At 72.5% G+C, this 56086-nt stretch carries 52 protein-coding genes and 3 pseudogenes (2 of these 55 only partly in view); 28 read left to right on the forward strand and 27 right to left on the reverse strand.

Annotated features, from left to right (window positions below):
* Nucleotides 1–58 carry the start of a penicillin acylase family protein gene (locus AB0O07_RS29680; protein WP_365638952.1) on the reverse strand. It extends 2798 nt beyond the left edge of the window, so the window shows 58 of its 2856 coding nt (coding positions 1–58); its start codon is at nt 56–58; its stop codon lies beyond the left edge, outside the window.
* 252 nt (nt 59–310) lie between these two features.
* Here AB0O07_RS29680 and AB0O07_RS29685 point away from each other — a divergent pair, with 252 nt between their 5' ends.
* Nucleotides 311–922 carry a hypothetical protein gene (locus AB0O07_RS29685; protein ID WP_365638955.1) on the forward strand — a complete coding sequence of 204 codons (612 nt, stop codon included), beginning with the start codon at nt 311–313 and terminating at the stop codon, nt 920–922.
* 138 nt (nt 923–1060) lie between these two features.
* Here AB0O07_RS29685 and soxR read toward each other — a convergent pair whose 3' ends face one another.
* Nucleotides 1061–1543, reverse strand: coding sequence for a redox-sensitive transcriptional activator SoxR (gene soxR / locus AB0O07_RS29690; RefSeq protein WP_365638957.1), 483 nt, complete (start codon nt 1541–1543; stop codon nt 1061–1063).
* Nucleotides 1544–1671: 128 nt separating this feature from the next.
* Here soxR and AB0O07_RS29695 point away from each other — a divergent pair, with 128 nt between their 5' ends.
* Entirely contained in the window at nt 1672–2133 is a 462-nt protein-coding gene (locus tag AB0O07_RS29695) for a MaoC family dehydratase (protein ID WP_365638959.1), read from the forward strand.
* A 30-nt stretch (nt 2134–2163) separates the two neighbouring features.
* On the opposite strand, the gene AB0O07_RS29700 is transcribed toward AB0O07_RS29695, so the two are convergent.
* The gene (locus tag AB0O07_RS29700; RefSeq protein ID WP_365638961.1) at nt 2164–2778 is read right to left on the reverse strand and encodes a TetR/AcrR family transcriptional regulator; all 615 of its coding nucleotides are present in this window, start codon (nt 2776–2778) and stop codon (nt 2164–2166) included.
* A gap of 135 nt (nt 2779–2913) precedes the next feature.
* Complete coding sequence (locus AB0O07_RS29705) at nt 2914–3201, reverse strand: YiaA/YiaB family inner membrane protein (protein ID WP_365638964.1); 288 nt, start codon at nt 3199–3201, stop codon at nt 2914–2916.
* 171 nt (nt 3202–3372) lie between these two features.
* Between AB0O07_RS29705 and AB0O07_RS29710 the strand changes: the two genes are divergently transcribed.
* On the forward strand, nt 3373–4338 hold the full coding sequence (locus AB0O07_RS29710; protein ID WP_365638966.1) for a DMT family transporter: 966 nt from the start codon (nt 3373–3375) through the stop codon (nt 4336–4338).
* Nucleotides 4339–4395: 57 nt separating this feature from the next.
* Here the strand turns inward: AB0O07_RS29710 and AB0O07_RS29715 are convergent, their stop codons facing one another.
* The 3 genes from AB0O07_RS29715 to AB0O07_RS29725 form a co-directional block, all read right to left on the reverse strand.
* Nucleotides 4396–5823: an ABC transporter ATP-binding protein gene (locus AB0O07_RS29715; RefSeq protein ID WP_365638969.1), complete on the reverse strand. Its 1428-nt coding sequence runs from the start codon at nt 5821–5823 to the stop codon at nt 4396–4398.
* A gap of 143 nt (nt 5824–5966) precedes the next feature.
* Nucleotides 5967–7169, reverse strand: coding sequence for an MFS transporter (locus AB0O07_RS29720; protein WP_365638971.1), 1203 nt, complete (start codon nt 7167–7169; stop codon nt 5967–5969).
* A 208-nt stretch (nt 7170–7377) separates the two neighbouring features.
* Complete coding sequence (locus AB0O07_RS29725) at nt 7378–8169, reverse strand: TetR/AcrR family transcriptional regulator (RefSeq protein WP_365638973.1); 792 nt, start codon at nt 8167–8169, stop codon at nt 7378–7380.
* 144 nt (nt 8170–8313) lie between these two features.
* Between AB0O07_RS29725 and hmgA the strand changes: the two genes are divergently transcribed.
* The 3 genes from hmgA (at nt 8314) to AB0O07_RS29740 (ending at nt 12092) form a co-directional block, all read left to right on the forward strand.
* On the forward strand, nt 8314–9642 hold the full coding sequence (gene hmgA, locus AB0O07_RS29730) for a homogentisate 1,2-dioxygenase (RefSeq protein WP_365638975.1): 1329 nt from the start codon (nt 8314–8316) through the stop codon (nt 9640–9642).
* A gap of 93 nt (nt 9643–9735) precedes the next feature.
* A complete protein-coding gene (locus AB0O07_RS29735) occupies nt 9736–10548 on the forward strand; it encodes a GntR family transcriptional regulator (protein WP_365638978.1) in 813 nt (270 codons plus the stop codon).
* A 320-nt stretch (nt 10549–10868) separates the two neighbouring features.
* On the forward strand, nt 10869–12092 hold the full coding sequence (locus AB0O07_RS29740; RefSeq protein ID WP_365639203.1) for a type ISP restriction/modification enzyme: 1224 nt from the start codon (nt 10869–10871) through the stop codon (nt 12090–12092).
* A gap of 286 nt (nt 12093–12378) precedes the next feature.
* Here the strand turns inward: AB0O07_RS29740 and AB0O07_RS29745 are convergent, their stop codons facing one another.
* Nucleotides 12379–13125 (reverse strand): TetR/AcrR family transcriptional regulator C-terminal domain-containing protein, encoded by a 747-nt coding sequence (locus AB0O07_RS29745; protein ID WP_365638979.1) that lies wholly within the window; start codon nt 13123–13125, stop codon nt 12379–12381.
* Nucleotides 13126–13189: 64 nt separating this feature from the next.
* On the opposite strand from AB0O07_RS29745, the gene AB0O07_RS29750 reads away from it, so the two are divergent.
* On the forward strand, nt 13190–14275 hold the full coding sequence (locus AB0O07_RS29750) for an ATP-binding cassette domain-containing protein (protein ID WP_365638982.1): 1086 nt from the start codon (nt 13190–13192) through the stop codon (nt 14273–14275).
* Nucleotides 14272–15057: an ABC transporter permease gene (locus tag AB0O07_RS29755; RefSeq protein WP_365638984.1), complete on the forward strand. Its 786-nt coding sequence runs from the start codon at nt 14272–14274 to the stop codon at nt 15055–15057. Before AB0O07_RS29750 ends, AB0O07_RS29755 begins: the two co-directional genes overlap by 4 nt.
* Before the next feature lie 230 nt (nt 15058–15287).
* Here the strand turns inward: AB0O07_RS29755 and AB0O07_RS29760 are convergent, their stop codons facing one another.
* On the reverse strand, nt 15288–15554 hold the full coding sequence (locus AB0O07_RS29760) for a hypothetical protein (protein WP_365638985.1): 267 nt from the start codon (nt 15552–15554) through the stop codon (nt 15288–15290).
* A gap of 248 nt (nt 15555–15802) precedes the next feature.
* Entirely contained in the window at nt 15803–16612 is an 810-nt protein-coding gene (locus AB0O07_RS29765; RefSeq protein WP_365638987.1) for an SGNH/GDSL hydrolase family protein, read from the reverse strand.
* Nucleotides 16613–17197: 585 nt separating this feature from the next.
* Between AB0O07_RS29765 and AB0O07_RS29770 the strand changes: the two genes are divergently transcribed.
* From AB0O07_RS29770 to AB0O07_RS29785, 4 genes are all read left to right on the forward strand, one after another.
* Nucleotides 17198–18055 carry a glycosyltransferase family 2 protein gene (locus AB0O07_RS29770; protein ID WP_365638989.1) on the forward strand — a complete coding sequence of 286 codons (858 nt, stop codon included), beginning with the start codon at nt 17198–17200 and terminating at the stop codon, nt 18053–18055.
* 194 nt (nt 18056–18249) lie between these two features.
* Entirely contained in the window at nt 18250–19269 is a 1020-nt protein-coding gene (locus AB0O07_RS29775; RefSeq protein ID WP_365639205.1) for a glycosyltransferase family 2 protein, read from the forward strand.
* 227 nt (nt 19270–19496) lie between these two features.
* Entirely contained in the window at nt 19497–20288 is a 792-nt protein-coding gene (locus tag AB0O07_RS29780) for a polysaccharide deacetylase family protein (protein ID WP_365639207.1), read from the forward strand.
* Nucleotides 20289–20617: 329 nt separating this feature from the next.
* Nucleotides 20618–21727, forward strand: a complete 1110-nt coding sequence (locus AB0O07_RS29785) for a DUF5925 domain-containing protein (protein ID WP_365639210.1) — start codon at nt 20618–20620, stop codon at nt 21725–21727.
* A gap of 176 nt (nt 21728–21903) precedes the next feature.
* On the opposite strand, the gene AB0O07_RS29790 is transcribed toward AB0O07_RS29785, so the two are convergent.
* A complete protein-coding gene (locus tag AB0O07_RS29790) occupies nt 21904–22278 on the reverse strand; it encodes a GntR family transcriptional regulator (protein ID WP_365638991.1) in 375 nt (124 codons plus the stop codon).
* Between the two features lie 116 nt (nt 22279–22394).
* Between AB0O07_RS29790 and AB0O07_RS29795 the strand changes: the two genes are divergently transcribed.
* A complete protein-coding gene (locus AB0O07_RS29795) occupies nt 22395–23318 on the forward strand; it encodes a GNAT family N-acetyltransferase (protein ID WP_365638994.1) in 924 nt (307 codons plus the stop codon).
* Nucleotides 23319–23405: 87 nt separating this feature from the next.
* Here AB0O07_RS29795 and AB0O07_RS29800 read toward each other — a convergent pair.
* Nucleotides 23406–23684, reverse strand: a pseudogene (locus tag AB0O07_RS29800) (transposase); the annotation flags it as partial.
* 30 nt (nt 23685–23714) lie between these two features.
* Here AB0O07_RS29800 and AB0O07_RS29805 point away from each other — a divergent pair.
* Nucleotides 23715–24479, forward strand: a complete 765-nt coding sequence (locus AB0O07_RS29805) for a hypothetical protein (protein ID WP_365638996.1) — start codon at nt 23715–23717, stop codon at nt 24477–24479.
* A 109-nt stretch (nt 24480–24588) separates the two neighbouring features.
* Here the strand turns inward: AB0O07_RS29805 and AB0O07_RS29810 are convergent, their stop codons facing one another.
* From AB0O07_RS29810 to AB0O07_RS29865, 12 genes and pseudogenes are all read right to left on the reverse strand, one after another.
* Entirely contained in the window at nt 24589–25005 is a 417-nt protein-coding gene (locus AB0O07_RS29810; protein WP_365638999.1) for a hypothetical protein, read from the reverse strand.
* 40 nt (nt 25006–25045) lie between these two features.
* The gene (locus AB0O07_RS29815; RefSeq protein ID WP_365639001.1) at nt 25046–25780 is read right to left on the reverse strand and encodes a DUF6193 family natural product biosynthesis protein; all 735 of its coding nucleotides are present in this window, start codon (nt 25778–25780) and stop codon (nt 25046–25048) included.
* A gap of 157 nt (nt 25781–25937) precedes the next feature.
* Nucleotides 25938–26072: a DUF6192 family protein gene (locus tag AB0O07_RS29820; protein WP_365639004.1), complete on the reverse strand. Its 135-nt coding sequence runs from the start codon at nt 26070–26072 to the stop codon at nt 25938–25940.
* A gap of 510 nt (nt 26073–26582) precedes the next feature.
* Nucleotides 26583–27371: a class I SAM-dependent methyltransferase gene (locus AB0O07_RS29825; RefSeq protein ID WP_365639007.1), complete on the reverse strand. Its 789-nt coding sequence runs from the start codon at nt 27369–27371 to the stop codon at nt 26583–26585.
* Nucleotides 27368–27649: a GNAT family N-acetyltransferase gene (locus tag AB0O07_RS29830; RefSeq protein ID WP_365639010.1), complete on the reverse strand. Its 282-nt coding sequence runs from the start codon at nt 27647–27649 to the stop codon at nt 27368–27370. The genes AB0O07_RS29825 and AB0O07_RS29830 overlap by 4 nt, the downstream gene beginning before the upstream one ends.
* 212 nt (nt 27650–27861) lie before the next feature.
* Nucleotides 27862–27972, reverse strand: a pseudogene (locus AB0O07_RS29835) (short-chain dehydrogenase); the annotation flags it as partial.
* 16 nt (nt 27973–27988) lie between these two features.
* Nucleotides 27989–28558: pseudogene (locus tag AB0O07_RS29840) on the reverse strand (class I SAM-dependent methyltransferase); the annotation flags it as partial.
* Nucleotides 28559–28652: 94 nt separating this feature from the next.
* Nucleotides 28653–31430 carry a Tat pathway signal sequence domain protein gene (locus AB0O07_RS29845; protein ID WP_365639012.1) on the reverse strand — a complete coding sequence of 926 codons (2778 nt, stop codon included), beginning with the start codon at nt 31428–31430 and terminating at the stop codon, nt 28653–28655.
* A 248-nt stretch (nt 31431–31678) separates the two neighbouring features.
* Nucleotides 31679–32377, reverse strand: coding sequence for a hypothetical protein (locus AB0O07_RS29850; RefSeq protein ID WP_365639014.1), 699 nt, complete (start codon nt 32375–32377; stop codon nt 31679–31681).
* 7 nt (nt 32378–32384) lie between these two features.
* Nucleotides 32385–33281: a carbohydrate ABC transporter permease gene (locus AB0O07_RS29855; protein ID WP_365639016.1), complete on the reverse strand. Its 897-nt coding sequence runs from the start codon at nt 33279–33281 to the stop codon at nt 32385–32387.
* A complete protein-coding gene (locus tag AB0O07_RS29860; protein ID WP_365639018.1) occupies nt 33278–34276 on the reverse strand; it encodes a sugar ABC transporter permease in 999 nt (332 codons plus the stop codon). Before AB0O07_RS29860 ends, AB0O07_RS29855 begins: the two co-directional genes overlap by 4 nt.
* Nucleotides 34276–35559, reverse strand: coding sequence for an extracellular solute-binding protein (locus AB0O07_RS29865; protein WP_365639019.1), 1284 nt, complete (start codon nt 35557–35559; stop codon nt 34276–34278). Before AB0O07_RS29865 ends, AB0O07_RS29860 begins: the two co-directional genes overlap by 1 nt.
* A 219-nt stretch (nt 35560–35778) precedes the next feature.
* On the opposite strand from AB0O07_RS29865, the gene AB0O07_RS29870 reads away from it, so the two are divergent.
* From AB0O07_RS29870 to AB0O07_RS29925, 12 genes are all read left to right on the forward strand, one after another.
* Nucleotides 35779–36435 carry a GntR family transcriptional regulator gene (locus AB0O07_RS29870; RefSeq protein WP_365639021.1) on the forward strand — a complete coding sequence of 219 codons (657 nt, stop codon included), beginning with the start codon at nt 35779–35781 and terminating at the stop codon, nt 36433–36435.
* Nucleotides 36422–37333, forward strand: coding sequence for a dihydrodipicolinate synthase family protein (locus AB0O07_RS29875; RefSeq protein ID WP_365639023.1), 912 nt, complete (start codon nt 36422–36424; stop codon nt 37331–37333). The genes AB0O07_RS29870 and AB0O07_RS29875 overlap by 14 nt, the downstream gene beginning before the upstream one ends.
* Nucleotides 37330–39126 carry an L-arabinonate dehydratase gene (araD, locus tag AB0O07_RS29880; RefSeq protein ID WP_365639026.1) on the forward strand — a complete coding sequence of 599 codons (1797 nt, stop codon included), beginning with the start codon at nt 37330–37332 and terminating at the stop codon, nt 39124–39126. Before AB0O07_RS29875 ends, araD begins: the two co-directional genes overlap by 4 nt.
* A gap of 75 nt (nt 39127–39201) precedes the next feature.
* On the forward strand, nt 39202–40158 hold the full coding sequence (locus AB0O07_RS29885; protein ID WP_365639029.1) for a sugar ABC transporter permease: 957 nt from the start codon (nt 39202–39204) through the stop codon (nt 40156–40158).
* Nucleotides 40159–40190: 32 nt separating this feature from the next.
* A complete protein-coding gene (locus AB0O07_RS29890) occupies nt 40191–41072 on the forward strand; it encodes a carbohydrate ABC transporter permease (RefSeq protein ID WP_365639212.1) in 882 nt (293 codons plus the stop codon).
* On the forward strand, nt 41069–42322 hold the full coding sequence (locus AB0O07_RS29895; RefSeq protein WP_365639032.1) for a Gfo/Idh/MocA family oxidoreductase: 1254 nt from the start codon (nt 41069–41071) through the stop codon (nt 42320–42322). Before AB0O07_RS29890 ends, AB0O07_RS29895 begins: the two co-directional genes overlap by 4 nt.
* Nucleotides 42319–43188 carry a PmoA family protein gene (locus AB0O07_RS29900; RefSeq protein WP_365639035.1) on the forward strand — a complete coding sequence of 290 codons (870 nt, stop codon included), beginning with the start codon at nt 42319–42321 and terminating at the stop codon, nt 43186–43188. The genes AB0O07_RS29895 and AB0O07_RS29900 overlap by 4 nt, the downstream gene beginning before the upstream one ends.
* Nucleotides 43185–44882: a family 43 glycosylhydrolase gene (locus AB0O07_RS29905; RefSeq protein ID WP_365639038.1), complete on the forward strand. Its 1698-nt coding sequence runs from the start codon at nt 43185–43187 to the stop codon at nt 44880–44882. Before AB0O07_RS29900 ends, AB0O07_RS29905 begins: the two co-directional genes overlap by 4 nt.
* Nucleotides 44883–44937: 55 nt before the next feature.
* The gene (locus AB0O07_RS29910) at nt 44938–46566 is read left to right on the forward strand and encodes a pectinesterase family protein (protein WP_365639041.1); all 1629 of its coding nucleotides are present in this window, start codon (nt 44938–44940) and stop codon (nt 46564–46566) included.
* Between the two features lie 19 nt (nt 46567–46585).
* The gene (locus AB0O07_RS29915) at nt 46586–47929 is read left to right on the forward strand and encodes a sugar ABC transporter substrate-binding protein (RefSeq protein WP_365639044.1); all 1344 of its coding nucleotides are present in this window, start codon (nt 46586–46588) and stop codon (nt 47927–47929) included.
* Nucleotides 47930–48102: 173 nt separating this feature from the next.
* A complete protein-coding gene (locus AB0O07_RS29920; protein WP_365639047.1) occupies nt 48103–48960 on the forward strand; it encodes a rhamnogalacturonan acetylesterase in 858 nt (285 codons plus the stop codon).
* Between the two features lie 147 nt (nt 48961–49107).
* Nucleotides 49108–50445, forward strand: coding sequence for a pectate lyase (locus AB0O07_RS29925; protein WP_365639049.1), 1338 nt, complete (start codon nt 49108–49110; stop codon nt 50443–50445).
* 7 nt (nt 50446–50452) lie between these two features.
* On the opposite strand, the gene AB0O07_RS29930 is transcribed toward AB0O07_RS29925, so the two are convergent.
* Nucleotides 50453–51250 (reverse strand): putative protein N(5)-glutamine methyltransferase, encoded by a 798-nt coding sequence (locus AB0O07_RS29930; RefSeq protein WP_365639051.1) that lies wholly within the window; start codon nt 51248–51250, stop codon nt 50453–50455.
* Nucleotides 51251–51627: 377 nt separating this feature from the next.
* On the opposite strand from AB0O07_RS29930, the gene AB0O07_RS29935 reads away from it, so the two are divergent.
* Nucleotides 51628–52737 carry a lytic polysaccharide monooxygenase gene (locus tag AB0O07_RS29935; protein WP_365639054.1) on the forward strand — a complete coding sequence of 370 codons (1110 nt, stop codon included), beginning with the start codon at nt 51628–51630 and terminating at the stop codon, nt 52735–52737.
* Nucleotides 52738–52823: 86 nt separating this feature from the next.
* On the opposite strand, the gene AB0O07_RS29940 is transcribed toward AB0O07_RS29935, so the two are convergent.
* Complete coding sequence (locus AB0O07_RS29940; RefSeq protein WP_365639056.1) at nt 52824–53744, reverse strand: alpha/beta fold hydrolase; 921 nt, start codon at nt 53742–53744, stop codon at nt 52824–52826.
* A 392-nt stretch (nt 53745–54136) separates the two neighbouring features.
* Here AB0O07_RS29940 and AB0O07_RS29945 point away from each other — a divergent pair, with 392 nt between their 5' ends.
* Complete coding sequence (locus tag AB0O07_RS29945) at nt 54137–55003, forward strand: alpha/beta fold hydrolase (protein ID WP_365639058.1); 867 nt, start codon at nt 54137–54139, stop codon at nt 55001–55003.
* 115 nt (nt 55004–55118) lie between these two features.
* Here the strand turns inward: AB0O07_RS29945 and fxsT are convergent, their stop codons facing one another.
* Nucleotides 55119–56086: the end of an FxSxx-COOH system tetratricopeptide repeat protein gene (gene fxsT, locus AB0O07_RS29950; protein WP_365639061.1), read on the reverse strand. 2986 nt of this gene lie beyond the right edge of the window; 968 of the gene's 3954 nt are visible here — the last part of the coding sequence; the start codon falls outside the window, past its right edge; the stop codon is at nt 55119–55121.

Raw genomic sequence — 56086 nt, forward strand, 5'->3', positions numbered from 1 at the left:
CCGCGGTGGCGGCGGTGGTGAGGGTGGGGCGGTGGGGTCTTCCGGTGCGTCGTCGCATGGGGAGCTCCTCGGGGAGGCCGGTGCGCCGGAGGTTACCGGCGGTATGACCCGCCGGTAAGGTGAACATCAGTCAGCTTTGCCGGGCCTCGGACCCCGTCGCGCGGCGCCGTTCCTGTGAATCGGCTTCGAATTCTGCTCGATATGCCACTAAATGACCGATTCCATGGGCCCCATCTGTTTTTTGATGGAGCCGATTGGGGCAGGCGTACGTCCATTCCTCAACGCCGAACAGCGACGGAGGTGGCATGCGATGGCCGGATTCCGGAGTCTCGCGAGACAGGTGCGCGACCCGCGGTGCGACCTGGCCTTGCGGCGGTATTCCCTGCGCAAGTGCCTGGAGCGGTTCGCTCCGTACGGTCACCGGGCGACCTGGGACCATCTGTGCGCGAGGCACCGCATCGAGCCGGAGGACAGGGCGCCCGACCCGGCGCGGCTGACGGCCGCCCTGGAGGAGTTGGAGGAGGCGCGGGCCGTCTGGCTCGCGTACGAGACGGAGTTCGCCGAGCGGCGCAGGCGCGAGAAGCACGACGGGCTGCGGCGGCCCGGGAGCTGCGACGACTGGCACCGGCGGATCTGGGGCGGAAACGGTGTGGCACGGTGCGACGACCCGGCGGTCCACCCGACGGAGTCGCTCGCCGTGGTCCTGCGCCGGCTGATCTCGGGCCTGGAGAGCGCCCCCGGCACCGCCTGCCCCGTCTGCGCGGAGCGCGGGTTCGTGTGGCGGCGCGACCTGTCGTACGAGCCCTGGTCGGGGCCGGTCTGCACGGGGTGCGGGATCGTGGTCCCGCTGCCCCTCCTCACCTCCGAGGCGCTGGCCCGGGCGAAGCGGGTACGGCCGAAGGATCTGGCGTCGGTGGCCTAGCGCCCCTCCCGGCAGGCTTTGCCGGTCGCGGCACCAGGTGCTGTCCGGCCGGCCGGGCCCGCGCGTCCGCCGGCCGGAAGGGCGGGGCGGTCGGGCGGTACGGCCCCGCCCCATGGAGCCGGCGCGGACGGGAGCCGGTCATTCCGTACGGGAGGCCTTCGCCGCGCGACGGTCGGCCAGCAGCCGGGAGCCGGTCAGGCGCTCGCCGAAGATGTCGTCCGGGTTGGAGAGCACACAGGTCTCCAGGGAGAGACAGCCGCACCCGATGCAGTCGGTGAGATGGTCCCTGAGCCGGCCGAGCTGCTGGATCCGGGCGTCCAGCTCCGCGCGCCAGGCGGCGGAGAGCCTGGCCCAGTCGTCGCGGGTGGGCGTGCGCCCCTCGGGAAGCTCCGCGAGGGCGTCCCCGATCGTCGCGAGCGGGATACCGACCCGCTGGGCGGCCCGGATGAAGGCCACCCTGCGCAGCGTGTCGCGGGTGTAGCGGCGCTGGTTGCCGCTGGTCCTGCGGCTGCTGATCAGCCCCTTGGCCTCGTAGAAGTGCAGGGCCGAGACCGCGGCGCCGCTGCGCGCCGCCACCTGTCCGACGGTGAGTTCGCTGATCGTCTCCGGAATCTGGGGCACCTCTCGAAGCCTACTGCCCTCGTTGACATCGGGCCGCCCGCACCACATGCTCACCTGAGCAAGCGCTTGGACAGCGCGCCACCATCAACAGGACATCAGCGCACCGAGTCGAGAGGCGGCACCAGGGCATGGCCGAGCCGAGGATCTTCACCTCCGTCGAGGAGCTGCGCGCCGGGATCGGCGAGCAGTTGGGGTACAGCGACTGGCTGGAGGTGGACCAGAAGCGGATCGACCTCTTCGCCGAGGCGACCGGGGACCACCAGTGGATCCATGTGGACCCGGCGCGGGCGGCGGAGGGACCGTTCGGGACGACGATCGCGCACGGCTATCTGACGCTCTCGCTGCTGCCCCTGTTCATGCCGCAGCTCGTCGGTGTCGACAAGGTGACGATGGGCGTCAACTACGGCACGAACAAGGTCCGTTTCCCCGCCCCCGTCCCGGTCGGCTCGCGACTGCGCGCGACCGGTGTGCTGACGGATGTGACGGAGACGGGCGGGGGCGTGCAGATCACCCTGCGGGTCACGGTCGAGCGCGAGGGCGGCGAGAAGCCGGTGTGCGTGGCGGAGTCCGTGTCGCGGTACTACTTCTGAGCCGCCCGTACGGGAAATCCCCGGCCCGGCTCAGTCGCCCGGGCGGGCGGCGACCATCCGCAGGACGAGGTCGGCGTAGAGGGTGCCGACCTCGTCGGGTGTGCGGGCCCCCGCCGCGTTGAACCAGCGGGCCACGTCGATGCAGAGCGAGAGCACGGCGAGCGTCGTCCCCGGCACGTCGGGGACGGCGAACTCGCCGTCCCGTACGCCGTCCACCAGGATCCGCCGGACCGCCGCGTTGCTGCTCCGCCGCAGCTCCACGATCTCCGCGCGGTGCTCGGGGGAGAGCGAGTCCAGTTCGTACTGGACCACCCGGGCCGTGGTGTGCCGCTCCGCGTGCCAGCGGACGAAGGAGCGGACCGCGTCGGCGAGCCGCTCGGCCGCCGTGCCCTCGCCGTCCGCCGCCGCGGTGAGCAGGGCGAGGGCGCTGTCGTGGCCGATCCGGCTGATGCGGTGGAGCAGCTCTTCCTTGGTCTTGTAGTGGATGTAGAGCGCCGCCGGGCTCATCCCCGCGCGGCCCGCGATGTCGCGGGTGGTGGTGGCGTGGTAGCCCCGCTCGGCGAACGCCTCGACGGCGGCGATCAGCAGCTTCCTGGCCGCCTCCGGGGTGACCTCACCCCACGGCGTCTGCTCCGCCGTACGCATCGCAGGCCCCTTTCGTTCGGCCGTCCATTCGACAGGACGCACACCATACCCCGGCGGTGAGCAAGCGCTTAGGGCGCCGGGGACGGTCAGCGCGGTCGGAGCGGTCGAACGGGGCGGTCGGGCGGTCGGGGCGGGTCAGAGCTTCTGGAACGGGTCGTGCTCGGCGAGGATCTTCTCCATCCGGGCCTGGTCGACCCGGCTGACGAGCTGCCCCGCCTCCTGGCGGTCCCTGATGACCTTGGCGAGGGTGAAGGCCGAGGTGGTGAGGTAGAGGACGGTGACGCCGAGGAAACCCCGTACCCAGGCGCTGGCGTCGAGCTGGACGATGCCGACGGCCATGGCGACCAGGGCGAGGGCGAAGGAGGCGACGGCCTGGGCGTAGTAGGCCGCGGTGTTCTGCTGCTTGACGGGTGAGTCGGTCATGGGGAAAGCCTCGGCCACAGGGACGGCCGGCACATCCGTACAGATACTCAGAACCCGGATACGCACCATCGCGGGTGGGCGGAGGCGCGGGTGGGCGGAGGCGCGAAACCGCCCTGTCCATCTGGCGAAATACAGATGAGCCGGACGGTCCGATCGACGTACGTTCCGCACATGACCTCCGCGACGCCCCCTCCCCCCGCCGAGCCCGCCACTCCCACGGCCCCCACCGGACCCGCCGCTCCCACCGGACCCGCCGCCCGGCTCCCCTGGCTGCCGGTCGCGGCGGCCGGGGTGACCGTCGTGCTCTGGGCCTCGGCCTTTGTCTCGATCCGGAGCGCGGGCGCCGCGTACGCGCCGGGTGCGCTCGCCCTCGGCCGGCTGCTGACCGGGGCGCTGGTGCTCGGTCTGCTCTGCCTGGTACGGCGCGAGGGGGTGCCGCCCCGGGCCGCCTGGCCCGGGATCGCCGTCTCGGGGCTGCTCTGGTTCGGCGTCTACATGGTGGTCCTCAACTGGGGCGAGCAGGAGGTCGACGCGGGCACGGCGGCGATGGTGGTGAACATCGGCCCGATCCTCATCGCGCTGCTCGGCGCCCGGCTGCTGGGCGAGACCGTGCCGCCCCGGTTGCTGGCGGGCATGGCGGTGTCGTTCGCCGGCGCGGTGACCGTGGGGCTCTCCATGTCCGGCGAGGGCCACGCCTCGGTGCTCGGGGTGCTCCTCTGTCTGCTGGCGGCGGTGGCGTACGCGGGCGGGGTGGTGGCGCAGAAGCCCGCGCTGGCGCACGCGAGCGCGCTCCAGGTGACCACATACGGCTGTCTGACGGGGGCGGTCGCCTGTCTGCCCTTCGCGGGGCAGCTCGTCCACGGCGTGGCCGGAGCGCCGCTCTCCGCCACCCTCAACATGGTCTTCCTCGGTGTCTTCCCGACCGCGCTGGCCTTCACCACCTGGGCGTACGCCCTGGCCCGTACGACGGCCGGACGGATGGGCGCCACCACATACGCCGTCCCCGCGCTGGTGGTGCTGATGGCGTGGCTGGCGCTGGACGAGATCCCGGCGCCGCTGACGCTCGGGGGCGGCGCGCTCTGCCTCGCGGGCGTCGCGGTGGCCCGCTCCCGGCCGCGTCGGCCCCGTACGGCCTAGGCGGGCCGGCCCCGTACGGCATCGGCGGAACAAGCGGTACGGGTACGGGCGTACGGCTCAGGTGACCAGGCCCGGCTGGTCCCGGGGGGCCGGGCAGATGCGGCGGCCGAAGTCGTCGAAGACGTACAGGTGGGCCAGGTCGACCAGGAGCGGCACCTGGGCGCCGGTGCGCAGCCGCATGTCGGGGCCGGTTCTGACGACGAGGTCGCTCGCGGCGATGGCGGCCCGTTCGGGGCTGTGCGCGGGCGCCTGGAACGGCGGCGGCTGCTCGTCCAGGGCGGAGCCCGCGGAACCGGCGGTCCGCGCGGAACCGGCCGCTCCGCCCGCCCCGGCGCGGTAGCCCTCCGTACGGGAGGAGGTGTCCGTACGGGAGGAGCCGTTGCCGCCCGTGGCGCGGGAGCGGAGCCGGTCGAGGAGGCCAGGACCGCTTCTGCGGCGGTTCACCGCGGACTTGGGGCGGGGCGATTCGAGGTCGGAGACGACGGCGGGCCGGGAGCCGATGTTGAGATGGACCAGCGCCTCGTGCCCCTGGTACTCCATGTGCTCGACGATCCCGCTGAGCGCCACCTCGCCGGGGCGGGCCTGGCTGGGCGGGGCGATCCTGGCGGCCTCCGAGCGGAGCCCGACGATGATCTGCCGGCCCTGCTGGATCCGGAGCAGTTGGTGGTCGGAGCTGAGCGGTTCGGGCAGCGGCAGCCGCTGCCGGCCGAGGTCGATCGCCATCCGGCTGCCGAGGGGCGCGTGGACGACGGCCTGGAGCAGATTGATCCGGGGGGTGCCGATGAAGGCGGCGACGAAGACGTTCTCCGGCAGCGCGTAGACCTCGCGGGGCGGGCTGACCTGCTGGAGCACCCCGCCGCGCATCACGGCGACCCGGTCGCCGAGCGACATCGCCTCGGCCTGGTCGTGGGTCACATAGACGGTGGTGACGCCGAGTTCGGCGGTGAGCTGCGCGATCTCGGCACGGAGATGGCTGCGGAGTTTGGCGTCGAGATTGGAGAGCGGCTCGTCCATGAGGAAGGCGGTGGGGCGCCGGGATATGGCGCGGCCCATCGCGACGCGCTGGCGTTCGCCGCCGGAGAGCTGACTCGGATAGCGGTCCAGAACGCTCTCGATGCCGAGCATCCTGGCGGTCGCCTCGACGCGCTCGGTGCGGTCCTCGCGGGGGTTCTCCAGTTTCAGCGGAAACCCGATGTTGTCGCGGTTGGTCATGGAGGGATAGAGCGCGAAGTTCTGGAAGACCATGGCCATCTGGCGCTCGCGCGGGGGCATCTCGTTGGCATATTCGCCGTCGAGGAAGAGGTCCCCTTCGGTGATCTCCTCCAGCCCGGCGATCATCCGGAGCACGGTCGATTTACCGCATCCCGAGGGCCCGAGGAGCACCAGGAATTCACCGGGCGCGATATCGATCGAGAATCGGTCGACGGCTCGGGCCGTCCGTCCGTATGCCTTGCTGACGCTGTGCAGGGAAATGGCGCGAGTCATGAATGTTTCCGCCCGGAAGAAGAAGGTGGAGCGGCTGCGAACGCCTGAAGTTAGCCGACTGCGCGCGGTCAGGGAATGGTCTTGAGGGAAGGATTCGCCGCTGCCGTCCCCTTATCGGACCGTCGGCCCCGCTTCCCGGCCCTTCAGCCGGTTCTACGGGGTCCCAGGGCGGCGGCGCCGACCAGCAGCGCGCCGAGCATCAGGAAGGGCGCGCCGGTGCCGGCGACACCCGCGATCACTCCGGCGCCGGCCGGGGCGGCGACCTGGCCGAGGCGGTTGCCGGTGAGCCGGAGCGCGAGCGCGGTGGAGCGCGCGGCCTCCGGGGCGGCCCGCACGACGGTGGTCATGGAGAGCGGCTGGCCCACGCCGAGGCAGAAGCCGAGGGCGGCGAGGAGCGGCGCGAGCCCCCACACCGGTACGGGCAGCGCGATGGCGGCGCAGAGCACCCCGCCGAGCAGACAGGTCCCGGTGAGCAGGACCGTGCGGCCGACCCGGCGGAGCATCGGGGTGATCACCAGGCGGCAGGCGATGGTGGCGGCGGCGCGCAGGCTGAGCAGGGCGCCGATGACGGCGGGCGGGATGCCCCTGGCCTCGCCGAGCACCGGGAGGTACGCGGTGAGGATGTCGGTGGCGGAGAGCACGGCGAGGCTGATGAACATCCCGCCGGGGACGCCCCGGGCGCGCAGGATGCGGTGGACGGGGACCCGGGCGGCGGTACGGTCCCGGGCGGTGGCCCGGGCCGGGGGCTCGACGCGCCAGAGGGCAGTGAACGCGACGGCCGCCGCTGCGGCGGCCAGGAGCAGGGCGAGTCCGCTCGTACGGGCGAGGGTGTCGCCCTGTCCCGAGACGGTCAGCCCGGCCGCCGCGGGGCCCGCGAGCTGGCCGAGGGAGGCACCGACGGTGAAGTGGCCGAAGTTGCGGTCCTGTTCGGCGGGGGCGCTGCGGCGGGCCACGATCGACTGGGCGCCGATGACGAAGCAGAGGTGGCCCAGGCCCATCAGTCCGCTCCAGGCAGCGAGCGCGGCGAGGGAGCCCGCCAGACCGCTGAGGGCGCACCCGGCGGAGATCAGGACGACCCCGGCGACGAGGAGCGGCCCGCACCGGCCGTGGTCGGTACGGCGGCCGAGGGGGACGGCGGCGAAGAGCGGCAGCAGCGCGAAGAAGGCGGTGATGACGCCGATGGCGCGTTCGTCGGCGCCGACGGCGAGCGCGCGGTAGGAGACGGCGGGCCGCGCCATCGAGACGGCGCCCTGGGTGAAGCCGAAGGCGATGACCAGGCGGAGCAGCCAGCCGCGTCCGCCGGTCTTGGCCGGGGGCGGGCCGTCGGGTGCGGGGGCCTTCGGCATCGGGCGGCGGGCCCCTCACCTTCGGGTCGGTCGGGTCGGTGCCCGGGCCCAGGCGCGGCTGCTGTCGCGCCGGTGCCGCGGGGTGTCGCGGGGTGCGGCGGTTGACATCTAAGCCGCCCGCCGCAGCCTCCACAAGGTGGTGCCTCGTGAACATTACGAGCAGAAGCCCAGGTCACGGCGGGGGCCAGCGACGCCGTCGGCGACACCGTCAGTCGAAGGTCTTGGCGAGGTAGCCGCGCAGCAGGGTCCGGGTCTCGGCGACGATCCCCGGCTCGCCCGCCGGGTCGGTGCGGAAGGCAAGCTGGAGGAGGGCGTCCGTGGCCTCGACGGCGACCAGGACCGTACGGTGCAGCGCCGCGTCCGGCGTACGGCCCAGGTGCCCGGCGAGCAGGCCGGTGAGGCGGCGGGCGACCCGGTGGTTGGGGTCGGCGTCGGGCGCTTCGGCACGCTCCACCGACGCCGAAGCCGACACCGATGCCGACGCCGGGGCCGACGCCGGTTCGGGTACGGGTACGGGGGCGGAGTGGCGGGCGCCGAGCGGGAGTTGGGCGCCGAAGTCGACGAGGGAGAAGCCGGGCACGGTGCGTTTCATCGCCAGATACTCGTCGAGGAGCGCGTCGACCGCGCCGCGCCAGTCCCCGGGGCCGAGCCGGCCGAGCCGGGCGGTGACCTGGCCGGCGTACCGGTCCAGGTTGCGCCGGGCGAGCGCGTCGGCCATGGCCCGCTTGTTGCCGAAGAAGCGGTAGACGGAGCCGATGGGGACCCCGGCGCGGGCGGCGACGGCGCGGGTGGAGAGCCGTTCGTACCCCGTCTCGTCCAGCAGGACGGCGCAGGCGTCGAGGATCCGGGCGAGCCGTTCCGCGCTGCGGCGCTGGACGGGGACCCGGCGTAAACCGGGGTCCGCGCCGTCGTCGCCGGAGGCGGGTGCGGAGGCGGGACCGGAGGCGGGTGCGGGTGCGGAGGCAGGGGCGGGCTGGTGGTTCGTACGGTCGCGTGACACGGCTCCATGATGCCGCGCGGCCCCGTTGACGTGCCCGAGCGCCCAATCCTACGGTGGTCCATAGGATTGGCAGTACGGGCAGGACGGACCCGGCGGCGACACCGCCCCGGGCCGGACGGGAACCCTCGACCAGGGAGCCGGACCATGAACTCCATCGAGCAGGCCAGAAAGGCGGCCACGGACTTCGGCCACCGTTCGGGCTTCGGCAACGAGCACAGCTCGGAGGCGGTGCCGGGGGCGCTGCCGCACGGCCGCAACTCGCCGCAGCGGGCGCCGCTCGGGCTCTACGCGGAGCAGCTCAGCGGGAGCGCGTTCACCGAGCCCCGGGCGCAGAACCGGCGCTCGTGGCTCTACCGCATCCGCCCCTCGGCGGCGCATCCGCCGTTCGCCCGGATCGACAACGGCGCGGTGCGCGGCGCCCCGTTCACCGATGCGGTGCCCGACCCCAACCGGCTGCGCTGGGACCCGCTCCCCGAGCCGCCGCCCGGCACCGACTTCCTGGCCGGGCTCTGGACGCTGGGCGGCAACGGGGACGCGACGCGGCGCGAGGGGATGGCGGTCCATCTGTACCACGCCAACTCCCCCATGACGGACCGGGTGTTCGGGGACGCGGACGGTGAGCTGCTGATCGTCCCCGAGCGGGGCGGGCTGCTGTTCCGTACCGAACTGGGCCTGCTCGCCGCCCGCCCCGGGGAGGTGGCGCTGATCCCGCGCGGGGTGCGCTTCCGGGTCGAGCCGCTGGACGAGGCGGTACGGGGGTATGTGTGCGAGAACTACGGGCGCCCGTTCGTCCTCCCCGACCTGGGCCCGATCGGCGCCAACGGGCTGGCGAACGCGCGGGACTTCAGGGCGCCGGTCGCCGCGTACGAGGACATCGAGCGGCCCACCGAGGTGGTCACCAAGTTCTGCGGGAACCTGTGGGCCGCCACATACGACCACTCGCCGCTGGATGTCGTCGCCTGGCACGGCACCCATGTGCCGTACGTCTACGACCTGCGCCGCTTCAATGTGCTCGGGTCGATCAGCTACGACCACCCCGACCCGTCCATCTTCACCGTGCTGACCTCCCCGTCCGACACCCCCGGGCTCGCGGGCGTCGACTTCGTGGTCTTCGCGCCGCGCTGGCTGGTCGGTGAGAACACCTTCCGGCCGCCGTACTTCCACCGCAATGTGATGAGCGAGTACATGGGGCTGATCGAGGGCGCGTACGACGCGAAGAGCGCGGGCGAGGGCGGGTTCGTGCCCGGCGGCGGCTCGCTCCACAACATGATGTCGGCGCACGGCCCGGACCGGGTGACCTTCGACCGGGCCTCCACCGCCGAGCTGCGCCCGCAGAAGATCGACGACGGGCTGGCGTTCATGTTCGAGACGCGCTGGCCGGTGACGCTCGCCGGGCAGGCGGCCGGGGCGGCCCATCTGCAACGGGGGTACGACGAGGTGTGGCAGGGTCTTGAGCGCCACTTCAGGTCCTGACGTGAGCGCCGCTTCGGGTCCTGGCGTGAGCGCCGCTTCGGGTCCTGGCGTGAACGCCTCTTCGGGTCCTGACCGGCCGGGGGAAACGCGCCCATGACCGCCTTCGCGCCCGACTCGCTGGTGCTCAACCGGAAGCTGCCGCTCTGGTACCAGGTGTCGCAGTCGCTGCGCGCCTCGATACTGGGCCGCTGTCCGCAGGACCCGCTGCGGCTGCCCACGGAGGAGCAGCTCGCCGGGCACTACGGCGTGAGCGTGCTGACGATGCGGCAGGCGCTCAAGGAGCTGGAGGAGGAGGGGCTGATCAGCCGCCACCGGCGGCGCGGCACCTTCATCGAACCGGGCGCGCGGCGCGGCTCCCCGCGCCGGGTCCTCGGCTCGGTGGACGCGATCGTGGCCCAGCAGTCGGGCGAGCTGACCACGGTCCTGGGCCATGGCCGCGCCCCCGTCCCCGGGGAACTGGCCGCGTACTTCCCCGGGGTGGACGAGGTGGTCACGTACCGGAGGCTGCGCCGGGACGGCGAGAGCGGCGAGCCGGTCAACTGGGCGGAGAACGCGGTACGTCCGGAGGTCGCGGCCGGTCTGGACGTGGCGGACCTGGAGCGCTGGCCGATGACCAAGGTGCTCCGGGACATCCGGAACATCCGGATCAGCAGGATCACCGACACGGTCGAGGCCCGGCTGGCGGACCCGGTGACGGCGGAGCTCCTGGGGGTCCCGCTGCTGAGCCCGATCCTGCACTACACGGGGGTGACGTACGACGAGAGCGGCCGGGTGGTGGACGTGGCCCGGATCCGGTACCGGGGCGACCGGTTCTCCTTCTCGGTGACGGTGGAGACGGACGGCGGGGCGAGAGAGGCGGGAGAGGCGGGCGTGACGGGGGTGACGGGGGACGGCCCGGCCGGCTGACGGGGGGCCGTCCACCGTCGGCCGGCTGACGGGGCCGTGCCCCGTCAGCCGGCCGGGCCGGAGGCGTGCGCGCCCCGGGGGCGTGTTGTCCGTTTCCTCCGGGCCGTTAGGATGCCGCCGACGGCGCAGGGGGACAGGAAGGGTCCGGGATGACGGGGACGCGGTCCGACGCCGACGGCGCGGAGGGCGTGCTCTTCGGGGGCGCCGGGCGCCGGATCCCCCGGCCGGGGGCGCGCACGGCGCGTTCCGGGGCGCGGAGCGGGGCGGCGGACGGCGCGGACGGCGCGGACCCCGGGGACGTACCGCTGCTGGCCGAGGTGATGCCCTGGTCGGTGCCGGCGCTGCGGCTGGGCCGGGGGTGGGTGATGGCGCCCGACCCCGGTTCGCTGACCGCGCGCTGGGAGCGGCTGGTACGGGCCGAGGGCGCGGAGCGCGCGGAGCTCTTCGGGGTGAGCCGGGCGCGTACGCCGCAGAGCGCCGTGCCCGCGCTGCCCGGACAGGCCACCGGCACCGGGCGGTTCGCCCGGGAGCGGGAGGACGGGCGGTGCCCGGAGCCGGTGCGGATCGCGCACGGCCCCTTCGACCAGCAGTGGCTGATCCCGGATCACCGGCTGATCGACGCCGCGCGCCCCGAGCTCTGGCGGGTGGCCGACGCGGCGCAGCTCTTCGCGGTGGAGCAGGGGTACGGGGTGCGGCCGGGGCCCGAGCCCGCGGTGCTGGTCAGCGCCCTTCTCCCGGACGGCCGCTCCCCCGCGGGGCCGCCCGCCCGGATCCGGCCGCTCTACCGGCGTCCCGGCGGCCGGGAGCCCAACCTCGCCCCCGGGCTTACCGCGCTGCTGGCCGGCCGGCTCGGCCGTCCGGTGACCGCCGAGGAGGTGGTGGCGTGGGCCGTGGCGGTCGCGGCGCCCTCCCCGGCGGGCGCGGTGGTGCCGTTCACGGCGGACCCCGGGGTGTGGGCGCGCGGGGTGGCGCTGGGACGGCGGCTGACCTCGGTCCAGCTTCGGGGCGCGCACGGCGGTGACCGCCCCCGGCTGCCCGGCGGGCGCCGCCCGTACGTCCGGGCCGCCGTGCCGGAGCGGCCGGAGGCGCTGACGTACGACGCGGCGGAGGAGGTGCTCCGGATCGGCACCGGCCGGATCTCCCCCGTGCCCGCCGGGGCCTGGGAGTTCACGGCCGGCGGGGCGCGGACGCTGGAGACCTGGTTCGAGGGCCGGACCCGCCTCGTGGAACCGCCCGCGCCCGGCACCCTGGAGGCGATCCGCCCGTCCCGCTGGCCCCAGGAGTGGACCTCGGAGCTGCTGGAGCTGATCACGGTCCTGGCCCTGCTCGCGGAAGCCCGCCCGGAACAGGCCCGGCTGCGCGCGGAGATCCGGACCGCGGCCGGGGCCTCCGCCGGGGCCGGCGCCCGCACCGGGTCCGGCGCCGTCGGGCGGGCCGAGCTGCGCGCGGCCGGCGTCCTCCCGGTCCCGTCGGCGGCCCGCCGCCCGGCCTCGGTCCTCGACCACCACGAGGAGGGCCCGGAGGGCCAGTTCGCCCTGGTCTAGGGCGGGTTACCGGGCGGCCCCGGGGCGCGTAACGGCCCCGTCGGGCGCGTACCACGCCTCCCGGGACACGTACGGCGCCTCCCGCAGGCGGCACCCGCACGCCCGGACGCGTACGGCACCTCCCGGGCACGCGTCGCGACCCCCCGTGGCGCGCCGGGCCCCCGGGGCGTACGGCGCCTGCCGGAGGAGGGCCTGCGGCACCCCCGGCACGAACCCCCACGGCGCCTCCCCGCACCCGGACCTCCCCCGGACCTCACCCGCCCCTCACCTGCTCCTCCCCCGCCCCTCACCTGTCCCCGCGCCCGGCGCCGCCCCCGGCCGCCTTCGGGTCGAACGCGTCGAGGACGCGGTCCACCGCCCGGGCGAAGACCGCGTCCAGGTCGATCGGCCCGGCGTCCTCGGCGAGGGCCGCCGCCAGTCGCGGGTAGCGGCCGGTGGACAACTCGCCCACCATGTACGCGATCCGAACCTCGTGCTCGCGCTCCGCCGACCAGGGCAGGGAGCGCACCCGCTCCGCCGTGTGCAGCTCGTTGGACATGTACGTCGTCACCACACCGTTGACCATGGCGATCAGCTCCATCTTCTCCCCGTAGGAGAGTTCGAGCCCGTCCAGGCAACTCAGGCTGTACTCCAGGAAGCTGATCACATTCGGGCTGAATCCGTACGCGCTCGACATCAGCCCCGCCATCCACGGATGGTCCCGCATCATGCCGCGCGCCCGGTACGCGATCCGGGTCAGGTCGGCGCGCCAGTCGCCGGTCGGGCCCTCGGGCAGCGGATACGCGCCCGCGACCGCGTCGACCATCAGCTCGTACAGATCCCCCTTGCGCGGGATGTAGTTGTAGAGCGACATCGTGCCGCACCCCAGCTCGCCCGCCAGTTGCCGCATGGTCACCGCCCCGATGCCGCCCGCGTCGGCGATCCGGACCGCGGCGGCCGCGATGTCGGCGCGGCTGTACGCCGCCTTCGGCCCGCGCCCGGCCCGCTCGGGGCGCGTCCAGATCACTTCGGGTTCAGCAGGTCGCCCCGCCATCGATCATCACCTCGCCCACCATCCTAGTTACGTACAACGTACGTAGTGCGGTACGGTGGGCCGCATGACAACTACGTACGCTGTACTTAGTGAAGGTCTGGAGAAGCGCTTCGGCCGCTCCGGCGACGCGCGCGGCAAGGGCTCCGGCGGGGTGACCGCCCTCGACGGGCTCGACCTGGCGGTGGCGGAGGGCACCGTCTGCGGGGTGCTCGGGCCGAACGGCGCGGGCAAGACGACCGCCGTACGGGTGCTGACCACCCTCAGCGCCCCCGACGCGGGCACCGCACGGGTGGCGGGGCACGACATCGTCCGCGAGCCGGGCGCGGTGCGCCGCGCGATCGGGGTCGCCGGCCAGTACGCCAGTGTCGACGGCGAACTGACCGGCCGGGAGAATCTGCGGCTCTTCGCCCGGCTGCGCGGCGTCCGGGGCGCGGCGGGCAAGGCGCGCGCCGAGGAGCTGCTGGCGCGGCTGGAGCTGACGGAGGCCGCGGACCGGGTCGCCCGTACCTACTCGGGCGGGCTCCGGCGCCGCCTCGACCTGGCGGTGAGCCTGCTGGTGCGGCCCCGGGTGCTCTTCCTGGACGAGCCGACGACCGGCCTCGACCCGCACAGCAGAGGCCAGATCTGGGACACGGTGCGGGCGCTCGCCGACGAGGGCACCACGGTCGTCCTGACCACGCAGTACCTGGAGGAGGCCGACCGGCTCGCCGACGACATCGTGCTGATCGACCGGGGCCGGGCCGCCCACCGGGGCACCCCGGCGGAGCTGAAGGCCAGGATCGGCTCGTACGCGGAGGTCGTCCTCGCCGAGGAGGAGCACCCGGACCCGTCCTGGGGCGCGCTGCGCAGGGCCGCGGGCGTGCTCGACCACCTGACCGGCGCGGAGCCCGTGCTCGACCGGGAGCGCCGTACGGTCGGCGCGGTGGCCGCGGACCCGGCGCTGACGCTGCCCCGGATCGTCCGCGAACTGGACGCGGCGGGCGTGCCCGTGGTCGACGTGAGCCTGCGTCCGCCGACGCTGGACGAGGTCTTCCTCCGGCTCACCGGCCGCACGGACCCCCTCGGCACCACCTCGCCCGCCCCGTCCGCCCCGTCCACCACCACCGCCGCCGCCCCGGCGGCCCCCGCGACGAAGGAGCACCCCGCATGAGCACGGCACTGGCCTATGAGAGCGGCGCGGTCCTCGCCCGCCACCTCCAGCGGATCCGGCACGCGCCGGGCGTGGTGATCCTGACCCAGAGCATGCCGATCAACATGCTGCTCTTCTTCGGCTATGTCTTCGGCAGCGCGCTGGCGATGCCGGGCGGCGAGTACCGCGCCTACCTGGTACCCGGGCTGCTCGCGGCGACGGCCGCCGGCGGGCTGATGACCGGGATGTTCCAGGCGTCGCAGGACGCGCAGCGCGGGGTCATGGACCGGTTCCTGACGCTGCCGATGCACCGGCTCGCCGTGCCGCTGGGCCAGACCCTGGCGGATCTGCTGACCACCGTCGTGGGGCTGGTGCCGCTGCTGCTGGTGGGGCTCGCGGTGGGGTGGCGGATCGAGGACGGCGGCGCGGGCGCGCTCGGCGCGGTGGGGCTGCTGCTGGCCTTCCGGTTCGCCACCACATGGGTGGGCACGTATGTGGGGCTGCTGGTACGGAACGAGGAGATCGCGGGCCAGCTCGGGGCGGCGACGTTCGTACTGCCGCTGCTGTCGAGCGCGTACATCCCGACGGAGGGACTCTCCGGGTGGCTCCGTACGGTCGCCGAGTGGAACCCGATCACCGCGCTGGCCGGGGCGGTCCGCGAACTCTGCGGCAACGCGGCCCCGGCGGCGGACGCGGCGTGGCCCGCCGCGCATCCGGTGGCCGGATCCTTGCTGTGGTCGGCGGTGCTGCTCGCCGTTTTCGTCCCGCTGGCGGTGCGGCGGTACGCGCGGGGAGACGCGTGAGCCGGTCATGAGCCGGTGCGGGGACGGGGGTTATGGGCCGCAGGCGGCCTGGGCCGGTGCCGGGGAGCGGACTCACCGGCCGGGACGCCGCGGCGGGGACATGGGTTGCGAGGGGGAGGGAGGAGGAGGAGGTCGCGGCGGACGCTCGGCAGGACCACCGGAAGGTGCCGATGGTCCGGACACGGCGGCGCCGCGAGGCCGACAGGACCGGGAGGCCCGGGCCGCTCGGGTCAGCGGCGGCTGCCGAAGAGCGTCCGCCGCAGGCGCCTGAGCGGCGCGAAGAGCGAGACCCGCGCGCTCCGGCGGCTCCGGTGCCGCTCCGAGCTGTCCCGTGCGGTCAACTCGCGCATCAGCAGCGTCGCTTCGACGGTCTCCCGCTGCGGCACGGCGGGACCGCCGAGCACCGAGAGATGTCGGTCGAGACGCGAACTGGTCGCGCTGCTCCCGCAGGTGATCGCAGGGATACGCGCCCTGCTGTGCACCGTTATCTGTTCCATTCCACTCCCCACCCGTACGAGGGCACCCGGTTCGGGCAGGTTAACCCTATCGCCCCTTCAGGACACCCGTGTATCCCGCCTTCGGGCGGAACCACACCCGTACGAGGAGGAGGCGAGGTGACCCGATCTATCTGAATTCAGGGCGAGTTGGACAGTTCGCCCGATGAGGGACGCGGCGGGCCGGGCCGGGTTCCCGGCCGAGCAGGACGGGGGTCCGCTCGACCGGGAACCCGGCGCCCGGGCATCCGTCAGGCGGCGGAGGAGAAGACCGGCAGATACCCCATGGACTGGCCGGCGGCCGTGGGGTGGTAGGACTCGCCGATGTCCAGCACGTTCAGGCTGTGCAGCCAGGAGCCGCTGGAGCAGATCTCGTGCCCGGTGAAGGCCCCGGCGACCCCCGCGAAGGTGAAGCCGTGGTCGGCGGCGCGCTTGGCGGTCGCGTCGTTGAGGTAGTCGGAGGCGTTGTTGATCGCGGCGCGCTTCGTCTCGCTCAGCCCGGCCACACAGGTGCCCTGGAGCTGGTAGAAGCGCGGGTAACCGAGGACGACGACGCGGGCGTTGGGCGCCTTGCCTCTGATGGCGTTGTAGACGGTGTCGAGGTTGCCGGGGAGCGTCGAGTCGACGTACGCGCGGGCCTGCGCGATCCGGTTGAGGCAGCTCGCCTCGGACTGGAGCACACAGACCGTCATCACATCGGAGAACCCGGCGTCGTTGCCGCCGATGGAGACGGAGACCAGCGTGGTGGTGGCGGTGAGCGGCCCGAGCTGGCTCGCGGTGACATCACCCGTACGAGCGCCGGAGCACGCGGTGAACGCGAACGACGCGGGGGCGTTCGCGGCGGCCCAGAGCGCCGGATAGGCCCGGGGGGTGCGTTTGCAGGCGCCGCTCGCACTGTCGTACGCGCCGGAGCCGACCCCCGAGGAGTAGGAGTCGCCGAGGGCGACGTAGTTGACGGCGGCGGCCGACTCGGCGGCCTGAACCGGTGCCGCACCGGTCAGGGCGAGCACCGCGCCGAGGAGCAGCGAGGACGAGAATGCCGTGATTCGGGCCAGTTTCATAGGACCTCTCCTTAGCAGGATTTCTGCCACAACCGTCGTACCAGCAGGGCGAGTTCGCTGGAAGTGTCCATGCCAAGAACGTTCGGTGAGAGTTTCCCACGCACCGTTATGAGTACACGGATCTGGCGGAATTGAGCGGAACTGATCAGGGAGGTTCCGGATGTGACCGTCGAAGTACGGCCAAAGAAGCAAAAAACCCCGCCGAGGTTCCAGCTCTTGCCATACAGTCCCAATCATCAATACCGTCGTACATCCACCTGCATCGGACCATCACGTCAACGGCTCCTGGGGAGGGCTTCCACCGTCGCGATGGCTCCCGGGCGGGGCGCGGTAGGGGGGTACCACGCTCGGTGGACGCGCGCTGCGCCACCGGGTCGCGGGCCGCGCTGTACGTACCACAAACTCACCCGTTTCGGCACGGCACGCACGGAGCGTACGGAGCACCTGAAGCGTACGAAGCGTCATGTGCCATGCCGTCAGCACGGCGTGCCGTCATGACGGGGTGAGAACCCCCCTTTCGAACCGGAAACAGCAGCCGGACCGCCCGGGGGTGGGCGGTCCACCGGACGAGAGGGAAAGAGACTCGTGAGCGCTTTTCTGCGCCCGGCGATACCGGGCGAGGATCCGTTGGACGTTCCCGCCGGGACCACGCGGGACGCCGTTCCGCACCCGTACCGGCAGATCTCCTCGCACCTGGCGATCACACCGCCGGTGAGCGTGGTGATCCCGGCGATGAACGAGGCCGAGAACCTGCCGTACGTCTTCAGGACCCTGCCCGAGTGGATCCATGAAGTCGTCCTGGTGGACGGGGACTCCACCGACGGGACGGTCGAGGTGGCGCGGGCGTTACGGCCGGACGTCAAGGTCGTCGCCCAGCGCGGCAAGGGCAAGGGGGACGCCCTGATCAGCGGCTTCGCCGCCTGCACCGGGGACATCATCGTGATGGTCGACGCGGACGGCTCGGCGGACGGGCAGGAGATCGTCTCGTACGTCTCGGCCCTGGTCTCCGGCGCCGACTTCGCCAAGGGCTCGCGCTTCGCCAACGGCGGCGGCACGGACGACATGACAGCCATCCGGAAGCTCGGCAACCGGGTGCTCTGCGCGGCCGTCAACGCGAAGTTCGGCGCCCGCTACACCGATCTCTGCTACGGCTACAACGCCTTCTGGCGCCACTGCCTGGACGAGATCACGCTGGACTGCACCGGCTTCGAGGTCGAGACCCTGATGAACATCCGGGTCGTCAAGGCGGGCCTGAAGGTGCAGGAGATACCGAGTCACGAGTACGACCGGATCCACGGGGCCAGCAATCTGAGAGCCGTCCGGGACGGGCTCCGCGTGCTCCGCGTCATCCTGCGCGAGCGCCGCGTCCCCCGCTCCCGCCGGCGCCGCCCGCCGGCCCTGCGCATCAACGTCCCGGCGGGGCCGCGGGGGGAGACGTCATGACGCGGCACGGTACGACGGGGACCCACGCCCCGGGGGGTGGCACCGGGGACCGGCCGGTCACCCCGGGGGGTGACACCAGGGAGCAGCCGGCCGCCCCGAGGGGTGGCACCGGGGAGCAGCCGGCCGCCCCGGGGGGTGACACCAGGGAGCAGCCGGCCGCCCCGCGCCACCGCTCCCTCACCCGCCCGTTCACCGTGGTCATCTGCGTCTACACCGAGGAGCGCTGGGCGGAGATCCGCGCGGCGGTCGACTCGGTGGCCCGGCAGTCGCTGCCCGCGCTGGAGACCCTGCTGGTGGTCGACCACAACCCGGCCCTGCTGGCCCGGCTCACCGAGGAGTACGCGGCGCACCGGGCGCGCGGGGAGGTCCGGGTGCTCGCCAACGCGGGCCCGCGCGGACTCTCCGCCGGGCGCAACACCGGGATCGCCGTGGCGCGCGGGGAGTTCGTGGCGTTCCTGGACGACGACGCCGTGGCCGAGCCGGAGTGGCTGCGCCGCTTCGACGAGGCGTACGGGGACGACCCGAGGATCCTCGCGGTCGGCGGCCGGACGGTCCCGGCCTGGGCCTCGGGGGGCAGGCCCGGGTGGTTCCCCGAGGAGTTCGACTGGGTCGTCGGCTGTACGTACCGGGGGGTGCCCGAGGGCCTGGTGCGGGTCCGCAATGTGCTGGGCGGCAACGCGTCGTTCCGGCGTACGGCGTTCGACACGGCGGGCGGCTTCGCCACCGGCATCGGCCGCGACGGCGACAGGCGCCCGCTGGGGTGCGAGGAGACGGAGCTGTGCATCCGGCTCACCGAGGCGGTGCCGGACGCGGTGCTGCTGGTCGACGACCGCGCCGTCATCCACCACCGGGTGCCGGCGGCCCGCGAACGGTTCGCGTACTTCCGTACCCGGACCTACGCCGAGGGCCTCTCCAAGGCGCTGGTCTCCCGGAGCGTGGGCGCGGACAAGGGGCTGGCCTCCGAACGCCGCTACACCACCCGGGTCCTCCCGGCCGGCATCGCCCGCGCCCTCCGCGACACGGCGCGGGGCCGCCCGGCCGGCCTGCTCAGGGCGGGGGCGATCGCGGCCGGCGCGGTGACGACGGCCACCGGCTACCTGGTGGGCCGCTACCGCACCCGGGGCGGGGCGGTCTCCTTCACCTCGGGCCCGATCGAACGCACCGGCCCCGGGGCACGGCCGGAACTGCGCGGCCGGTGGGAGGCGGCGGTATGACGGCGGAGGAAAACGAACCGAAGGACGTCACCGCCACCTCCGCCACCTCAGGCACCTCAGGCTCCTCAGGCACCTCCGCCACCTCAGGCTCCTCCGCTCCCACGGACCCCGGAGGAGCGACGGAGCCCGAGGACGCCGCGCCCCTCGGAAAGGGCGCTGCCCCCGGAAGGGCCGAGGCCCCCGGGGGCACACCCGCCGAGCGGTGCCCCGGGGGCGTACCGATTCTCATGTACCACGCGATCGCGGAGCGGCCCGCGCCCGCGACCCGGGCGCTCTCCGTCACGCCCGGCGCGTTCGCGGAGCAGATGGCGCTGCTCGGGGCGCGCGGCTTCACCCCCGTCACCACGGCGCGCCTCGCGTACGCCTGGCGCACCGGCGCACCGCTGCCGGAGCGCCCGGTGCTGATCACGTTCGACGACGGCTACGAGGGCGTCCACCGGCACGCGCTCCCCGTCCTGGCCGAGCACTCCTTCGCCGCGACGCTCTTCGTCTCGACGGGGTGGCTGCGCGGCCGGTACGAGACGGGGGGTGCCCCGGACACCATGCTCGACTGGGACCAGGTACGGGAAGTGGCCGCCGCCGGCCTGGAGATCGGCGGCCACAGCCACACCCACCCCCAGCTCGACCAGCTCGCCGACGGACCACTGCGCGGCGAGGCCGGGCGGTGCCGGGAGATCCTCGGCCGGGAGCTGGGCGCGGAGCCGGTCTCGTTCGCGTACCCGTACGGCTACTCCACCCGGCGGGTGCGGCGCGCCGTACGGGCGGCCGGGTTCGCGCAGGCACTCGCCGTGGGCAACGCGCTGGCCTGCCGGACCAAGGGCCCGTACGCCCTGGAGCGGATGACCGTACGCCGTACGACCGGGCTCGCGGAGTTCGGCCGGCTGGTGGCGGGCCGGGGCCTGCTCCGCTCCTTCGCCGGGGACCGGGCGCTGACCAAGGGATACGCGGTGATCCGCCGCGCCCGCCGGACGGTGACCGTGGTCCGCACGGCGGGACAGGGCGGCCCCGGCGGATGGTGAGCGGGGACGGTGGGGACGGTCACGGTCCCAGTGGGAAGGGCACCGACCGGCCTGACGGGCCCGACGGGCCCGACGGCAGGGCCGACGGCGGAGGCGGCGGCGCCGAGGGCGTGACCGACGAGGCCGGCACCGTGCCCGAGGGCGTGACCGACGAGGCCGGCACCGTGCCCGAGGGCGTGACCGACGAGGCCGGCACCGTGCCCGGCGGGGTGGGCGAGGAGGGCCCACCCCGCCGGGCGGGCCCGACCCGCCCGGCGGCCGGGGCGTGCTCCGGCGCCACAGGGCAAAACACCGTGCATCGGCCGTCCCCGTGCCGGATCATGGGCGCCATGTCCGCCAAGCCTCAGGAAGCCCTGCCGATCAGACTCACCGTCGACGACAGCGACTCGCCCTCGGATGTGGTCGACGCGCTGTTCCTCGGCCGCTTCGCCACGGGTGAGCAGCCGTACTCCCACAGTTCCACCATCGACCGGGTCAAGGCGGGCGCCGGCCTGCTGCCGCCCGGCGCCACCGTGCTCCGCCTCGCCCGTGACGACGACCGGAGCGCGACGCTCGCCGAGGGCGAGGGGTGGACCCTGCTGGTCTCCCGCTGGAACCGGGGCGCCGATGTGACGGTCACCGCCGTCACCGCCGAGCTGGCCGAGAAGATCCACCGGCAGGCGACGGACGGCGCGCGCGACGACCCGGAGCCGCAGCCGGAGAACGTGACGATGGGGTTCTGGTACGTGTCGCCCCGGCGCGGCCCGCACCGTACGACCCGGCAGATCGCCGCCGGTACCTGGGACGAGGTGCGGGTCAACTACACCGCGCCCGTGGCGGAGGCGATGGACCGGCTGATGAAGGTCACGCCGGACGACATCGCGGGCAGGCTGCTCCTTCTGCACGGGCCGCCGGGCACCGGGAAGACCTCCGCGCTCCGCACGCTGGCCCGTTCGTGGCGCGACTGGTGCCAGGTGGACTGCGTGCTCGACCCGGAGCGGCTCTTCAACGACGTCGGCTATCTGATGGACATCGCCATCGGCGAGGACGACGGCTCGGCCAAGGGCCGCTGGCGGCTGCTGCTCCTGGAGGACTGCGACGAGCTGATCCGGGGTGAGGCCAAGCACACGGCGGGGCAGGCGCTGTCCCGGCTGCTCAATCTGACGGACGGTCTGCTCGGGCAGGGCAGGAACGTCCTGGTCGGGGTGACGACCAACGAGGATCTGGAGCGGCTGCATCCGGCGGTGGTCCGGCCCGGCCGCTGTCTGGCAAGGATCGAGGTCGGCTCGCTGACCCGCGCGGAGGCGCTCTCCTGGCTGGGCCGGCAGGACGGCGAGGAGACCCCAACGGTGGCCCGGGACGGCGCGACCCTCGCGGAACTGTACGCCCTGCGCCGAGGCACGGGCCCGGCCTCGGTCCCGGCCCAGCCCTCGGGCGCGGACGCGGGGCTGTACCTGTAACGGCCTGGAGAGCGGCCGGGGATACGGGGGTGGTCGGGGGTGCCCGTATCGGATACGGGGGGGAGCGCGGGCGTCGCACGGGGCCTGAGGGGGGGCGTCGCACGGGACCCCGGCGGGTCCGGGGCGGGGTGCCCTGCGTAGCGAGGGTCACCCGCGGCGGGGGTGCCCGAGCGGGGTCACTTGGCGTAGACGGCCCGGACCGCTTCCTCCGCGGCGGCGAGCGCGGCGGCCCGGCCGAGTCCGAGGCGCTGGGCGCGCTCCGCGTACGTACGGGCGGCGGAGGCGGCCTCCCGGTCGGCGGCCTCCCCGGCCGCGGCGACGAACGTACCGTTTCTGCCGCGCGTCTCGATGACCCCGTCGGTCTCCAGCGCGCGGTACGCCTTGGCGACGGTGTTGGCCGCGAGACCCAGCTCCTCCGCGAGCCCCCGTACGGTGGGGAGCTTGAACCCGACCGGCAGCGCACCGGAGCGGGCCTTCGCTGAGATCTGGGTGCGCAGTTGCTCGTACGGAGCGGTCGCGGCCGCCGGGTCGATCACGATCTTCAAGGTCACGGGGTGATTCTCCCCCACCGGTGACGGGCGCCGAGCGGCACGCGGCAGAGCTGGCCGGAACGTGACGCGGAAAACCGGAGGCGCGCGGGCGGCCCGCGCACGTAAGGTCGCGCTCCATGACCGTGACTGTCCGTGATTTCCGCACCGAGGACGCGCCTGCCGTCGTCGCGCTGCGCCGTGCCTGTCTGCCGTTCGTCGTCGTCACCGAGAAGGCCCTCCTGTTCGAGGTGGCGAAGGCGAATCCGGCCAAGAAGTACCGCCTCCTGGTCGCCGAGGAGGAGGGTGAGGTCATCGGTACGGCGCATGTGGGCATCGCGTACGACAGCGAGGACCCCGGCCAGTCCTGGGTCACCCCGCATGTGCTCCCCGGCCGGCGCCGCCGTGGCGCGGGTTCGCTGATCCTGAGGACCGCCGAGGAGCACCTCGCGGCACACGGGGCGACCAGCGTCTACGCCTGGGCGCTGGACGACCCCGGCAGCCTCGCCTTCGCCGCCCGCCACGGCTACCGCCCCACGCGCTCCGCCCACTTCCAGCATCTCGACCTGGCAGGGGGCCCGCTGCCGGAGCTGCCCACGCCCCTCCCGGCCGGGGTGGCGCTCCGCACGGGCACGGCCTACGAGGCCGACCCGCGCCCCCTGTTCGAGGCGGACGCGGAGGTGACCTCGGACGAGCCGAGCGATATCGCGACGGCCCTGGACGACTACGAGGACTGGCTCGGCCACACCTGGGACCACCCCTGTCTGGACCGCGAACTGACCACGGTGGTGGAGGTGGACGGCGAGGTCGCCGCCTTCACTTCGGCGTACACCGACGGCGCCACCCGCTACGTGACCGGCATGACCGGCACCCGCCGCGCCTTCCGGGGCCGGGGCCTGGCCAAACTCGCCAAGACGGACTCGCTGCGCCGGGCCGGGGCGGCGGGCTACCGGGACGCGTTCACGTCGAACGACGCGGACAACGGGCCGATGCTGGCGGTCAACCGGTGGTTCGGCTACGAGATCCACACCTCCGAGGTACGACACGTACGCCCCCTGAATTGACGCCTCGCCCCCGGCCCCGGCCCCTCCCCCTCCGTGCCGCTGCCCGCGTTCGCCCAGTGCCTGTGTCACATCCTCTTTCCGCAGGTAGCGGCGGATGCGGGCCGCGTCGCGGACCTGGACGCCGGCCTTCGCCCAGCGGGCGAAGTAGCCGAACACAGTGCGCCACGGAATGCCGAAGTCGGCGGGCAGCGCCCGCCACTTCGTCCCGTTGCCGGTGATGTAGCGGATCGCGTCGACGACGCGCCGACGGGGCCGCTTCTCCGGGGCCCCTCCCGGGGCGGTCCGGCAGGCGGGAACCGGCAACAGCGGTTCCAGGAGCAACCATTCGAGGCTTATCTGGAGGAACGCCGCCCGAGCCTCGACCACACCTCGCTTCAGCACCTGGCGAGCCGGCTGGTGGGCGCCTTCTGGGCCGACATCGAGAAACACCACCCGGGCATCGACACCCTGGACCTGCCCACAGAGGTCGCCGAGACAGGGAAGGAACGGATCAGATTCACCACCCGGGAGGGCAAGGCCCCCATCCCTCGCCAGACCCGGACCGCCGTGCTGACCGGAGTCCGTGCCCTCTACCTGGACATCCAGCAGTGGGCTCTGGAGGACCCGGGCTGGGCAGCCTGGGCCGTCCCCAGTCCCGTCCGCGAGAGCGACACCGGCGGGTTCACCAAGGTCAAGAAGAAGGTCCGGGCCAAAATGCGCCAACGGGTACGCGAACGGCTGCCCCGACTCCCCGAACCGGTGAACACCACCGAAACCCGTCACAGCACGCAGAAGAAACTGCTGGCCGCAGCCCAAGTCACCGCCGTCGGAGAGATCTTCGACCACGAAGGCCGGCGCTATCGCCGCATCAGCCGCCGGGGGGTCCGACCCAAGACGCGCTTCCAGCACCGGCCGGAGATGGTACTGATCGAGGACATGGCCGGCGGACTGCCCGTCCACATCGCCGCTCGCTTGCTCGGCCATACCCGTACGAGCACCACGGAGGCGTATCTGGCCGTCTTCCAGGAGGATCTGATCCGCTCCTACCGGGCCTTCCTCGACCAGCGGCGAGCGACACGACCCGCAGCGGAGTACCGCGAACCCGCGACGGACGAGTGGCGCGGGTTCCGGGAACACTTCCACACCCGCAAGCTGGAGCTCGGCGACTGCGCGCGACCCTAACGAAGCCGCGGCAGCAGCCAGGGTGGTCCTACCGACCTCGGCATGCCCCTCATCACGAGGCCACGGTCGGGGCCTGCCCGAGGAGGGGGGCGAAAATCGCCGTGCGTGCTTAGCCGTCCTCGAAGCCGTAGTACGTGTCCGATTCGTCGGTGGCGTCGGCGAACTCCGAGAAGTCCATGTTGGCGATGGTCAGGTTGTTGGAGACATCGGCGTACCAACGGGGCGGAACCCGGAACGTCCGGCCGGGTTCGTCATACAGGTCGACGGCCAGGAGCAGATGCTCCTCGCCGGTCATGGTGGTCGCGTCAGCGAGGAACACATAAGGCAGCTTGTCGTCGTCATCAGCGGCAGCATCCGCGTCGACCAACGCCTGAACACCGACATCGGTGAAGGAGGAGTCACTGACGAAAGTCGCGTTGCGGTAGTCGCCCGAGCCGTCGACCGCTGCTTGCACCGTCTCCCATGCCGCCTCGCTGCTGAAGTCGGTACGCAGAACCAGCGAGCTCAGATCATCAGGTTGAGGCAAGTCCATGCACGTCATCGTTCCACCCGAGACCAAATGCTTCTCAAGCGGCTCCAGTAGTGACAGGCCCAAGGCCGGAGGGCAGATGGCGCACGGCTGTCGACACGGCGTCCGCCACCGTGATCGTGTCGACAAGAACGTCACCCATGATGCTGGCACTGAGGGTGTAGCGGCTGTCCCGATGCGCGTCCAGGCAAAGCGGAATGACCGTGAGGCGAGGGCGAGTACTGGTGGAGAATCGCAGCGTCCAGTGGCTCGTGAATGGGTAGAGCCCCCGCAGTGCCGGTTGAGCGTATGCCGCCTTCACGAGGGCGCCATACTCGGGCCAGTCCACCTCGTCTGCCTCCGTGAGCAGGTGCTGCCACTCGGACTCGGCCAGTCGCACCGGATCGTGATCGGCCACCTCGAAGCGGCCAGTGAGGTGCACGAACGACGCGGCTCGGGAGATGTCGGCCAGCGCTGCCCCGTCGTGCCAGGCTTGCGCCGCCCTGGCGACCTGGGCCAGATCCTGCGTGGTTCCGTCGATCAGCGCCATGCCTTGGAATGACTCGCAGCCGCGGATTGACCACCGCCGTTCGGCTACCCACGCGGTGATCTCCAAGATCGTCCGTTGTGGAACGGTGCTCGCGACGACGGCGTGACGTAGTAGGTCGGATGCCGAGGCGGTGAACGGGACCGAGAAGCCTTCCTTGATTGCGGCGGCTCGGAGTGCCGCGGCGAGGCTCCCTTCCGAAGCAACGTCGGGATACAGAGCAGCAGGATCAATTGACGTGGCCATGGATCTGATTCTGCCGCAGCGATCATCCGGTCGGTCTCGCGAACCAGGCACCGCCACTCTTGGCCCGGGGAACGGCCCAGTGCGACGGTCATCACAAGTAGCACGTGTGCAGAACGACCTGTCCAGGCCTACCGCTGTTGACCTGGTCTTATTGAGATCAGGCGGCAGTCAGACCGCAGTCCGGACAATCGTCGGCCATGGCCTTCGAAGCGACTGCGGGCCGGCGCAGGAAGTCCGTGGCCACCTTCGCGGCCACCTGGTCGCCGGCGGCCAGGTCGTGGATCGCGTCCACCTTCTCAGCGACCCAGCCCCGCCCGGCTCCACGAGCTCGTCGTAGCGCTGCCGGGTCACACTCCCGACCATCCTGGTCATGCGGACACCACCCCACGAGCCCCCGGGGGACGACACCCGGCCCGCGCCGTCAACTCGCCCTGGAAACCCTCCGCTTCGCACGCTCCGACCGCCTCGCCCCCGGCGGGAAGAGCGTACGGACCCGGCGTCCGAAGCGGCCCCACGGTCCGGCGGCGTGCGGGCTCACCCCTCGACTTCGCCGACGGCATCAACAGATCACCGCACCCCCGGCACAACCTCGGCCCGCCCTCGTCGGCCGCAATGGCGACCAACCGCAGCCGGGGCACCTTGTCACCGCCCATGCTCTTCACCGTACGAAGCGGGGAGGGGCTCCGCGAGCCCCACCCCTGAGTTCCTGCTGCGCCGCGACGTGACCTGCCCGAACAATCTTCAATGATCTGGACCGACGCCTCCCTGGAGACAACCGGTTCACCACGCCGTCACATAGGCCCTAGACCGCCTGCAGGACGAAGAACAGGAAGCACAGGAAGCGCGGCTCGGCCGCGATGACCTCGGGGAACAGCTCGCGGGCGGCGGGATCCGGATCCGGCTCGCTGATGACCGTTATCCGGAAACCGGCCCCGCTGAATGCCTCGATCATCGCGTGCAGCGGCCTGTGCCATCTGCTCACCAGAGCGGTGTGGCCGCCGACGGTCCACTCCACGGTCCACTTGGTGGTGTCGAAGTAGTTGCACTCGCCCTCACGACCGGCCTCGCCATGTATGAGGTTGACGGCAAAGGGATGGTCGACAGACGCGATCAGCCGACCGCCGGGCCTGAGTACGCGTCGCAGCTCGGCCAGCGCCGGCCCCCAGTCCTCCAGGTAGTGCAGCACCAGGGACGCCACCACATCGTCGAACGAGTCATCAGCGTAAGGAAGCCGACTGCCCAGGTCCGCCACCTGCAGATCCGCACCGTCGCCGAGCCGCTGCCGAGCCAGCTCCAGCATCCCGGCACTCGTGTCGAAGCCACTCACAACGGCGCCACGGTCGCGCAGCCCGGCAAACAGGGCCCCCGAGCCGCAGCCCGCGTCGAGGATCCGACGACCGGCCACGTCTCCAGCGAGGGCCAGCATCGCGGGTCGCTCGTAGTAGGCATTGACCAGGTTGGTTTCGTTTGCGGCCGTGTACGCCTCGGCGAACCCGTTGTAGTCGTTGGTTTTCGACGGATCCACACTCGCTGAGGACGGCGAGACCAGCCTCGTGGAAATCGCGTGCTCTTGGCGCTCGCTTGAGATCACGGTGCGGGAGACGTGCGCTGCACCAGTTCGGTTCCGGACCGCTCCCGATCGCCCTCACCTCCTTGCCAGCCCTCTATCCACTCTCGTGCCTCTTCCACGGAGTCAGCCCTGCGCACGTGCCAACGCTGGATCTCTGGGTCCTGGAACGCTTCCGTCACGTCCTCGGCATCGGTGATCCGCCAAGGACGCAGTAACACACCGCTCCCGATCGGCAGCGTCGGCTGATCCGAAGCGGCAAAGGCACCGACAGGTATCGCTGGAGCAACCAAGGAAGGCATGGTCAGCATTGTTCAAGGCCGTTGTCCCTTCCGAGTCAGGACCGCTGCTTCAGATAACACTCTCTCTCCGACTTCCGAACCCAACAACGCCCTGTGAGACGGAAGGAAGGTGTCGTGAGGCGGGACAGGTAGATAAAGAACAAGCTCAGCGGTAGCCGATCGCGTCGGCGGGCTTGCCGACGGTCGGCGGCCAGGGCGGCCGCGGTCCGTTCACGCTCCAGCGCGTCGTGCCATGTCCCCTCCGTCACGCCGAAGTTCTCCGGCGTGATCTCCGAACGCGTCCCTCCCGGTGTCAGGGCCACGGCCGGCCGACGCGCCCCCCGCCACGGCCACATCACCGGCGATGACCGCGTACCGCTCGTCCTCGACAGCGCGCCCCCAGAGGCCCGCGTCCGAGGACAGTGCCTCATGCCGAACGCCCGCCCCGAGTCCCCGCGCCGCCGCGACGACCCGGTCGGCGGGCAGTCCCGTGCCGTTCCACACCCCCTCGACCAGTACCAGCCTCCCGCCGGGCCGCAGCAGCCCCGACCAGCGGCGTACCGTCTCCTCGGGCTCCGGCAGCAGCCACAGCACATGCCGGGCCAGCACCACGTCGAACCGCCGCTCCCCCACCGGCGGTCGTCCGGCGTCCCCGACCACCACCGCGGCCCCGCTCCCGGCCAGCTTGGCCCGTGCGAGCCGCGCCATCCGCGGCGACCGGTCGATCCCCACCACCCGGTGGCCCCGCTCGGCGGCGAGCAGGGCGAGACTTCCCGTACCGCACCCGAGGTCGAGCACCCGCCCCGGCGCGGCGGGCAGCCACGCGCTCATCCTGGCGGCCCAGGCCGCGCGCACGGCAGGGTCGCGGAGCCCGTGATCGGGCTCCTGGTCGAAGGTGTCGGCGGCGGTGTCCCAGTCGGTGGCGGTCATGCTCCGATGGTGTCACCCGCCACTGACAACGCCCTGGTTGTCAGTGGCGGGTGACGGGAGGGGATGGGCCGGTCGGCGCCGGCCCCCTGTGGCCTCATTCCGGGATGGTGTCGCCCACCAGCGCCAGGTTCTGGATCGCCGCCAGTCCGAAGAGGGCCGTCTCGTTGCTGTTGACCCGCAGGTTCTCCCAGCCCGGTTCGAGCACGTCCGGGCCCTCGATGCGGTGTTTCTCCCAGGACATCTCCGAGGTGTACGCGTCGCTGTCGAAGAACTTCTGCCAGGCCCGCGCCGCCAGCGCCGGGTCTCCCGACTGGGCCGCCGCGTAGGCGTCCTGGCGGGAGTGGCCCTGGAAGAGGAGCAGGCTGCCGAAGTCGGTGCCGTACCGTTCGCGCTGTTCGGCCTTGGTGGCGTTGAAGTAGCGGCAGTAGTCGAGCCAGGCCGCCTTGAACTCCGGCAGGTCGATCAGGCCGATCAGTTCCGCGCACATCTCGACCAGGCCGAACATCGCGGAGAGGTGGGAGACGTCCACCTTGGGCTGGGCGGCGACCGCGAACCGGCCCGTGTCGAGGTCGTACAGCCCCGAGCCCTGGACGAAGCCGTTGGGCTGGGCGGCGATCGTCGCCATCGTGGAGCGCAGCCGCGCCTCCGCCTTCGCCGCCTGCGGGCCGCGCCGCTCCCACTCGGTGAGCCACCCGGCGGCGAGCCCGCTCCAGTCGGTGCCGAAGCCGATGGACAGGGCGTTGCGGTCCGGTTCGTACGGCTCGGTGCGGATCTTCCGGATGGGGTCGAGGACGAGGAACGTCTCGTCGGAGTCGACCTGCGCGCGCATCAGGTCGCCGACGCGTTCGTCCGCCGTGAGGTAGTAGTACGGGCGGCGGTAGACGGCGGTGGAGATGCGCTGCTGCTTGGCGCTGTCCGCGTAGTGCTGCACCCCGTGCCGGGTGCCGAGCCCCGCCCACTCGCCGAGGTGGTAGACGTCGACCTCGCCGGTGTGCCGGGTCAGCGCCTCCGCGAAGCGGAAGATGTCGGCGCGGCCGGAGCGGAGATAGGCGAACCAGAGCCAGAGGTCGGGCGAGAGTTCGGAGTTGTCCCAGGCGTAGCCGCCGACGTCGTACCGCCACTGGTGGCGGTCCTCGTCGTAGGTGTGCATGAAGTCGCCGTAGTCCCAGAAGCCGTACCAGCGGCGCTGCTCGACCTGTTCCCGGTAGTACGTGAAGAGGAAGTCGAGCTGGTCCTCTATCTTCGCCTTGGCGGGGACGGAGCGGTCCACCGGGGCGAAGAGTCCGCCGAAGACCCCCGCCCGCGCCAGGTCCTCGGGGCCGGCGGCCAGTTGGGGCGGGGTACGGACGGCCTGGGCCTGGGCGACGAGGCGGTCGGCGGTGGGGGTGGCCGCGTTGGCCCAGAACATCAGCTCGCTGGTGCGGGCGATGCCGTAGGGGGTGCCGAATCCGGGCTCGTAGTCCTCGTAGGTGATGTTGAGGCCCTCCAACTGCTCGGGGAAGGTCTCCTGGCCCATGCCGTCGTGGTAGAAGCGCAGGTCCATGGGGCGGGCCTCGGGCGACCAGAGCCAGAGGGTCACCTCGGCCTTGTCGCCCGCCGCGCCCCGGATGTCGAGCTGCGCGGGGTGTTTCTGCCAGAAGTCCCGCAGCCCGAAGGAGAGTCCGCCGCTCACCCCGCCGACGTAGCCGAAGCCTGAGGCGCGGCGCCCGCCGCCCGCGGTGATCCAGCCGTGGCCCGGGGTGGTGCGCTTGCGGAGGGTGAAGCCGTCGGCGGAGAGCTGGGAGAGGGTGTAGTCGCCCCACTCGGGGATATAGCCGAGCCGGGTGGTGACCCGCTGGTCCCAGGTGGCCGGGTCGGCCAGCTTCTCGCCCCTGACCTGCGCGGACCGTACGGCGGCGCCGGGGTCGCGGCGCAGCCCCGTGATGCCCTGGACGGCCTCGGTCAGGAACCCCTTGCCCTCGCCCGCGATCCGGATGTGGCGGTCGTACGCGGCGTCGCGCATCGGTACGGAGAAGCGCACCCCGAGGCCCCGGATGAAGTCGCCCTGGGTGCTCCCCGGGGTCTGCTCGCCGTCGTAGGTGATGGTGTGGACCATACGGAAGGAGTCGGCACCGGCGTAGAAGTAGAGACGGACGCTGAACGGCAGCCAACTCCGGCTCCCTCTGCGGTGCTTGCCGTCGATCCGGACCACCGCCCTTACCGGTCCCGTCTGTTCGACCTTCGCGCTGCCGATCTCCCCGTCGAAACGCTCCCATTGGGCCCGGCCGGTGTCGGTGGTCTCCGCGTCGCCCAGCTCCCCCTGGCGGAGCAGGACCAGCCGGCCGTCGGTCGCGATCGACCTGCCGTCCCGGGTCAGCGACTCGACAAGTTGGTCGCCGTCCCGGCGGATGACGGCCCGGACGACGCCGGTGTCGACGGTGATGGCGCGGCGGGTCTCGGTGACGGTGACCTTACGGGCGGGGGCGGCGGGCCGCCCCGCGGCGAGGGTGAGGCGGTCGGCGCGGGCGACCGCGCCGGAGCCGTCGGTCCCGACCGCGTGCGCGGTCCACTTGAGGGAGCCGTCGGGCCAGTAGGCGGTGGGCCAGCTCTGTACGGGGACGGCCGCGCCGTCCCCGGTGGTCAGCGCGAACGCCGTACCGGCCCGGTGGGCGCCGCGCGGCCAGGGCACGCCGAAGGTGGAGCCGGGGGCCGCGCCGGGGTTCTCGCCCTCCAGCCAGCGGACGGTGACGGGGGCACCCGGCACGGCGGCGCCTGCGGCGCCTGCCGGGTCGGCGGCCTGGGCCGGGCCCGCGCCGAGGGCCCAGCCGGCCTGGGTGGCGGCGCCCGCGACGGCGGCGGCCTTCAGCACGGACCTGCGGGGAATCGGTGACATCGGCAGTCCTTCCCAGGGGTTCTTCGCATGGACGTAGTTCTTACGTGGTTTCTTACGTGGTTTCTTACGTGGGTTCTTACGTGCGCATGACAGGCGGACAGGGGCACATGGCGGCCAGGCGGACGGACCGGCGGACCGGCGGACCGGCGGACCGGCGGACCGGCATACCGGCGTACGGGCGGCAGGTGCGGCGGGGTTCCGTTCCGGGCCGGCGGTCCCGTACGTACGGGTACGGCGCGGCCCGCGCCTCACTCCGTACGGCGCCGACGCGCCCCGCGCCCCCCGCTCCCCCGGCGCTCCACCGCCAGCGCGGCGGCCATCACCACCCCGAGCGCGGGCGCCGCCAGCGGTACGGCGAGCCACGCCGAGACGGGCACCACGGCGCATCCGCAGACCAGCAGCAGCGAACCGGCCGGGTCCCGGAGGGTGGTCTTCGCCCCGGTACGGAGCAGGGCCCGCCAGGAGGCCCCGGGCACCCAGCGGGCGGCGGCGCGCAGCCCGGCGACGGAGACGGCGAGGAAGGCGAGGACCCCGACGGTGCCCGCGAAGGCGCCCCCGGGGAGTCCGGCCCGTACCACCGTCAGGTCCGCCCAGAGCAGCCAGAGCGCCGCCCATCCGGCCGCCCCGACCAGCCAGCCGCGCCGGGCGGCGGCCCGCAGGTCCGCCGTGAACTCCCGCCAGGTGGCGGCCTCGTGGCCGAGCACCCGGCGCAGATGGCGGGCGCCGGCGGCGAAAGCGGCGGGGTAGGTGAGCAGCGGCAGCGAGGCGAGCGCGATCCAGACACCGGTGAGCAGCGCCTCGGTGAAGAGTGCGAAGACGGCGGAGGCCCGGTGGGGGGCGGAATCCGGCCGGGCGGTACGGCGCCGGGCGGTACCGCGCCGCGCGGCCCGGGCGCGGAGGCGGAACAGGGGCGCCGGGGACGCGGCCGGGGGCGGGGCGGGGGGCATGGCCGGGTCAGCCCTTCAGTCCGGAGGTCGCCATGCCGTCGATCAGATGGCGCTGGAAGGCGAGGAAGAAGAGCAGCACCGGCAGCAGGGCGATCAGCGACATGGCGATCATGCCGCCGTAGTTGGCCACCCCGTCCTGGTCGACGAACATCTTCAGGCCGAGCGAGACGGTGTACTTGTCGGGCTCGTTGAGGTAGATCAGCGGGCCCATGAAGTCGTTCCAGGCGTTGATGAAGGTGAAGATCGCGCTGGTGATCAGCGCGGGCCGGCAGAGCGGCAGCACGATCGACCAGTAGATCCGCCCGTGCCCGCACCCGTCCAGCCGCGCCGCCTCGTCCAGCTCCCTCGGCAGGTTCCGCATGAACTGCATCATCAGGAAGACGAAGAAGGCGTCGGTGGCCAGATACTTGCCGAGCAGCAACGGCGTGTAGGTGTTGATCAGTTCGAGCTTCTGGAAGAGCACGTACTGCGGGATGAGCAGGACGTGGTACGGGAGCAGCAGCGTCCCGATCATCAGGGTGAAGAGCAGATTGCGGCCCGCGAACCGGATCCGGGCGAAGGCGTAGGCGGCGAGCGAGCAGGAGATCAGCACCCCGGCCACCGAACCCAGGCCCAGGAGCGTGGAGTTGACGAAGAAGGTGGAGATCGGGATGTCCGCGATGCCGTTGGCGAGGCGGGTGTAGTTCTCGGTGACCGGGGTCAGCGGGAAGAGGTCGAGGCTGCCCACGATCGCGTTGTTCGGCTTGAACGAGCCGCCGATCACCCAGAACACCGGGTAGAGGACGACCAGGAGCACGGCGAGCGACCCGGCGTGCCAGGCGGCCGAGCCCGCGGTGCGGCGGCGGAGGGCCGCGCGCGCCGCCGTGGCCGGGGCGGGCGCCGGTTCCGTACGTACCGCGCTCATCGGCTCGCCTCCTCGTAGTGCACCCAGCGCCGCTGGGACCAGAACAGCACCGCGGTGACCAGGCCGACCGCGAGCAGCAGCATCCAGGCCATGGCGGAGGCCATCCCCATCCGGCTGTTCTCGAAGCCCTGGATGTAGAGGTAACAGGTGTAGACGAGGGTGCCGTCGGCCGGTCCGCAGGTGCCGCCGGCGCCGCCCAGGATGTAGGCGGAGCCGAAGATCTGGAACGAGTGGATGGTCTCCAGCAGCACATTGAAGAAGAGGACCGGGGAGATCATCGGCAGGGTGATGCTCCAGAACCGGCGCGCCGCCCCGGCCCCGTCGACCTCGGCGGCCTCGTAGAGCGAGACCGGGACCTGCTTCAGCCCGGCGAGGAAGATCACCATGGGCGCGCCGAACTGCCAGACCGTGAGCGCCACCAGGCTGTAGACGATCAGGTCGGGGTTGCCCGCCCAGCCGCCCGCCGAGAAGCCGAGGGCGCGCTGCGCGCGGTCGATCAGGGCGTCGTCCGAGAAGATCGCCTTCCAGACGATGGCGATGGAGACACTGGCGCCGACCAGCGAAGGGGCGTAGAACGCGGCCCGGTAGAAACCCTGTCCCCGGCGGCTCTGGGCGAGCAGCAGCGCCACGCCGAGCGCCGCCGCGAGTTTGAGCGGGGTGCCGATCACGACGTACCAGAGCGTCAGCGAGACCGAGTGGCGCCAGCGGTCGTCGGCGAACATCTCGGTGAAGTTGCCGAGGCCGATCCAGCGGGGGGCGTCGAAGAGGTTGTAGTCGGTGAAGGCGAAGTAGAGCGAGGCGACCATCGGCCCCGCGGTGAGGATCAGGAACCCCGCGATCCAGGGCGACATGAAGAGCAGGCCGGCCAGGTTCTCCCGGCGGCCCCGCCGTCCGGCGGCGGGGGGTCCGGGGCGGTGCCGGCCGGCCCGCGGTGCGGCCGCCGAGGCGCGGGGCCCGGCCGCGGTGGGCGCCCCGCTCGCCACCGTGGTTCCCATCAGGAGCCGAGCGCCGTCTTCGACTCGGTGAAGAACTGCTTCACCGCGCTGTCCACCGGCCGCTTGCCCAGGCCGATCTCCTCGGCGATCCGGAGGAACGCCGCCTCGGCGACGTCCGCGCCGGCCGGGTGCGGGGTGATCGGCTCCAGCACTCCGCTGCTGACCAGTCGCTCCTCGTACGCGGCGATCTGCTGGTTGACCTCGTCGGTGGGTTTGAAGGCCTCGTACTGGGCGGTGGTGGCGGGGACGCCCCGGTCGTACCCCATGATCCGGCCGACCTCGGGGTCGTGCGCCATGAAGCTGATGAACTGCGCGACCTCCTGGGGGTGTTGGGTACGGCGGGAGGCGCTGAGCATCAGCGAGCCGAGGTACTGGCCGGTCTTCTTGCCGTCGGTGGTCGGGATGGGGGCGAGGCCGTACTCGCTCGTCCCCTCCGAGGTGTAGCGGACGGTGAAGTTGTCCCAGGTGAACTCGCCGGCGGCGAGTTCGGCGGCCAGCGCGGACTTGGGCCTGACCTGGGCGACCTTGCTCGCCTCCGCGTAGATACCGGACTTGACCCCGGCCTCCGCCTTCGTCCACCAGTCGGTGAGGTCGGCCTCGGTGAAGCCGAGCCCGTCGGCGGTGAAGAACGCCTTGCCGTGCTGGCGGAGGTAGAGGTCGTAGAGGTACATGACGCCGTACATCCCGCTGTCCCCGGCCACCCCCTGGGTGTCCCGGATCTTCCGCATCGCGGCGTCGAACTCGTCCCAGGTCCAGCCGGGCCGGGGGGTGATGCCGGCCTTCCGGTACACCTTCTCGTCGATGACCAGCGCCATGGAGTTGGAGCCGACCGGGACGCCCAGCAACTTGCCGTCCACCTCGCCGAAGGTGGCGAGTCCGGCCCGGAAGCCGTCCATGTCGAGGTGGCCGGCGCCGACCTGCTGCTTGAGGTCGAGCAGCACGTTGTTCTTGGCGTACTTGCGCAGGAAGGTGATCGAGTTCTGGAAGACATCGGGCGGATTGCCCCCGGACGCCTGGGTGTTGAACTTCTTCCAGAAGTCCTGGTAGGGCTGGAAGTCGGTCTTGATCTTGATCTTCGGGTACTTCGCCTCGAAGAGCTTGATCGTCTTGTTGATCCGCTGCGCGCGGTCGTCCGCGCCCCACCAGGCGTACCGGAGGGTGACCTCGCCGCCGCCCGATCCGCTGCCGGAACCGCAGCCGGCCGCGGTGAGGCCGAGCGCGGCCAGCGAGCCGCCCGCGATCTTGAGCAGGCCGCGTCTGTCGACGCTCCCCGACGGAGACATAGCTCGCCCCTCACATGGAATTGAATCGTTTTAGGTAAGCGCTTGCCGCTAGAAATTAAGGACCTCGGGCTGATTCGTCAATGGTTCCGACGACATCTGTTGAAGCGCTTTCTTTCTTCCGTCAGACCCATTGACGGACCCGGAAACGCCGTCCTAGCTTCATCCGCGTCGTACTCCGTACGTCATATATGAGACGCGAGATGACAGGTGAGCGCGCCCATGGCCTTCGCCCCCGCCCCGATCCCCTCCCGCACCCAGTACGTCCAGGACGCCATCAAGCACGCCATCCTCACCGGTGGTCTCCCTCCTGGCCAGGCCCTGGTGGAGACCGAACTCGCCGCGCGGTTCGGGGTGTCGAAGACCCCGGTGCGCGAGGCGCTCAAGACGCTGGCCGGCACCGGTCTGGTGGTCATGAGCCAGTACAAGGGCGCCACCGTACGGACCGTCGACGCCGCGATGGCCCACGAGGTCTATGACGTACGGCTGTTGCTGGAGCCGGCGGCGCTGCGCCGCTCGCTCGCCCGGGGCGCCTCCCTGGAGCCCGCGCGGGCGGCGCTGCACCGCGCCGACCGGGCCACGGACCGGGGCGAACGCTCCCTGGCCAACCGGGAGTTCCACCGCTCGCTCTATCTGCCGTGCGGCAATCCGCTGCTGGCCAGGATGCTCGACGACGTACGGGACCAGGCGGCCCTGGTGTCGGCGGTGGCCTGGGCGGCCGTCCCGTCCTGGGAGCGGGAGGCGGGCGAGCACCGGGAGATCCTGCGGCTCGCCCTCGCCGGTGACCCCGAGGGCGCGGCCGGCGCGCTCCACGACCACATCGCCTCATTCCTGCACCGGGCCTTCCCCGAAGGAGAGACCGCGCATGACCAGCCCTGATCTCACGGCGGCACGGGACGCGCTCGCCGATGTCGTGGCGATCCCCGTGACCCCGTTCACCGCCGAGGACACCCTCGACACGGCGGCCCACCGCGCGCTGCTGCGCAGGCTGCTCGACGGCGGCGTACGCACCCTCACGCCGAACGGCAACACCGGTGAGTACTACGCGCTCACCGCCGAAGAGCGGCGCGCCGTCACGGAGTTGACCGTCGAGGAGGCCGGGGACGAGGCCACGGTCCTGGTCGGGGTCGGCCTCGACGTGGGGACCGCCGTGGCGGCGGCGGTCCACGCCCGGGCGGCCGGCGCCCAGATGGTGATGGTCCACCAGCCGGTGCACCCCTATGTCTCGCAGGGCGGCTGGCTCGACTACCACCGGGCGATCGCCGAGGCCGTACCGGAGCTGGGCGTCGTACCGTACGTACGGAACCCGGCCCTGAAGGGCGGCACACTGCGGGCGCTCGGCGAGGCGTGCCCGAATGTCATCGGCGCGAAGTACGCCGTGCCGGACGCCGCGCACTTCGCCGCCTTCGCCCGTGACGCGGGTCTGGAGCGCTTCGTGTGGGTGGCGGGGCTCGCCGAGCTCTACGCGCCCTCGTACTTCGCGGGCGGCGCGACCGGCTTCACCTCCGGGCTGGTCAATGTCGCCCCGGCGGTCTCGCTCGCCATGCTGGAGGCGCTGCGCGCCGGGGACCACGCGGCGGCGATGAAGGTCTGGGAGCAGATCAGGCCCTTCGAGGAGCTGCGGGCGGTGCGCCAGTCCGCCGACAACGTGGCGGTGGTGAAGGAGGCGCTGGCCGCGCTGGGGCTCTGCCGCCGCGCCCTCCGCCCACCGAGCCGGGAGCTGCCGGAGGAGCGCCGCGCGGCCGTCGCCGGGCTGGTGGCGGGGTGGGCGGTATGACCGGGGACCAGGGGCATATACGCCCCGAGGAGGCACGCCCGGATGCCGTACGCCCCGGGCCGGCGCCCGCCGGAGCCGTACGCCCCGAGGAGTTGCGCAGTCACCAGTGGTACGGGACCGACGGGCTCCGCTCCTTCAGCCACCGGGCCAGGACCCGCCAGCTCGGCTACCTCCCCGAGGAGCACCTCGGCAAGCCGGTGATCGCGGTCCTCAACACCTGGTCCGACATCAACCCCTGCCATGTCCATCTCCGCGACCGCGCCCAGGCGGTGAAGCGCGGGGTGTGGCAGGCGGGCGGCTTCCCGCTGGAGTTCCCCGTCTCGACGCTCTCCGAGACGTTCCAGAAGCCGACCCCGATGCTCTACCGGAACATGCTGGCGATGGAGGCCGAAGAGCTGCTCCGTTCGTACCCGGTGGACGGCGCGGTGCTCCTCGGCGGCTGCGACAAGACGACGCCCGCGCTGCTGATGGGCGCCGCGAGCGTGGACCTGCCGGCCGTCTTCGTCCCGGCAGGTCCGATGCTGCCGGGGCACTGGCGGAACGAGGTGCTCGGCTCCGGCACCGACATGTGGAAGTACTGGGACGACAAGCGGGCCGGGCTGATCGGCGACGCCGAACTCTCCGAGCTGGAGAACGGGCTGGCCCGCTCCCCCGGCACCTGTATGACCATGGGCACCGCCTCCACGCTCACCGCCGCCGCCGAGGCGCTGGGGGTGACGGTGCCGGGCGCCTCCTCGATCCCGGCGGTGGACGCCGGGCACGACCGGATGGCCGCCGCTTCGGGGCGCCGGATCGTGGAGCTGGTCCGGAGCGGGGCGCGGCTATCGCGGGTGCTGACGCGGGAGGCGTACGAGGACGCCGTCACCACCGTGCTGGCGCTGGGCGGCTCCACCAACGCCGTCATCCATCTGATCGCGATGGCGGGCCGCTCGGGGATCCGGCTCACCCTGGACGACTTCGACCGGATCGCCAGGACCGTGCCGGTCCTCGCCGATGTCCGCCCCGGCGGCCGGTTCCTGATGGAGGACTTCCACTTCGCGGGCGGGCTCCCCGGCTTCCTCTCCCGCCTCACCGACGTCCTCCATCTCGACCGCCCCACCGTCGCCCATGCCACCCTGCGCGAGCAGCTCGCCGGGGCGCTGGTCCACAACCCGGAGGTCATCCGCCCGCGCGAGAACCCGCTCGCCGACGAGGGCGGGGTGGCGGTGCTGCGCGGCAACCTCTGCCCGGACGGCGCGGTCATCAAGCACATCGCCGCCGAGCCGCACCTCCTCCGCCACACCGGCCCGGCCGTCGTCTTCGACGACTACCGGACGATGCAGCGCACCATCAACGACCCGGCGCTCGCCATCACCCCGGACCATGTGCTGGTGCTGCGCAACTCCGGCCCCAAGGGCGGCCCGGGGATGCCGGAGTACGGGATGCTGCCGATCCCCGACTACCTCCTCAAGGAGGGCGTACGGGACATGGTGCGGCTCTCCGACGCCCGGATGAGCGGCACGAGTTACGGCGCCTGTGTGCTGCACATCGCGCCCGAGTCGTATGTGGGCGGTCCGCTCGCCCTGGTCCGCACCGGCGACTCCATCACCCTGGACGTCGCCGCCCGCTCCCTCCATCTCCATGTGAGCGAAGAGGAGTTGGCGCTGCGCAGGGCCGAGTGGACGGAGCCGGAGCCGCGTTACGAGCGCGGGTACGGCGCCCTCTACGACGAGCAGATCACCCAGGCCGACACCGGCTGCGACTTCGCCTTCCTGGCCAGGCCGGGCGAGGTGCCCGACCCGTACGTCGGCTGACGTACGGACGGCCGCCCGGGCCTGCGCCCACCGGCCGGTACGCCGGCTCTCACCCACCGAACGGAGAAGCACGTCATGGCCTCTGCTGTGACGCGGGACCCCGGGGCCCCGCCCCGGCCGGCCCGCGGGACCCGCACGCCGGGGCGCGGTACCGGGACGGCGCCGCGCAGCCTGCCGTATCTGCTGATCGCCCCCGCCGGGCTGCTGATGCTGGGGTTCATCGCCTATCCGATGCTCAGCGTCTTCTACTACAGCCTCCAGAACTACAACCCCACCAAGCCCTGGCGGAACGGCTTCGCGGGCCTCGACAACTTCCGGCGGATCCTCACCGACGACCCGCTGTTCTGGGACAGCCTGCTCTTCAGCGCCAAGTGGGTGGTCACCGAGGTCACCCTCCAGCTCGCCTTCGGTCTGGTGCTGGCGCTCCTCGTCAACCAGACCTTCCTGGGCCGGGCGCTCGCCCGCTCCCTGGTCTTCTCGCCCTGGGCGGTCTCCGGGGTCCTCACCACCACCATCTGGCTGCTCCTCTACAACCCCTCGACGGGCGTGGGGCGTTACCTGGCGGACGCCGGGATCGGGGAGTACGGCTCCTCCGTGCTCTCGGACACCGGCACCGTCTTCTGGGCCGCCGTGCTCGCCGAACTCTGGCGCGGCGTACCGTTCTTCGCCATCCTCATCCTCGCCGACCTCCAGTCCATCCCGGGCGATCTCTACGAGGCGGCCTCGGTCGACGGCGCCCACCGCTTCCAGCAGTTCCTCCACATCACCCTGCCGCATCTGAGGGACGCGATCATCCTCTCCACCCTGCTCAGGGCGGTGTGGGAGTTCAACAACGTCGACCTGCTGCTCACCCTCACCAAGGGCGGCCCCGCCGGTGTCACCACCACCCTGCCGCTCTATGTCGCGGTGACCGGGTTCGAGGCACACGACTTCGGTTACGCCACCGCGCTGACCACCGTCGCCTTCGTGATCCTCCTCTTCTGCTCGATCCTCTATCTGCGCCTGAGCAAGTTCGGAGGCGACCACAAGTGACCACCGCCATCGCCGAGAGCGAGCAGCAGGGGCTGAGCGCCCGGGACCCGGGCGGCGGCGGCCCCGTACCCCCGCCCACCCGGCGGCGACGGCGCGGGCGCCGCTTCGACGAGGTGCCCCGCTGGCAGATCCATCTGCCGCTCGGCCTCTATCTCCTCTTCACGCTCGTGCCGTTCTACTGGATGGTGCTCTTCTCGCTGCGCCCGGCAGGGTCCACCTCGCTGGTGCCGTGGCCGGCCACCGGCGAGCACTTCGCGAAGGTGTGGAACGAGCGGAGCTTCTCCGTCTTCTTCCAGAACAGCGCGCTGATCGGGGTGTTCACCCTGCTCTGTACGACGCTCGTCGCGCTGGCCGGCGGATACGCCCTGGCCCGCTTCGACTTCAGGCTCAAGCAGGGTTTCATGCTGGCGCTGCTCTGCTCGCAGTTCATCCCGGGCGCGCTGATGCTGGTGCCGCTCTTCCAGATCTTCAAGAACCTCCAGCTCATCAACTCCCCGGTGAGCGTGGTCATCGCGGAGACCGTCTTCCAGCTCCCGCTCTCCATCATCCTGCTCAGCGGCTTCGTGAAGAACGTGCCGTACTCGCTGGAGGAGGCGGCGTGGGTCGACGGCTGCTCACGGTTCCAGGCGTTCCGTATCGTCGTGCTGCCGATGCTGCGCCCCGGGCTGATCGCCGTCGGCTCCTTCGCCTTCGTCCACAGCTGGAACCACTTCCTCTTCGCGCTGATGTTCCTGATGGAGCAGGACCGGCAGACGATCCCGGTGGGCCTCTCCACCCTGATCGGCTCGGACAGTGTGGACTTCGGGGCGCTGGCGGCCGGCGGTGTGATCTCCGCGGTGCCGGTGGTCATCGTCTTCGCGTTCATCCAGAAGTGGCTGATCAGCGGCTTCAGCGCCGGGGCGGTGAAGGGATGACGCCGTCCGCCACCGGCACCGCACCGCCCGTCCAGGGCCCGCTGCCCGTCGTGCTCGCCGGGGCGCGCGGTCATGGCCGTACGCACCTGGTCAACATCGGCAGGCTCGAACAGGCCGGGCTGGTACGGCTGGTGGGCGTCTGCGAGCTGTCCCCGCTGACCCCGGAGGAGCTGGCCGGCTTCGGCGCTGTCGAGCAGTCCGCGGACTTCGGCGCGCTCCTGGAGCGTACGGGCGCCCGGATCGCCGTGCTGTGCACCCCGATCCACACCCACACCGAACTCGCCCTGACCGCCGCCGATCACGGGGTGCACACCCTGCTGGAGAAGCCGACCACACCGTCGTACGCGGAGTACGAGCGGCTCCTCGCCGGGCTCGCCGCCCGGGGCACCGTCTGCCAGGTCGGCTTCCAGTCGCTGGGCTCGGCCGCCGTCGACGCCATCGGCGCGCTGGTCGCCGAGGGCGCGATCGGCGCGGTGACCGGGATCGGCGCGGCCGGGGCGTGGGTACGGGACGACGCGTACTACCGCCGGGTGCCCTGGGCCGGGCGCCGCTCGCTGGACGGGCGGGACGTGGTGGACGGGGTGCTCACCAACCCGCTGGCCCACGCGGTGGCGACCGCGCTCCGCCTCGACGGCAGCGAACGGGCCGAGGACATCGCGGAGATCGAACTGGAACAGTTCCGGGCCAACGACATCGAGGCCGACGACACGAGCTGCCTGCGGGTACGGACCGCGCGCGGCACCCGGATCACGGTGGCGGTCACCCTCTGCGCGGAGCGCGCCGGGGAGCCGTATGTGGTGGTCCACGGCGAGCGCGGCAGGATCACCTTCTGGTACAAGCAGGACCGGGTACGGGTGGAACGCACCGGGGGCGACGGGGCGGCCCCCGAGGGCGGCGGAGCCCCGGCCGACTCCGCGCACGGGCGCACCGACCTGCTGGAGAACCTGGTCGGACATCTCCGCGACGGTACGGATCTCCTCGTCCCCGCCGTCCGCACCGGCGCCTTCACCCGGATCGTCGAGGCGATCAGGACCGGCCCGCTCCCCGCCCCGCTCCCCGCCGGAGCCTGGTACTCCGCCCCGGGCGAGCGGGCGCAGCGCCGGGTCGTCCGGGGCATCGACGCGCTGGTCGCGGCGAGCGCGGAGACCCTCGCCACCTTCTCCGAACTGGGCGCGGACTGGGCCGTGCCGCCGACGCAACCGACACAGCCGACGCAGCCGATGCAGCCGACGAAGGAAGACCCCCGATGAGCGAGCCACGGCTCTCCGGAGCCCCCGCGGTCACCACCCTGCGCTGCGACGCCCGCCCGGTCGCCGGCTACCACCATGTGCCCCCGCCGCTGCCCGGGGCCCTCGCGCCCCGCCCGTACCTCCACCCCGTACGGACCTTCGGCGGTGTGACCGTCACCGAGGTGCTTCCACCGGACCACACCCACCACCTCGGGGTGTCGGTCGCCGTGCCCGATGTGTCGGGGGTCAACTTCTGGGGCGGCCGTACGTACGTGCGCGACCAGGGACCCGTGGCGCTCGACAACCACGGCGCGCAGGAACACACCGGCTGGCTGCTGCGCGACCCGGACGGCTGTGTGCAGGAGCTCTCGTGGGTACGGGAGGGCCGCGAACTCCTCAAGGAGCGGCGGACGATCAGTGTGCTGGCCCTCAACTCAAGGGCCTGGGCCCTCGACTTCACCTCGGCACTGACCAATGTGTCGGGCGGGGGACTCTCGTTCGGCAGCCCGGCCACCAACGGGCGCCCCGGGGCGGGGTACGGCGGCTTCTTCTGGCGGGCCCCCAAGGAGGAGGCGGGCCGGTCCGAGGTCTTCACCGAGGAGGCGAGCGGCGAGGACGCGGTGCACGGGACCACGGCGCCCTGGCTGGCGCTGGCCGGCCGGCGGTGGACGCTGGTCTTCGCCGGGGCCAACGAGGAGACCCGGCGCGACCCGTGGTTCGTCCGCACCGGCGGCTACCCGGGGGTGGGCTCGGCGCTGGCCTGGGCGCGGCGGCTGCCGCTGGCCGCCGGGGCGAGCCTGGCGCGGCGGGTGGTCACGGTGGTCGCGGACGGACGTCTCGCGCGGCCGGACGCGGCGGCCCTGGCCCGTCAGGCGGTGGCGGCATGAGCCGGCCGTGGACCGCCGACCTCGGCGACGGCAGGTACCGCAACCCGGTGCTGAACGCCGACTGGTCCGACCCGGACGCGATCCGGGTCGGCGACGACTACTACCTGACCGCCTCCAGCTTCGGCCGGGTGCCCGGGCTGCCGCTGCTGCACTCCAGGGATCTCGTCAACTGGTCCCTGGTGGGGCATGCGTTGGAGCGGCTGGACCCGGCGGAGGAGTTCGCCGTACCGCAGCCGGGGCGCGGGGTGTGGGCGCCCGCGCTGCGCCACCACGACGGCCGGTTCTGGATCTTCTGGGGCGACCCCGACCGCGGTGTCTGTCAGGTCAACTCCCCCTCGATCGAGGGCCCATGGACAACCCCCCATCTCCTCAAGGCGGGCCGGGGGCTGATCGACGCCTGCCCGCTGTGGGACGAGGAGAGCGGCGAGGCGTATCTGGTGCACGCCTGGGCCAAGTCCCGGTCGGGGGTGAAGAACCGGCTGACCGGGCACCGGATGTCCCCGGACGGAAGGGAGTTGCTGGACGCCGGGCGGACCGTGGTGGACGGGGACCTGCTCCCCGGCTGGTTCACCCTGGAGGGCCCCAAGCTCTACCGGCGGGACGGCTGGTACTGGATCCTCGCCCCGGCCGGGAGCGTCGCCACGGGGTGGCAAGGGGCCTTCCGGGCACGGGAGTTCTTCGGCCCTTACGAGGAGAGGGTGGTGCTGGCGCAGGGGCGTACGGAGGTCAACGGGCCGCATCAGGGCGCCTGGGTGACGGGGGCGGCGGGAGACGAGTGGTTCCTGCACTTCCAGGACCGGGGCGCGTACGGCCGGGTCGTCCACCTCCAGCCGCTGCGCCGGGACGAGGCGGGGTGGCCGGTGGTGGGGGCCGGGGGCGAGCCCGTCACCGTACACCCGAAACCGGCCCTGCCCGCGCATGTCGCACCGCCGGAGGTACGGGCGCCCGCCACCGACGACGACTTCCCCGGCGGCGGTTTCGGGCCGCAGTGGCAGTGGGCGGCGAACCCGGTGCCGGGGCAGGCGCTCCCCGGTGACGGCGACGGGCTGCGACTGGCCTGCCGGCGGACCCCGGACGCCCATGACCTGCGGCTGCTGCCGGGCGCGCTGGTGCAGCGGCTGCCCGCCGAGTCTTTCACCGTCACGGTCGAACTCGCCCTGGAGGGGTGTGGGCCGGGCGATGAGACGGGCGTCGGGCCGGGCGAGGGAGCGGGGGGTCACGAGGGCGACGGAACGGGCGCCAAGGCGGGGCTCGCCGTGCTCGGGGACACGTTCACCTGGATCGGCCTGGAGCGCGGTGCGGACGGCACGGTCGCGCTGGTGCACCGCTTCATGGAGGTCGGCGGCAGCCATGAACGGGACGCGGCGCCCCCGCGCCCGGCCCCGGACGGGCGCGCCGCCCTGCGCTTCGAGGTCACCCCGGGCGCCCGGTGCTGGTTCGCCGCCGACACGGGCGACGGCTTCCGCGCCTCGGGGCAGCCCTACGCGGCGGCGCCGTGGGGGTGGTGCGGGGCGCAGGTGGCCCTGTTCGCCACGGCGCCGCCGAGGGGTGGGGCGGGTGCCGGAACCGGGGACGGGACCCCGGAGGGGCCGGCGGGCGCGGCGGGGACGGCGGGGACGGCCGTCTTCACCACGTTCCGCGCCACGGATCTCCCACCCCGGCCCGCCCCTCCGGCCCCCGCCCCACCGGCCTGACCCGCACGACCGGCCCGCACCGTCACCGACGTACGCCGTGAGGAGAGAGCCGCATATGACGGACCGTCAGAAACAACGCCGCACGCACCATCACGCACACCGCCGCACGCGCTTCCGCACCGGGGTCGCCGTCTCCGCGTCCGCCCTGCTCGCCCTGGTCGCGGGCGCCGCCACCGCCCCCGCCGTCGCCGCAGGGGCCCCCGCAGACACCGCCACCAGTGCCATCACGGCCACCACCGCTGTCACGGAGGCCACCGGCGGCCGGGGCGGCCACGTCGTCACCGTCCGTACGGCGGCGGAGCTGGCCCGGTACGCGGGCGCGGCCGAGCCGTACATCATCCGGGTCGCCGGGCCGATCGAGGGGGCGCCGCCCGGCACGGAGACCGTCGTGGCCTCGGACAAGACGGTCATCGGGGTCGGGACGGCCGGCGAGATCGCCCACGGGGCGCTGCGGCTCCGGCCCGGCACCCGGAACGTGGTCCTCCAGAATCTCACCCTCGGCGGGGGGATCCGGCTGGACGCCACCGTCCGGCAGGTCCGGATCGACCACAACCGGCTTCCCCGTACCGACGAACGCCCCCTCCGCACCGCCCCCGCCGACGCCCAACTCACTCTCACCGACAACGACTTCAGCATCGGAGCCACCCCCGGCACGCGAACCGGAACCGGCCCCGGAGCCACCCACGGCACCACACCCCGGCCCGCCGAGAACACCGGCCCGCAAGCCTCCCTCGGCACGAACACCGTGCTCGACGTCCCCCGCGACTACCCCACCGTGCAGTCCGCCGTGGACGCCGTCCCGGCCGGCAACGACGGCCGGATCACCCTCGCCATCGCCCCCGGCACCTACCGGGAGCAGGTCCGGGTGGTCGCGACCAAGCCGCTGCTGGAGTTCCGGGGCACCGGGGGCGACCGTACGCGCACGGTGATCGTCTATGACACCCCCAACGAGTACGGCGGTTCCAACGGCAGCGCCACCGTCCTCATCGCCGCGAACGATGTCACGGCCCGCGATCTGACCTTCGTCAACGACTTCGACGAGGAGGCCCACGCCGATCTGGCCAACAAGCAGGCGCTGGCGATGAAGACGACCGGCGACCGGATCGTCTTCGAGAACACCGGCTTCCTCGGCAACCAGGACACGCTGATGACGGACAGCCCCCAACTGACCCGTATCAGCCGGGTGTTCATCCGCGACAGCTATATCGAGGGCGATGTCGACTTCATCTACGGGCGCGCCACCACCGTCATCGAGCGCTCCCTGATCCGGGCGCTGAGCCGGGGCTCGGACACCAACAACGGCTATGTGACCGCCGCTTCGACCTGGAAGGACAACCCGTACGGCATCCTGATCACCGGCAGCAGGATCGTCAGCGACGCCCCGGCCGGCACCTTCCACCTGGGCCGGCCCTGGCACCCGGGCGGGGAGCCGGACGCGATCGGGCAGGTGCTGATCCGGGAGACCGAGCTGCCCGCCGCGGTCAAGTCGGCGCCGTGGACGGACATGAGCGGCTTCCCGTGGCGGGAGGCGCGCTTCGCGGAGTACCGCACCTACGGTCCCGGCGCTGCCGTCACCCCGGACCGCCCGCAGATGTCCGACGCGGACGCCGCCCGCCACCGGGTCGCCGACTATCTCGCGGGACAGGACGGCTGGGCCCCGCACACCGCACGCCCCACCCACTGACGAGAGAGAAGAGCCTGACATGAGAAGAATCCCCCCGCCCCCGGGCGGCCGAGGACGCGCCTCCGCCGCCGTCGCCCTGACCGCCGTCCTCGCCCTCACGGCGACGGCGTGCGGAGACGACGGCAGCGGCAGCGCGGGCGACGAGGGCTCCGGCAAGGGCGAGATCACCCTCTGGGACAACAACACCGGTGAGCGCAGGGACATCTGGGCTCAGATCATCAAGGACTTCGAGAGCCAGAACCCCGACATCAAGGTCAAGTACGTCGGGATCCCCATCGACCAGGTCCAGGCGAAGTACGACACGGCGATCGACGGCGGCGGGCTGCCGGATGTCGGCGGGGTGGGCACCGCGTACCTCTCCAACCTGGTGGTCCGGGACGTCCTGGACCGGGTCGACCAGCGCATCGACGACGGCCCGCTCAAGGGCAGGCTCGTCCCCGCCATGGTGGACAGCGTGAAGGCGGCCGGCGGCCGGGAGGGCATGTACTCCGTGCCGACCTCCAGCAACAACGGCACCCTCTGGTACCGCACCGATCTCTTCGACGCCGCCGGGCTCCAACCGCCCACCACCTGGAAGGAGTTCTACGCGGCGGCGGAGGAGCTGACCGACGCGGGCAAGAACCGCTTCGGCTATACGATCCGGGGCGGCGCCGGGTCGATCGCCCCGGCGATGGACGCGATGTACGGGCAGTCCGGCATCACATCGTTCTGGAACGGCGACAAGACGACGGTCAACGACCCCAGGAACGTGGCCGCGCTGGAGAAGTACGTCGCCCTGTACAAGAAGGTGACGCCCTCCGCCGACGTCAACAACGACTTCGTCAAGATGGTCGCGCAGTGGGACAACGGCGAGATCGGCATGCTGACCCACAACCTCGCCTCGTACCAGGACCATGTGAAGGCGCTCGGCCAGGAGAAGTTCAAGGGACTCCCCTACCCGACGCAAGAAGACGGCACGCGCGTCCAGGTCTCCAACCCGGTGGACGGGCTCGGACTCTTCAAGAACAGCAGGAACAAGGCAGCCGCGTGGAAGTTCATCGAGTTCGCGGCCTCCCACAAGTCCAACAGCGCGTGGAACGCGTCGGCCGGCTCCATCCCGGCCAACACCGACGCCGCCGCCGACGCCTGGGTCAAGGAGGCCGTGCCGACGGCCGAGGCGATGAAGGCGCTCAGCGACGGCTCGACCACGATCGTCAACCTGCCGTACTACCTGCCCGACTGGAACACCATCAGCAAGGCCGGCAACGAGCCGAACTTCCAGAAGGTGCTGCTGGGCGACATGACCCCGAAGGCGTTCGCGGACAAGGTCGCCCAGGAGCTGAACGACGCCCAGGCGGAGTGGAAGCAGCAGAACAAGAGCTGAGCCGGTCGAACCGGTCGAACGGTACGGCGGCGGGCGCGCCCCGCGCCCGGCGGTTGCCCCCGTCGCCGTACGCCTCCCTCCCCCTCTCCCGCGCAGCACGTCCGCACGGGATCCCCCGCACGGATCTCCCCCACGGCACGTCCGCGACGAACAGGAAGCGAGGCACCACCGTCATGCCGATATCCCGGAGACAGGCGGCAGCCGCCCTCTCCGCCCTCCCGCTCACCGCCGCGCTCGCCCCCTCGGCGGCCGGCGCCACCCCGGCCCCGCACTCCCCTCACGGCAGCACGCGCACGGTGTATGTCGCCGGCGACTCCACGGCCGCCGACAAGTACCGGGGCGCCGCCCCCGAGAGCGGCTGGGGCACCGCCCTCCCCTTCTTCCTCGGACCGCACCTCACCGTCGTCAACCACGCGGTGAACGGCCGGAGTTCGAAGAGCTTCCTGGACGAGGGGCGGCTCACCCCGGTCCTCGCCGCGCTCCGCCCCGGAGATCTCCTTCTCGTCCAGTTCGGGCACAACGACGAGAAGGCCGAGGACCCCACGCGGTACACCGAGCCGTGGAGCACCTACCAGGAGTACCTGAGCAGATACGTGGCGGGCGCGGCGGCGGCCGGGGCGCGCCCCGTGCTGCTCACCTCGGTGGAGCGCCGCCGGTTCGACGCGGCGGGCAACGCCGTCGCCACGCACGGCGATTACCCGGCCGCCGTCCGCGCGCTGGCCGCCCGGGAGCGCGTACCGCTGCTGGACCTCCAGGCTTCGACGCTGGCGCTCTGGCAGCGCCTCGGCGCCGAGGAGACGAAGAGGTACTTCAACTGGCTCGCCCCCGGCGAGTCCCCCGACCACCCCGGTGGTGTGTCGGACAACACCCACTTCCGGCCGCGCGGCGCCATCGCCGTGGCCCGGCTGGTGGCCCGCGCGCTCCGCGCCGAGCGGGTGCTCGCACCGCGCGAGGTGCGGAGGCTCACCACGGAGATCCCCGAGTCCCGGCTCACCTGGCTCGACGAACCCGCCCTCCGCCCGGCCGACTGACAAGAACCCGGCCGACCGACGAGAAACCGACTGACGAGAAGAGGAGAAGCAGTGATGCGCGCCTTCGGACGTCACACAGAACACGTACGACAGGCACAACACGCACAACACGTGGGACAGGCACGACACGTGGGACAGGCACGGCGCGTGGGACAGGCACGGCGCGTACGGCTCGCCGCCACGGCGGTGGCCTGCGGCGCCACCCTCGCCCTCACCACTCTCGCCGCCCCCGCCCAGGCGGGCACCCCCGCCGGCCCGGGCACCGCGCCCCGCGCCGCCGAGCGCGCCGCGCTCCCCGCCGGGGACGGCTGGGGCTCCGCCACCACCGGCACCACCGGCGGCGGGGCCGCCGACGCCGAGCACACCTACACCGTCACCACCTGGGCCGAGTTCCGCGCCGCGCTGGCGAAGGCCGGAACGGCCCCGTCCATCATCCGGGTCAAGGGCACCCTGGACGCCCTCGCCGACGACCAGGGCAACGCCCGTACCTGCGAGGACCACGCCGTGCCCGGCTACTCCTTCGACCAGTACCTCGCCGACTACGACCCGACGGTCTGGGGGTACGACGAGCCGGTCAGCGGCGAGCAGGAGGACCTGCGGGCGGCCTCCGCCAAGGCGCAGGCGGCGCAGATCATGGCGTTCGTCCCGGCGAACACCACCGTGATCGGGGTGGGTCAGGACGCCCGGATCCTCGGCGGCAGCCTCCAGATCAAGAGCGTCGACAATGTCATCGTCCGCAACCTCACCTTCGAGGACGCCTACGACTGCTTCCCCCAATGGGACCCGACCGACGGGGAGTTCGGGGAGTGGAACTCCGAGTACGACAACGTGGTGGTGCACGGCTCCACCCATGTCTGGGTGGACCACAACACGTTCACCGACGGTCGCCACCCGGACAGTGAACAGCCGCGCTACTACGGCCGGTTGTACCAGCAGCACGACGGCCTGCTGGACATCGTGCGGAGCGCGAACCTGGTCACCGTCTCCTGGAACGTCTTCGCCGACCACGACAAGACCATGCTGATCGGCAACAGCGACAGCGCGGTCGCCGACCGGGGCACACTCAAGGTCACCGTCCACCACAACCTGTTCCGGGATGTCTCGGAGCGGGCGCCCCGGGTCCGCTTCGGCCAGGTGGACACGTACAACAACCACTACCTGGCCCGGAAGGCGGAGGTCTACGGCTACTCGCTCGGCATCGGCATCGAGTCCCAACTCGTCGCGGAGAAGAACGCGTTCACGCTCGCGCCCGGGGTGGACCCGGCGCGCGTCCTGAAGAAGTGGAAGGACTCGCCGGTCACCACCGCGGACAACTACGTCAACGGCCGGCCCATGGACCTCCTCGCCGTCCACAACGCGGGCGTCCCCGACGAGATCCTGCGCCCCGACGCGGGGTGGACGCCGACGCTCCGTACCACCGTCGACTCCCCCCGCGCCGTGCCGCGCGTGGTCGGCGAGGGGGCGGGCGCCGGCAAGCTGCGCTGAGCCCGCGTCATCCCCCGGGTCTGGTCCCGATGACGACCGTGGCGTGCCACTCCTCCGAGGTGGCCACGGACGGGACCAGACCGCCCGCCGCGAACGCCTCCACCGCCCCGCCGGCCTGCCGCTCCCCCGTCTCGACCAGCAGTGAGCCGCCCGGCGCCAGCCACCCGGGGGCCTCGCCCGCCACCCGGCGCACCAGGTCGAGCCCGTCCGCGCCACCGTCCAGCGCCACCCGGGCCTCATGGATCCGGGCCTCCGGGGGCAGCAGGCCGACCTCCTCGGAGGGTACGTACGGAACGTTGGCGAGCAGCAGGTCGACGCGGCCCCGTATCCCGGCGGGCAGCGGCGCGAACAGGTCGCCCTGGTAGACCCGGGCCCCGGCGGGGAGATTGCGCCGGGCGCACCGTACGGCGGCCGGGTCGAGATCGGCGGCGTACAGTTCGGCCCCCTCGGCCACCGAGGCCAGCGCCGCGCCGAGCGCCCCCGACCCGCAGCACAGGTCCACCACGACCGGCCGGGGCGGGGCGAGCGCGGCGGCCCGGTCGACCAGGAACTCGGTACGCCGCCGGGGCACGAAGACCCCCGGGTCGACGGCGACCCGCAGCCCGTGGAACGCGGCCCAGCCGAGTACATGCTCCAGCGGCAGCCCGGCGGCGCGCCGCTCGACCATGGCGGCGAGCTCGTCCGGGGTCCGCGCCCCCGCGACGAGCAGCCGGGCCTCGTCCTCGGCGAAGACACATCCGGCGGCCCGGAGCCGCGCGACCACCTCGCCGGGCAGCGGAGCGGAGGAACCAGAAGAAGCGAACACAGAAAGCCTTTCGAGTGCCGAGGGGCACTCCCGGGCGGTCGCCTATGTCCGAGGGACCGCCTGGCCGTGGGAGGGGAGCGCCCGACCTGGTACAGCGGTGATGGGTCTCGCCTCCTTCGCTCGCCGGCTGATGCGCGTACACGCGTCGGTCACCCTACCCGAGCCGCGCCCCACTGGCGCGAGGGGATTCCGGGGCCGCTCTTAGCCGGACCTTGGGCCGACCTTAATGGCGGCATAAGGATCGGCCCAGGACCGTCCCAACCAGCGATTCCGGGGTTCCGAGCGGCTAACTTTCTGAGCGCTGGAGCGGCACGGGGGCGGGGAGGCCGCCTGCCGCTCCGGCTGTCCCCCACCCCTCCGAAGGAGATGCCCACCCCATGACCGCTCGTCGCTCGGCTCGCACCGCTCGTTCGGCTCGCACCGCTCGCACGGCCACCGGGATCGCCGCACTCGGCCTCGTGCCGCTCGCGCTCGCCGTCGGGCCCGCCACCCCCGCGGCCGCCCACGGTTCGATGACGGACCCGGTGAGCCGCGTCGCCGCGTGCTTCGCCGAGGGGCCGGAGAACCCGCGGTCGGCGGCGTGCAAGGCGGCGGTCGCGGCCAGCGGGACCCAGGCGTTCTACGACTGGAACGAGGTCAACATCCCTGACGCGGCCGGGAACCACCGGCAGATCATCCCGGACGGCAAGCTCTGCGGCGCCGGCCGCGACAAGTACAAGGGGCTCGACCTGCCGCGCGCCGACTGGCCGTCGTCCCCGATGAACGCGGGCAACCACACCTTCCGGTACAAGGCCACCGCGCCCCACAAGGGCTCCTTCGAGCTGTACCTGACCAAGGAGGGGTACGACCCGACGCAGCCCCTGAAGTGGTCGGACCTGGAGGACAAGCCCTTCGCGACCGTCACCGACCCGAGGCTGGAGGACGGCGCCTACGTCTTCGACGGCGTGGTGCCGGGCCGCTCGGGCCGCCACCTCGTCTACTCGATCTGGCAGCGCTCGGACAGCCCCGAGGCCTTCTACACCTGCTCCGACGTGGTCTTCGGCGCGGACAACGGCGGCGCGGCCGGCAGCGGCAACGGCGGCCAGGCCGCCCCGCCCGCCGCCTCGGCGCCCTCGGACGAGACCATCGAGGAGGGCGCGGGGAAGTCCACCGTCGACCACAACGGCCACGGCGGCGAGAGCCACACCGCCGCCCCCGAGGAGAAGCCCGCCACGGAGCCGGCGGCCCCCACCGACAAGGCATCGGAGAACGCGGCGGGCTCCGGCGACGACGACGCCGGGGCGCCCGAGGTGAAGGCGGCGGGCGCTCCGGCGTCGCAGCCGGTCCAGCAGCCGGCGGGCGGCCAGGAGAACCTGGCCGAGACGGGCGGCTCCACCGCCACCCCGTACTACGCGGCCGGCGGCGCCGCCGCCCTCGCCATCGGCGCCGCGGTCATGTTCGGTACGGTACGGCGCCGTACGGCCACGGCGGGACGCCACGGCCGCTGACCCGGACCCCCCGCCGTCCCACGGCGGCCGGCCCCGGCCACCCGCGCCTCACTCGGCCACCCGCGCCTCGATCGGCCACCTGCCCCTCAGCCGAGCACCGAGGCGCAGGTGGTCGGCGTCGCGCGGGCCGGGTCGAGCGCGTTGGCCACCTCGTGGAAGGCGATCCGGTCCAGCAGCCCGAGCGGCGCGTGCGTGGAGAGGTCGAGCGGGCAGAGATCCTGGATCAGTACGTTGGTGACCCCGGGCCCGGTGAGGAACTGGCTCCGGTACGGGGTCACCACGTCGTCGTACCGGGTGGCGATCACGGTGTACCGGACCCCGGGCACCGTGTCGCCGCCCTCGTTGAGCTTGGTGAGGAAGGGCGATCCGGTGATCTGGTCGGCGAGCGCCGGGGTCTTCTCGGTCAGCAGTTCCTTCGCCGCCGGGAAGTACTCCAGCAGCTTCGTCAGCCCGAGCAGGGTGGTGCCCCGGTTGGACGGGGCGATCCCGGTCAGCGAGTTCACCTTCGCCGCGCCGCCCAGGAACTTCAGGTAGTAGCGCGGCATCATGCCGCCCTGCGAGTGGCCGACCAGGTCGACCTGGCCCGCGCCGGTCGCCGCGAGCACCCGGTCCACGTACGTGGCGAGCTGCCCGGCCGAGGCGTCGATCGGACCGAGGCCGAACACCAGCGGCACGCCCGGGAGTTGGCCGTAGTCGAGCGAGAAGACGCAGTATCCGCGCCGAACCAGGTACGGGGCGAGCCCGAGCCAGTTGTCGACGGAGTTGGCGAAGGTGCCGTGGACGAGGACGACGGGGCGGGGGTGGGCGGCGGAGGGCTTGCAGGAGTAGTCGTTCCAGCCGCTGCTCGTCGCCGCGGCGGTGACCGCGCCGGCGGGAGCGGGGGCGGCCACGGCGGGGACGGCCGTGGCGGTGGCGCCGGCGGTCAGCAGCAGTGCGGCCAGAACGGTGAGCGCACGTTTCCACGGCGTTTTCCGCGGCGTTTTCCAGGGCGTTTTCCGGGGCAGCATCGGGCGGTCTCCTTGCGGCTCAAGGGAGTAGCGATGGCTGTCAGCCCTGTGGCCCGGACCACACTGAGGGTGAACTACCGTCAAGTTACGCGGAAGTAGGGTAAGGAAGGAAGTTACGCGTCGGTAAAAAGTGGCGGCGTGTCGCGGCGTGCGACCCCTTGTGCCCCCGCGCAACGCATACCGCCCGCTTCATGCATCCATACGATCCGCCGGCCGCCCTTACGCCGGGCGCCGCCGATCGGCAGAATCGTCCTGAACCACGCTCTCCTACGGAAGGATTCGAGCCGGAGGTGGACGCCGGGGGTAAGGACCACGGCGGAGGGGAATGCAGGGTCTCGGTGTCTGCATGGGGCACGTACTTCGGTACGCCGGATGAGATAGGGGGCACGGGTTTGCGACGTCGGGTGCGCGCGGCGGACGGGCGGCATCTGATGGTGGAGCGTCTGGGGGATCCACGCGGCAGACCGATCTTCCTGATGCACGGCACGCCGGGCAGCAGGCTGGGTCCCGCGCCCCGTGGCATGGTGCTCTACCAGCGGGGGATGCAGCTCATCGCCTTCGACCGCCCCGGGTACGGCGGTTCGGACCGGCTCGAAGGGCGCAGTGTGGCCGATGTGGCCCAGGATGTGGTGGCGATCGCCGACGCCCTCGGGCTCGACCGGTTCGCCGTCGCGGGCCGCTCCGGCGGTGCCCCGCACGCCCTGGCGTGCGCCGCGCTGCTGCCGGACCGGGTGACCCGGGCCGCCGCGCTGGTGCCGCTGGCGCCATGGAACGCGGACGGCCTCGACTGGTTCGAGGGCATGGCCCCGTCCAACGTGGAGGCGTACACCATCGCGGCGAACGACCCGGCGGGCGTGGCGGCCCGGTTCATCCCGCGCGCCGACGCCATCCGGGCGAACCCGGTGCAGCTCCTCGACGACCTGCGCAGGGAGCTGACCGCGTCGGACCGCATGGTCGTCTCGGACTCCGGGCTCAGGACGATGCTGCTCCGCAACTACCAGGAGGGGCTGAGCGATTCGGCGTACGGGTGGATCGACGACGCGGTGGCGTTCGCGGCCCCGTGGGGGTTCGACCCGGCCGACATCCGCGTCCCGGTCCTGCTCTGGCACGGGGAGCAGGATGTCTTCTCGCCGGTGGGCCACGCCCGCTGGCTCGGCGAGCGCATCCCCGGCGCGACGGTGGTCCTGGAGCCGACGGCGGCGCACTTCGACTCGCTGCACGCCCTCCCCAGAAGCCTGACCTGGCTGCTGGCCGACTGACGGCGGCGTCCCGACCGACGGCGGGGCACTCCGTACGGGACGATGCCACCGGTGGATCACGGTGCGGGGCACGCGCCCCGCACCGTGACCCGCCTCCCCGTGACGGCCGTCCCGCTCACACCACCAGCGGCTCCAGATCCCGGGAGACCCGCCGGTCGTCCCGTGCGAACCGGGTCAGCGCGTGCTCCTCCCCCACCAGCCGGACCAGCTCCTCCACGGTCTCCACCCGGAGCTGGGCCGCCTCGCCCTTGCGCCCCAGCGCGCCCAGCGTGACGCACATGTTGGAGGCGACCGCCAGCGTCTCCGGATGGTGGGCGCCCAGCGCGACCCGCAGCCCCGCCACCGCGCTCCGCTCGGTCACCAGCGCCTCGTCCAGCTCCCCCAGGTCCGCCAGGGCGTTGGCGAGCCCGACGGTGCCGAAGAGGGTGTACGGGTGGGCGTCGCCCAGCACCTCCCGCATGGTGCGCAGCGCGCCCCGCAGCAGTTGCTCGGCCACCTCGGGCGCCCCGCAGGCCCAGTGGTACAGGCCGAGGTTGTTGATGGCGGCGAGGGTGTACGGGTGGCGGGCGCCCGGCACCCGCAGATACTGGTCGACGACCTCCTGGGTAAGATCCCGCGCCGCCACCGGCTCCCCGGCGGCGAACTGGTCGGCGGCGAGATTGAGATCGCAGGCGAGGGTGTCCGGGTTGGTGTTCTCGCCGTACTTGGCGCGGTACCGGGTCCGGGTGGCCGTCGTCAGCCGCCGCGCGTCCTCCAGCTGCCCGAACCGGCGCAGCGAAACGGCGAGGTTCTTCGCCGTGACAAGGGTGCCGGGGAACATCGGCCCCAGCCGCTCCTTGTAGAGCGCGTACGTCCGGCTGAGCAGGGTCACCGAGTCCTCGTACCGGCCGAGTTCGCGCAGGTCGCGCCCGAGGCTGGCGGCGGAGGAGAGGGTGTGCGGGTGCTCCGGCCCCAGCACCTCCGTGCGCCGGTCGAAGACGTCCTGGTCCATCTCGCGCGCCTGGGCGTACCTGCCGACCATGCGCATGTTGAGCGCCAGGTTGTTGGCGGCGGCGAGCGTCCTGGGGTGGGACTCGTGGAAGA

The organism is Streptomyces sp. NPDC093085 (assembly GCF_040683935.1).
Lineage (GTDB): Bacteria > Actinomycetota > Actinomycetes > Streptomycetales > Streptomycetaceae > Streptomyces.

Bases quoted from the DNA above. Each gene is read 5' to 3' on its own strand.
- AB0O07_RS29745 (WP_365638979.1), bottom strand. From the start codon at position 13,125: ATGGCGGGGCGACCTGCTGAACCCGAAGTGATCTGGACGCGCCCCGAG.
- AB0O07_RS29740 (WP_365639203.1), top strand. From the start codon at position 10,869: ATGCCCTGGTCGGTGCCGGCGCTGCGGCTGGGCCGGGGGTGGGTGATG.
- AB0O07_RS29750 (WP_365638982.1), top strand. From the start codon at position 13,190: ATGACAACTACGTACGCTGTACTTAGTGAAGGTCTGGAGAAGCGCTTC.
- AB0O07_RS29850 (WP_365639014.1), bottom strand. From the start codon at position 32,377: ATGCCCCCCGCCCCGCCCCCGGCCGCGTCCCCGGCGCCCCTGTTCCGC.
- AB0O07_RS29845 (WP_365639012.1), bottom strand. From the start codon at position 31,430: ATGTCACCGATTCCCCGCAGGTCCGTGCTGAAGGCCGCCGCCGTCGCG.
- AB0O07_RS29735 (WP_365638978.1), top strand. From the start codon at position 9,736: ATGACCGCCTTCGCGCCCGACTCGCTGGTGCTCAACCGGAAGCTGCCG.
- AB0O07_RS29905 (WP_365639038.1), top strand. From the start codon at position 43,185: ATGAGCCGGCCGTGGACCGCCGACCTCGGCGACGGCAGGTACCGCAAC.
- AB0O07_RS29830 (WP_365639010.1), bottom strand. From the start codon at position 27,649: ATGCCTTCCTTGGTTGCTCCAGCGATACCTGTCGGTGCCTTTGCCGCT.
- AB0O07_RS29915 (WP_365639044.1), top strand. From the start codon at position 46,586: ATGAGAAGAATCCCCCCGCCCCCGGGCGGCCGAGGACGCGCCTCCGCC.
- AB0O07_RS29935 (WP_365639054.1), top strand. From the start codon at position 51,628: ATGACCGCTCGTCGCTCGGCTCGCACCGCTCGTTCGGCTCGCACCGCT.
- AB0O07_RS29780 (WP_365639207.1), top strand. From the start codon at position 19,497: ATGTACCACGCGATCGCGGAGCGGCCCGCGCCCGCGACCCGGGCGCTC.
- AB0O07_RS29720 (WP_365638971.1), bottom strand. From the start codon at position 7,169: ATGCCGAAGGCCCCCGCACCCGACGGCCCGCCCCCGGCCAAGACCGGC.
- AB0O07_RS29910 (WP_365639041.1), top strand. From the start codon at position 44,938: ATGACGGACCGTCAGAAACAACGCCGCACGCACCATCACGCACACCGC.
- AB0O07_RS29795 (WP_365638994.1), top strand. From the start codon at position 22,395: ATGACCGTGACTGTCCGTGATTTCCGCACCGAGGACGCGCCTGCCGTC.
- AB0O07_RS29885 (WP_365639029.1), top strand. From the start codon at position 39,202: ATGGCCTCTGCTGTGACGCGGGACCCCGGGGCCCCGCCCCGGCCGGCC.
- AB0O07_RS29710 (WP_365638966.1), top strand. From the start codon at position 3,373: ATGACCTCCGCGACGCCCCCTCCCCCCGCCGAGCCCGCCACTCCCACG.
- AB0O07_RS29755 (WP_365638984.1), top strand. From the start codon at position 14,272: ATGAGCACGGCACTGGCCTATGAGAGCGGCGCGGTCCTCGCCCGCCAC.
- AB0O07_RS29695 (WP_365638959.1), top strand. From the start codon at position 1,672: ATGGCCGAGCCGAGGATCTTCACCTCCGTCGAGGAGCTGCGCGCCGGG.
- AB0O07_RS29715 (WP_365638969.1), bottom strand. From the start codon at position 5,823: ATGACTCGCGCCATTTCCCTGCACAGCGTCAGCAAGGCATACGGACGG.
- AB0O07_RS29855 (WP_365639016.1), bottom strand. From the start codon at position 33,281: ATGAGCGCGGTACGTACGGAACCGGCGCCCGCCCCGGCCACGGCGGCG.
- AB0O07_RS29765 (WP_365638987.1), bottom strand. From the start codon at position 16,612: ATGAAACTGGCCCGAATCACGGCATTCTCGTCCTCGCTGCTCCTCGGC.
- AB0O07_RS29895 (WP_365639032.1), top strand. From the start codon at position 41,069: ATGACGCCGTCCGCCACCGGCACCGCACCGCCCGTCCAGGGCCCGCTG.
- AB0O07_RS29865 (WP_365639019.1), bottom strand. From the start codon at position 35,559: ATGTCTCCGTCGGGGAGCGTCGACAGACGCGGCCTGCTCAAGATCGCG.
- AB0O07_RS29860 (WP_365639018.1), bottom strand. From the start codon at position 34,276: ATGGGAACCACGGTGGCGAGCGGGGCGCCCACCGCGGCCGGGCCCCGC.
- AB0O07_RS29685 (WP_365638955.1), top strand. From the start codon at position 311: ATGGCCGGATTCCGGAGTCTCGCGAGACAGGTGCGCGACCCGCGGTGC.
- AB0O07_RS29870 (WP_365639021.1), top strand. From the start codon at position 35,779: ATGGCCTTCGCCCCCGCCCCGATCCCCTCCCGCACCCAGTACGTCCAG.
- AB0O07_RS29785 (WP_365639210.1), top strand. From the start codon at position 20,618: ATGTCCGCCAAGCCTCAGGAAGCCCTGCCGATCAGACTCACCGTCGAC.
- AB0O07_RS29875 (WP_365639023.1), top strand. From the start codon at position 36,422: ATGACCAGCCCTGATCTCACGGCGGCACGGGACGCGCTCGCCGATGTC.
- AB0O07_RS29920 (WP_365639047.1), top strand. From the start codon at position 48,103: ATGCCGATATCCCGGAGACAGGCGGCAGCCGCCCTCTCCGCCCTCCCG.
- AB0O07_RS29700 (WP_365638961.1), bottom strand. From the start codon at position 2,778: ATGCGTACGGCGGAGCAGACGCCGTGGGGTGAGGTCACCCCGGAGGCG.
- AB0O07_RS29760 (WP_365638985.1), bottom strand. From the start codon at position 15,554: ATGGAACAGATAACGGTGCACAGCAGGGCGCGTATCCCTGCGATCACC.
- AB0O07_RS29705 (WP_365638964.1), bottom strand. From the start codon at position 3,201: ATGACCGACTCACCCGTCAAGCAGCAGAACACCGCGGCCTACTACGCC.
- hmgA (WP_365638975.1), top strand. From the start codon at position 8,314: ATGAACTCCATCGAGCAGGCCAGAAAGGCGGCCACGGACTTCGGCCAC.
- araD (WP_365639026.1), top strand. From the start codon at position 37,330: ATGACCGGGGACCAGGGGCATATACGCCCCGAGGAGGCACGCCCGGAT.
- AB0O07_RS29940 (WP_365639056.1), bottom strand. From the start codon at position 53,744: ATGCTGCCCCGGAAAACGCCCTGGAAAACGCCGCGGAAAACGCCGTGG.
- AB0O07_RS29900 (WP_365639035.1), top strand. From the start codon at position 42,319: ATGAGCGAGCCACGGCTCTCCGGAGCCCCCGCGGTCACCACCCTGCGC.
- AB0O07_RS29815 (WP_365639001.1), bottom strand. From the start codon at position 25,780: ATGGCCACGTCAATTGATCCTGCTGCTCTGTATCCCGACGTTGCTTCG.